The following is a 54,757-nucleotide window of genomic DNA, read 5'->3' as shown; positions in this document are numbered from 1 at the left end:
GGCGCCGATGGCCAGGTCCTGCGCAGCGCGCTGATCGACGTGCCCGGGCAGGCCATGGTGCACGACTTCGCCGTCAGCGCCCGCCACCTCGTCTTCCTGGTCCCGCCCTACGACCTCAAGCCCGGCAAGGACATGAGTTTCGCCGAACGTCACGCCTGGGCCGGGAGCGGACCGTCCGCGCGTCCGCTGCGCGCCGTAGTGGTGGCCAAGGACAGCCTCACGGTACGCCAGGTGTTCGAACTGCCGCCGCGCATGGTGTTCCACTTCGGGAATGCCTGGGAGGACGGCGCCTGCACCCGCTTCGACGCGGTGCTGCACGAAGGCGACGTGCTGGGCGAACTCGGCGACCTGATGGCCGGCGCACGCCAGACCCGCTCGCGGAGCGAAGCGGTGCAGATCTGCCTCGATCATGCGTCGGGCCAGGCCCGCATCAGCCGCCTGTTCGGCGCCAGCGAATTTCCGCGCGTGGCGCCGCAGTCGGTCGGAAGCCGCCATCGCAAGCTGGTGCTGCTGGGTGGCGACGCGCTGCTGGATTCGGTGAACCTGGTCGATACCGACAGCGGCAAGGTGGACGCCTACCGCTTCGGCGCCGGCTGGCAGGTCGAGGAACACGTGCTGGTGCCGCGCCGCAATGCGCGCTCCGAGACCGACGGCTACCTGGTCGGCGTGGCCCAGGACCTCCGCCGGGGCGCGGGGGTGTTGTGCGTGTTCGATGCGGCTCGGGTGAGCGCCGGGCCGCTGGCCCTGGCCCGGCTTCCCTATCGCACACCACACTGCTTTCATGGTAATTTCTTATCAGCATGATAATCGCCGACAAAACCACACCGCGCATTCGCAGCCATCCGCTGGAACTCATTCCCCTGTTTCGGCGCTGGCCCTCGTCTCCAGCCCGCAATATCGCCTATACGGCGATCTGGAGCAGCCTGATCGGCCTGGGCCTGACCGTGACGCAGGAAATGTTCGGCCGCTCGGACATGTCGTTCGGACGCATGCTGTTCTACACGACCGTGATCAGCAACCTGATCGGCTTCCTGGTCCACGGCGCCCTGCATTTCATCGAGCGCCATGTGCCGCGCGAGAAGGCCGTTCTGTTCCGCAGCGTGCAATTGCTGGCGGTCGGCATGGCCTGCGTGGCCGGCATTCCTGTGGGTAACGCCCTGCTGCAAGGCAGGAACCCGTTGTTCTTTTTCCAGGGCGGGAAGGTCATGACCGTCCTGCTCGCCTTCGGCATGCTGACCGCGGTGTTGATCGTACTGGTACTGGCAGCGGGCGAACGCCGCATGCGGCGCGAAGCGGACGCGGCGCGCCAGCAGGAGCAGATCGCGGCCGCCGGTAGGCTGGTGGCCGAGGCGCGCCTGCGCGCGCTGCAGGCCCAGATCGAGCCGCACTTCCTGTACAACACGCTGGCCAATGTCGTCGGCCTGATCGACAGCCAGCCGGCCAAGGCGCGCCGCATGCTGGAGCGCTTCATCGACTACCTGCGCGCCAGCCTGTCGGCCAGCCGCGCCGAGCATGCGACCCTGCAGGGTGAACTCGAGCTGGCGCGCGCCTATCTCGACGTGCTCGGCGTGCGCCTGGAAGGCCGGCTGCGCTGGCGCTTCGAGATCGCCCCCGGCATCGATCGGCTGCTGATCGCCCCAATGCTGCTGCAGCCGCTGGTCGAGAACGCGGTCATGCACGGCATCGAGCCCAAGCTGGAAGGCGGCGACATCGTGCTGCGCGCCCACCCGGACGGCGGCCTGCTGTGCATCGACGTGTGCGACACCGGCCTCGGGCTGCGCATGCTGCCTCCCCGCCCCGGCGGTGGCGTCGGCCTGTCCAACCTGCGCGAGCGCCTGCACCAGCTGTACGGCCCCGCGGCCAGCCTGCGGCTCATCGAAAACCCCGCCGGCGGCGTCAGCGCGCGCCTGCAGCTTCCCCTCCTGGAACCATGCACGACCATCCCCACGCCCTGATCGCGGACGACGAGCCGCACCTGCTCGACTACCTGGAATCGCAGCTGGCCGCCGCCTGGCCCGAACTGCGCGTCACGCGCGCGGCCAATGGGGTGCAGGCCCTGGCGCTGATCGACGAGCTGGCGCCGCACGTGGTCTTCCTCGACATCCAGATGCCCGGCCTGAACGGCATCGAGCTGGCGGCGCGCCTGTGCACCGGCAGCAAGCCGCCGCATGTGGTGTTCACCACGGCCTACGATCACTACACCCTGCAAGCCTTCGAGCATGCGGCGTTTGACTACCTGCTCAAGCCGATCGGGCTGGAACGCCTGTCGCGCACGGTGGCGCGGCTGAAGGCTGCGCTGGCCACGCCCGCCCCGGCACCTGCGGCCGACGCCCTGCAGGCCCTGCTGCGCCAGCTGGGCGTGGCGGCGCCGGCCCCGCTGCAATGGATCCGCGCGGCCAAGGGCCAGGAGACGCGCTTGATCGCCATCGACGAAGTGATCTACTTCCAGAGCAACGACAAGTACACCAGCGTGTATCTGGCGGATGGCGAAAGCCTGATCCGCACGCCGCTGAGCAAGCTGAAGGAACAGCTCGACCCGCAGCAGTTCTGGCAGATCCACCGCGGCGTGATCGTCGCGGCGCGCCACGTGGCCGGCACCCGGACCGACTTCCGCGGGCGCTTGCACGTGCGGCTCAAGGGGCGCGACGAGCAGCTGGTGGTGAGCCGAAATTACGTGGACCTGTTCAGGCAGATGTAACCCCGAGGGTCAGGTCTGACATTTGGACACGGGCTCAGCCTTGACATGCGGGTTTGCCGCATTCGTGCTGTTGAGGCCGTGTCCGTTTGTCAGACCTGACCCCGCTGGGAGGGCAAAAAAAAAGCGGAACCGCGAGGTTCCGCTTTTCATGCATGCCGGGGCAGATTACTTCTTGCGTGCCGGCGGCAGGTCGGTGCAGACGCCCTTGTAGGCTTCCGCCGCCATGCCGATCGATTCGCCCAGGGTCGGGTGCGGGTGGATGGTCTTGCCGATATCCACGCCGTCCGCGCCCATCTCGATGGCCAGCGCCACTTCGCCGATCATGTCGCCGGCATTGGTGCCGACGATGGTGCCGCCGATGATGCGCTTGGTTTCCTTGTCGAACAGCAGCTTGGTGAAGCCCTCGTCGCGGCCGTTGGCGACCGCGCGGCCGCTGGCGTTCCACGGGAAGTGGCCCTTTTCGACGGCGATGCCTTTCTGCTTGGCTTCGTCCTCGGTCAGGCCGACCCATGCGACTTCCGGATCGGTGTAGGCCACCGACGGGATCACCTTGGCATCGAAATAGGCCTTCTCGCCGTGCGCCGCTTCGGCCGCCACGTGCGCTTCGTGCACCGCCTTGTGCGCCAGCATCGGCTGGCCCACCAGGTCGCCGATGGCGAAGATGTGCGGCACGTTGGTGCGCATCTGGCCGTCCACGCCGATGAAGCCGCGGTCGGTCACCGCCACGCCGGCCTTCTCGGCGGCGATCTTCTTGCCGTTCGGGCTGCGGCCGACGGCCACCAGCACCAGGTCGTACAGCTGCGGCTCAGGCGCGGTGGCGCCGGCTTCCGCCGCTTCGAACGAGACCTTGATCCCGTCCGGCAGCGCTTCCACGCCGACGGTCTTGGTCTTCAACATGATGTTGTCGAAGCGGTGCGCGTTGTACTTCTGCCAGACCTTGACGGCCTCGCGGTCGGCGCCCTGCATCAGGCCATCCATCATCTCGACCACGTCGATGCGCGCACCCAGGGTCGAGTACACGGTCGCCATTTCCAGGCCGATGATGCCGCCGCCGATGACCAGCATGCGCTTCGGCACCTGGCGCAGTTCCAGCGCGCCGGTCGAGTCGACGATGCGCGGATCTTCCGGCACGAAGGGCAGCTTCACCACCGAGGAACCGGCGGCGATGATCGCCTTGGCGAACTTGACGACGCGCTTAGAGCCGTCGGCTGCCGTGACCTCGATGTGGTTGGGGCTGAGGAACTGGCCCACGCCCTGCACCACGTTGACCTTGCGCGCCTTGGCCATGAAGTTCAGGCCGCCGGTCATCTTCTTGATCACGCCATCCTTGTAGGCGCGCAGCTTGTCGATGTCGACGTCGGGCTTGGCGAAGCTCACGCCCAGGTCGGCCATGTGCGCGGTCTCGTCCATGATGTGCGCCACGTGCAGCAGCGCCTTGGACGGGATGCAGCCCACGTTCAGGCAGACGCCGCCCAGGGTCGCGTACTTCTCGACCAGCACGGTGTTCATGCCCAGGTCGGCCGCGCGGAAGGCGGCCGAGTAGCCGCCAGGGCCGGCGCCCAGCACCATCATCTCGCATTCGATGTCGACCGGGCCGCTGTAGCTGGCCGCGCCCGGCGCTGGGGCGGCGCTTGGCGTGGCCGCCGGTGCCGGATGGGCCGGTGCGTACGAATCGGTCGGGGCCGTGGCCGCGGTCGGGGCGGCAGCCTGCGCGCCGATCTGGGCGGCAGGCTTGTCGCTGGCTGCGGGTGCTGCAGGTGCAGCTGCGCCCGCGCCGGATTCCTCGACCATCAGCAGCAGCGAACCTTCGTTCACCTTGTCGCCGACCTTCACCTTGACTTCCTTGACCACGCCGGCGTTCGTCGACGGGATCTCCATGCTGGCCTTGTCCGACTCGACGGTCACCAGGGACTGGTCGACCTTGATGGTGTCGCCCGGCTTGACCAGCAGTTCGATGATCTCGACGTCCTTGAAGTCGCCGATGTTCGGTACTTTTACCTCAACAGTGCTCATTCGGCGCTCCTTACAGAAGGGTCTTGCGCAGGTCGGCCAGCACGTCCGCCAGGTAGGCGGCGAAGCGCGCGGCGCCGGCGCCGTCGATCACGCGGTGGTCGTAGGACAGCGACAGCGGCAGCATCAGGCGCGGCTGGAAGGTGGAACCGTCCCACACCGGCTTCATCGCCGACTTCGACAGGCCCAGGATCGCCACTTCCGGCGCATTGATGATCGGCGTGAAGGCCGTGCCACCGATGCCGCCCAGCGACGAGATGGTAAAGGTCGCGCCCTGCATCGCGCTCGGGCTCAGCTTGCCGTCGCGTGCCTGCGCCGACAGCTCGCCCATTTCGACGGCGATCTGCGAGATGGTCTTCTTGTCGGCATCCTTCACGACCGGGACCACCAGGCCGTTCGGGGTGTCGGCCGCGAAGCCGATGTTGTAGTACTGCTTGACGATCAGGCTGGCGCCGTCTTCCGACAGCGACGAATTAAATTGCGGGAACTTCTTCAGTGCCGCAACCGAGGCCTTGATCACGAAGGCCAGCATGGTCAGCTTGACGGTCGACTTCTGCTTGGCCAGCGCGGCGTTCGAATCGACGCGGAACTGCTCCAGGTCGGTGACGTCGGCGTCCTCGAAGTGGGTCACGTGCGGGATCATGACCCAGTTGCGGTGCAGGTTCGGGCCGGAGATCTTCTTGATGCGCGGCAGGGCCACGGTTTCGGTCGGACCGAACTTCGAGAAGTCCAGCGACGGCCAGGCCAGCACTTCCATGCCGCCGCCCGAACCACCCTTCGACGGTGCTGCGGCGGTCGGGCCGGCAGCCATCACGCCCTTGACGAAGTTCTGCACGTCCTGCTGGGTGATGCGGCCTTTCGGGCCGGTGCCCGGCACGCGCGCCAGGTCCACGCCCAGTTCGCGGGCGAACTTGCGGATCGACGGCGAGGCGTGGGCCTTGGAGCCGGTCACGCCCTGTGCCGGGGCGGCTGCGGCAGGCGCCGGAGCAGCGGCTGCAGGAGCAGGCGCAGCGGCGGCGGCCGGCGCTGCGGCTGGCGCCGGGGCAGCGGCTGCAGGTGCGGCAGCCGGCGCGCCGCCGGTGGCTTCGACCAGCAGCACCAGCGAACCCTTGGCGACCTTGTCGCCGACCTTGACCTTGAGTTCCTTCACTAGGCCGGCGTGGCTGGACGGGATCTCCATGCTCGCCTTGTCCGATTCGACCGTGATCAGGGACTGGTCGACCTTGATCTGGTCGCCCGGCTTGACCATCAGCTCGATGACTTCGACTTCCTTGAAGTCGCCGATGTCCGGCACGGTGACTTCGACGATACCGCCCGCTGCGGCAGGGGCGGCGGCCGGCGCCGGTGCGGCTTCGGCGGCCGGTGCGGCGGCGGCAGGCGCCGGCGCGGCAGCTTCAGCCGCAGGCGCGGCGCCGGCGCCGGCGCCGGCTTCTTCCAGCAGCAGCACCAGCGAACCTTCGGCAACCTTGTCGCCGACCTTGACTTTGATTTCCTTCACGACGCCGGCGTGGCTCGACGGGATTTCCATGCTGGCCTTGTCCGACTCGACGGTGACCAGCGACTGGTCGACCTTGATGGTGTCGCCCGGCTTGACCATCAGCTCGATGACTTCCACTTCCTTGAAGTCGCCGATATCGGGGACTTTGACTTCCACAATGCTCATAGTGTTAGCTCCAAATTATTCTTTGAGTTAGCGCCTGAACCGCCGCCCCGCATGCGCAAGGACGGCGGCTTCGAGCATTTACTGGGTCACAGGATTCGGCTTGTTCTGATCGATGCCGTACTTCTGGATCGCCTGGCTCACGACCGCGCGGTCGATCTTGCCTTCGTCGGCCAGTGCGCGCAGCGATGCCACGGTGATGTAGTAACGGTTCACCTCGAAGAACTCGCGCAGCTTGACGCGCGAATCCGAGCGGCCGAAGCCGTCGGTGCCCAGCACCTTGTAGGTGCGGTCCTTCGGCATGAAGCCGCGGATCTGCTCGGCGAACAGGCGCATGTAGTCGGTGGTCGCGACGATCGGGCCGGCGGTGTTCTGCATCAGCGAGGTCACGTAGGGCACGCGCTGCTCGGCGTCCGGGTTCACCATGTTCCAGCGCTCGCAATCCTGGCCGTCGCGGGCCAGCAGCGTCAGCGACGGGGCCGACCAGACGTCCGCATCGACGCCCCAGTCGTTCTTCAGCAGCTCGCTTGCTGCGATCGACTCGCGCAGGATGGTGCCGCAACCGATCAGCTGGACGCGCTTCGCGCTGTCCTTGCTGCCTTCGATCGCAGCGCCTTCCTGCAGCAGGTACATGCCCTTCAGGATGCCTTCTTCCTGGCCCGGCTTCAGGCCCGGGTGGGCATAGTTCTCGTTCATGATGGTGATGTAATAGAACACATCTTCCTGCTCCTGCACCATGCGGCGCAGGCCGTCCTGGATGATCACCGCCACTTCATGGCCGAAGGTCGGGTCGTAAGGGATGCAGTTCGGGACCGTGGCCGCGATGATGTGGCTGTGGCCGTCCTCGTGCTGCAGGCCTTCGCCGTTCAGCGTGGTGCGGCCGGCGGTGCCGCCCATCAGGAAGCCGCGCGCACGGATGTCGCCGGCCAGCCAGACCAGGTCGCCCACGCGCTGCATGCCGAACATCGAGTAGAAGGTGTAGAACGGGATCATGGTGCGGTTGTTCGACGAGTACGAGGTCGCCGCGGCGATCCACGAGCTCATGCCGCCCGCTTCGTTGATACCTTCCTGCAGGATCTGGCCAGCCTTGTCTTCACGGTAGTACATCACCTGGTCGCGGTCGACCGGCTCGTACAGCTGGCCCTGCTGGTTGAAGATGCCGATCTGGCGGAACAGGCCTTCCATGCCGAAGGTACGCGATTCGTCGACCAGGATCGGCACGATGCGCTGGCCGATGCTCGGGTCCTTCAGCAGGCTGGTGATGACGCGCACATAGGACTGGGTGGTCGAGATCTCGCGGCCTTCCGCGGTCGGCTCGAGCACGGACTTGAAGGTCTCGAGTGCCGGCACCACCAGGTTTTCATCCGCCTTGGCGCGGCGCTGCGGCAGGTAGCCGCCCAGGGCCTTGCGGCGCTCGTGCAGGTACTGCATTTCCGGCGCGTCGTCGGACGGCTTGAAGAACGGGATCTCGGCCAGCTTGTCGTCCGGGATCGGGATGGCGAAGCGGTCGCGCATCTCGCGGATGGCGGCGTCGTCCAGCTTCTTGGTCTGGTGCGCGGTGTTGCGCGCCTCGCCCGACTTGCCCATGCCGAAGCCCTTGACGGTCTTCACCAGCAGCACGGTCGGCGAACCCTTGTTCTCCTGGGCGTTCTTGAACGCCGCGTAGATCTTGTGCGGGTCGTGGCCGCCGCGGGTCAGGCGCCAGATGTCGTCGTCGCTCATGTTGGCGACCATCTTCAGCAGCTCCGGGTGCTTGCCGAAGAAGTGCTTGCGCACGTAGGCGCCGTCCTTGGCCTTGTAGTTCTGGTATTCGCCGTCGACGGTTTCCATCATCACGCGCTGCAGGATGCCGTCCTTGTCCTTCGACAGCAGGGCGTCCCACTGCGAGCCCCAGATAACCTTGACCACGTTCCAGCCGGCGCCGCGGAAATCGGCTTCCAGTTCCTGGATGATCTTGCCGTTGCCGCGCACTGGACCGTCCAGGCGCTGCAGGTTGCAGTTGACGACCATGACCAGGTTGTCGAGGCGCTCGCGCGCCGCCATGCCGATCGCGCCCATCGATTCCGGCTCGTCCATCTCGCCGTCGCCGCAGAATACCCAGACCTTGCGGTTCTCGGTGTCGGCGATGCCGCGTGCGTGCAGGTACTTCAGGAAGCGCGCCTGATAGATCGCCATCAGGGGGCCCAGGCCCATCGACACGGTCGGGAACTGCCAGAAGTCCGGCATCAGTTTCGGGTGCGGGTAGGACGACAGGCCCTTGCCGTCGACTTCGCGACGGAAGTTCAGCAGCTGCTCTTCCGAGATGCGGCCTTCCAGGAAGGCGCGCGCATAGATGCCCGGCGAGGAGTGGCCCTGGATGTACAGCAGGTCGCCGCCGTGCTCTTCGGTCGGGGCGTGCCAGAAGTGGTTGAAGCCGATGCCCAGCATGTTCGCCAGCGAGGCGAACGAGGAGATGTGGCCGCCCAGGTCGCCGTCGGCACGGTTGGCCTTGACCACCATCGCCATCGCGTTCCAGCGCATCCACGAGCGCAGGCGCTCTTCGTATTCCAGGTTGCCCGGGCAGTTCACGTTCAGGTGGGCCGGGATGGTGTTGACGTAGGCGGTGTTGCTGGAGAACGGAATGTGGGCGCCGCGGCGGCGCGCCAGGTCCACCATGCGCTCCATCAGGTAGTGGGCGCGCTCGGTGCCTTCATGTTCGATCACCGCCTCCAGCGCATCCAGCCATTCCTGGGTTTCGATGGTGTCGGGGTCGTTGGCAGCTTGTGCCGTCAACTGGTCGAGTTGAGCTGACATTAATGCGTCTCCTAAGATTTGGCGCCCCGACCTATCCTGTGAAATGGCTGGTGGCGATTTGGTGAAATTTCAAATATCTGAAAATAAACTCTTAGATTCTACCAGTGGGTTCTGTCTTTTTCAAATTGCGATATGTGATTTCATATAGTGAAATTCCATGCTGCAAGTGCACAATTTGCCCTCTGTAGCTGCTTGTCAAGCCTATAACGAAGCACGGCGCCGATGCGCTGGATCGGCACCCCTTCTTTGGCAGATCAGCGCGAATACTCAACGATTTGAGCGCCTAAATATGACAATGCCTGGACCGGTGCGGCGCGCGATACGGATGGCGGCCTTATAATTTCATTTTTGCCTAGCCGTGAGCCTACCCATGCCTGCCCAGAACATCGACGGAGTCCTCCTTTCCCAACAACTGCGCGGCGAGATCGCCCAGCGCGCCGCCAAACTCGCCGCCGCCGGACGGCAGCCCGGCCTGGCGGTCATCCTAGTCGGCGAGGACCCGGCGAGCCACGTCTACGTGCGCAACAAGGTCAAGGCCTGCGGCGACGTCGGCTTCCACTCGGTGCTGGAAAAGTACGACGCCGACCTGAGCGAGCAGGCCCTGCTGGACCGCATCGCCGCCCTCAACGCCGACCCGAGCATCCACGGTATCCTGGTCCAGATGCCGCTGCCGAAGCACATCGACCCGAGCAAGGTCATCGAGGCGATCGCCACCAGCAAGGACGTCGACGGCTACTCGGTGCTGTCGGCCGGCGAACTGGTCGCCAACCTGCCGGGCTTCCGCCCCTGCACCCCGTACGGCTGCATGAAGCTGATCGAAACCACCGGCATCGACCTGCGCGGCAAGCATGCCGTCGTGATCGGCCGTTCGAACACCGTCGGCAAACCGATGGCCCTGCTGCTCTTGCAAGCCAACGCCACCGTCACCATCTGCCATAGCGCGACACCGGACCTGGGCATGTACACCCGCCAGGCCGACGTGGTGGTGGCCGCCGTCGGCCGCCGCAACACCTTGACCGCAGACATGGTCAAGCCGGGCGCCGTCGTGATCGACGTCGGCATGAACCGCGACGACGCCGGCAAGCTGTGCGGCGACGTGGACTATGCCGGCGTACGCGAAGTCGCTTCGCACATCACCCCGGTGCCGGGCGGCGTCGGTCCGATGACGATCACCATGCTGTTGATGAACACCGTGGAGTCCGCGGAACGCGTGCACTCCAGTAGCCAACACTGCCCCAGCCAGGCAACGGGAATGGAACCGAAGCCCGGCGTGGCCTGAACCTTTAAAAGGAAGACCATGACCATCGCTACCCGCAATCCCCTCCTCGACTTCTCGGGCCTGACCCGGTTCGACCTGGTCAAGCCGGAGCACGTGACGCCGGCCATCGAGCAACTCATCAAGGATGCGGCCGAGGTCGTGGCCAGACTGGAAGCGCCCGGCGGCAGCGTGAGCTGGGACAGCTTCGTGGTGCCGCTCGAGGAAGCCACCGAGCGCCTGGGCCGCGCCTGGGGCGTGGTCAACCACCTGAACCACGTGGCGGACACGCCCGAGCTGCGCGCCACCTACAACGAGAACCAGCCGAAGGTCATCGAGTTCTGGACCTCGGTCGGCCAGAACGAGGCGCTGTTCGCCAAGTACAAGCAGCTGCGCGCCAGCAGCGAGTACGACAGCCTGAGCCCGGCGCGCAAGCGCATCGTCGAGAACGCGCTGCGCGACTTCCGCCTGGGCGGCGCCGAACTGCCCGAGGATAAGAAGGAACGCTTCGCCGAGATCCAGGAACAGCAGTCCGCGACCTCCACCCGCTTCTCGCAGAACGTGCTGGACGCCACCAACGACTACAAGCTGCTGGTCGAGAGCGAAGAAGAACTGTCGGGCATCCCGGACGACGTCAAGGCCGCCGCACGCGCTGCGGCCGAAAAGGACGGCAAGACCGGCTGGCAGTTCAGCCTGCACTTCCCGTCCTATTACCCGGTGCTGCAGTTCTGCGACAACCGCGCCTTGCGCGAAACCATCTACCGCGCGAGCAGCACCAAGGCTTCGGATGCCGGCACCATGTTCAGCAAGGCCGCCGAGTGGGATAACACCGCCAACATCGTCAAGCTGCTGCAGCTGCGCCATGAAGAAGCCCAGCTGCTGGAGTACGCCAACTTCGCCGAGGTCTCGCTGGTGCCGAAGATGGCCGAGAGCCCGCAGCACGTGGTCGAGTTCCTCGAAGACCTGGCCAAGCGCGCCCGCCCCTTCGCCGAGAAGGACCTGGAAGAGCTGCGCGCCTTCGCGCGCGACGAGCTGGGCATCATTGATCTGCAGTCCTGGGACGTGGCCTACGCTTCGGAAAAGCTGCGCGAGCAGCGCTATGCCTTCTCCGAGAAGGAAGTGAAGGAATACTTCCCGGAGCCGAAGGTCGTGCAAGGCCTGTTCACGGTCATCCAGGAGCTGTTCAACGTGCAGATCAAGGCGGACCAGGCGCCGGTGTGGCATCCCGACGTGCGCTTCTTCCGCATCGAGCGTGACGGCCAACTGGTCGGCCAGTTCTACCTCGACCTGTATGCCCGCGAAGGCAAGAACCAGGGCGCCTGGATGGACGACGCGCGCGGCCGCCGCCTCACCACCGGCGGCATCGTGCAGACCCCGATCGCCTACCTGACCTGCAACTTCACCCCGCCGGCCGTCGTGGATGGCAAGCAGCAGCCTTCGCTGTTCACGCACGACGAAGTCATCACCCTGTTCCACGAATTCGGCCACGGCCTGCACCACATGCTGACCGAAGTCGAGGAGCTGTCGGTGTCGGGCATCTCGGGCGTGGAATGGGATGCGGTGGAGCTGCCGTCGCAGTTCATGGAAAACTTCTGCTGGGAGTGGGACAAGCTGCAGCAGATGACCGCGCACGTGAAGACCGGCGAGCCGCTGCCGCGCCAGCTGTACGACAAGATGCTGGCGGCGAAGAACTTCCAGTCCGGGATGATGACGCTGCGCCAGGTCGAGTTCTCGCTGATCGACATGCACCTGCACTACGACTTCGACCCGAAAGCCGAGCGCACCGTGCAGCACCTGATCGACGACATCCGCAAGCAGTTCGCGGTGATGATCCCGCCGTCCTTCAACCGCTTCCAGCACTCCTTCGGCCACATCTTCTCGGGCGGCTATGCGGCCGGCTACTACAGCTACAAGTGGGCCGAGGTGCTGTCCGCCGACGCTTATGCGGCCTTCGAAGAGGCGCTGGAGTCGGGCCAGCTGCAGGAAACCGGCAAGCGCTTCCAGCAAGAGATCCTGGCGGTGGGCGGTTCGCGTCCGGCGCTGGAATCCTTCCGCGCCTTCCGCGGCCGCGAGCCTTCGATCGACGCGCTGCTGCGCCATAGCGGCATGATCCAGGCCGGCACTGCGCAGGGCGGCGCGAGCGCCTGATGTTCCAAGGGGCGGCCTTGCAAGCCGCCCCATTCTTTTACAAGCACCATGACGCGCATCGACTTCCATACCAACATCCCCGACAAGCTGGCCTACGCCTGCCGTCTCGCACGCAAGGCCTATGCCGCGAAGGCCAAGCTCGTACTGCTGGCCGAGGACGCCGCGCAGGCCGAGGCCCTGAACGCGGCCCTGTGGACGGTATCGGATACCGACTTCATCCCGCACGTGCCGGCCGGCGACCCGCTGGCGAATGAAACGCCGGTCATCGTCACCTTCGATGAAAGCATTGCGCTGCCCCATCATGAGATGCTGGTCAACCTCACCCGCCGCACGCCCGCTACACTGGAACAGTTCGCGCGCGTGTTCGAGATCATCTCGATCGACGAAGACGATGCCGCGGCCGGGCGCCGGCGCTACGTCGCCTACAAGAAGCAGAACTATCCCCTGACCCACTTCGTCGCAGGACAGTCATGAGCCAGAACGCCCCATTCGACCCCAGCATCCCGGTCCTGACCGAAGTCGTCGCCGAGCCGGTGGCGCCGACGCCTGCGCCGGAGCCGGAGCCGGTCGCCGAACAGCTGGAACGCCGCGCCAACGAACGCTGGACCGGCGAGGAATGGAGCGTGCTGGAGCGCCGCGTCACCGAGCGCGTGCTGCAGCAATTGCAGGGCCGGGTCGACTTCGTGCTCGAGCAGCGCGTGCGCGACGCCATGGCCGACGCCATGCAACGCACCCTGGAAAGCTTCACCGCCGACCTGCGCGCAGGGCTGCATGAAGCCTTGGGCGAGATCGTCAGCCGCGCGGTGGCGCAGGAAATCGACCACCTGAAAACGCTGGGTAAATAACCGGCCGGGTCACCCCCACGCCCCCCGGTTTCCGACGTACGACAGAGTCCGTAGGTATCCGCTAAGATTGCAGGCTCTGCAATCATTCACTCTCCCTTGTGAACCGAAAGATCCTGATCGCGGCGCTTGCGGGCGCAGGCGTCGCCATTGCCGGCGCCGTCCTCTACTTCACCGACACCATCGAGCGCCAGCCGGGCGCGCTGGCTGTATTCACGCCCAAGGCGGCGAAGACGGTCCCGTTCTGGCCGGCGCGCGTCACCACGCTGGCCGGCGACGGGATCCCCGGCGCGCTCGACGGCCCGGCCGCGAGCAGCCGCTTCGACGATCCTTTTGGCGTCGCCCTCGACAGCCAGGGCAAGGTCTATGTGGCCGACGCCGGCAACAGCAACCGCATTCGCACGATCGCGCCGGACGGCAGCGTCGCCACCTTCGCAGGCAGCAAGGAAGGCTTCGTCGACGGCAAAGGGACCGCGGCCGCCTTCCACACCCCGTCCGCGCTGGCCTTCGACCACGAGGGCAACCTCTACGTGGCCGACACCGGCAACCATGCGATCCGGAGAATCGCGAAAGACGGCACGGTGACCACGCTGGCCGGCAACGGTACGCGGGGCGAGCTGGATGGCATCGGCCGCGCGGCCCAGTTCAATGGCCCGGTCGGCCTGGCGGTGGACGATGCCGGCATCGTCTACGTGGCCGATACCTACAACGACCGCATCCGCCGCATCGGCCGTGATGGCAACGTGACCACCATCGCCGGCAGCGGCAAGCCCGGTCTTGCTGACGGTCTGGCGGCAGCGGCAAGCTTCGATACGCCGAGCGCCCTCGCGGTGACGACCAACGGCACGCTCTACGTGGCCGACACCGGCAACAACGCGATCCGCCGCATCGCCACCGACGGGTCCGTGACGACCATCGCCGCCCCCGCCGAGGGGGAGCGCCGTGCACCGCTGCGCCGCCCGGTCGGGCTGGCGCTCACCCGCGACGGCTACCTGTACATCGCCGCCAGCTCGGGCGGGCGCATCCTGCAGCTCACCCCGGAAGGCGAATTCCGTCCGCTGCCGGATGCCGACGTGCCGGCCTCGAACGACGGCTTCGGCCCCGACGGCACGGTGCAGCTCTACGGCCCGCGCGGCATCGCGGTCGAGCGCGACGGCAGCCTGGTGGTGGCCGATGCCCAGGCCCACCGCCTGCACCGCCTCGCCAGCCCGCGTCCCGACGAAGCCGCGCCCGTCCGCCCGCAGCCGGTGGCGGTCGCGCGCAAGGAACCGATGCCCTGGCCGGTCGGCCCGCAGGACATGGTGCACGAGGTGGTCGGCGTGATGGGCGAGGTGCGCGGCAGCTACAACGGCGACAGCCGCGACCACTTCCACGCCGGCCTCGACGTGCGCGCCGACGTCGGTGCGAAGGTGCTGGCGGTGTTCCCGTCCAAGGTCTCCGACCCGTACGCCAACTGGGGTTTCGATTCGCTCAGCGAAGGCATCAGCGTGGGGCCGCTCTCCTACATCCACATGCGCGTGGGCCGCGACACCCGCGGCCGGCCGCTCGACCCGCGTTTCCAGGTCATGCTGGGTGCGCGCGGCAAGGCCGAGCGCGTTCGGGTGCCGCGCGGCACCCGTTTCGCCGTGGGCGACCCGCTCGGCACCATCAATGCGATGGCCCACGTGCACCTCGACTACTACCAGGGCGGCGCGGTGGTCAATCCGCTCAGCCTTCCTTTCGTCGGCTTTACCGATACCGTCGCGCCGCGCATCAACAGCATCGCCCTGTTCGACAGTAGCGGCAAGCGCCTGCGTCCGCCCGTGGGAACCCGCAAGAACCCGGTGCTGGACAAGCGCCTGCGCGTGCCGCGTTCGCTGGGCGAGGTGAACATCGTGGTCGATGCCTACGACCAGGTGGACGGCAACCTGGCACGGCGCCGCCTGGGCCTGTACAAGCTCGGCTACCAGCTGCTGCGCGCCGACGGCACGCCCGTGCCCGGCCATGAGCGTCCCCTGATCACGCAGGTCTACGACCGCCTGCCGCGCAACCCGGACGCGGTCAAGGCCGTCTATGCGCCCAACAGCGGCATCACCGTGTACGGCAGCAAGGCCACCCAGTTCGCCTATGCGCTGCACAGCCGCCTGCGCGATGGCGAAGTCGAGACCGGCAGCTGGCAGCTCGGCGACATCGCTCCGGGCGAGTACATCCTGCGCATCTACGCGGCCGACTACGCCGGGCAGGTGGCGCTGGAAGGACGCGACCTGGCCCTCGTCATCGAGTAAACCTATACTGAAAATCGGGCCGCGGAACATTCACGCCGCGGCGACATCCGAGCAAGATGAGGCTTGCGACAGGAGGTCATCATGGACCGATATGAGGTACTCATCGCCGGCGCAGGCCCGACCGGCATGGTGCTGGCGCTCGCGCTGGCAAAACAGGGCATCCGGGTCTGCATCGTTGACCAGGCCGACGGGCCCGGCACGACTTCGCGCGCGATGGCGGTGCAGGCGCGCACGCTGGAGCTGTACCGGCCGCTCGGGCTGGCCGACGAGGTGGCCTCGGCCGGCCGCCCGAATCCCTGCATCAACCTGTGGGTGCGCGGCAAGCGCCGCGCCCAGCTGTCGCTGCGCGACGCCGGCGCGCGCCTGACGCCCTACCCCTACGTGCTGATCTACCCGCAGGACGCGCACGAGCAGCTGCTGGTGCGCCACCTCGAGGCTGCCGGGGTCCCGGTGCTGCGCCGTACCGAGCTGGCCGGTTTCGAAGAGCAGCAAGACCACGTCGTGGCCAGCCTGCGCCAGGCCGGCGGCGCAGACCTGCAGGTCGAGGCGCGCTACCTGGCCGGCTGCGACGGCGCCCGCTCCTTCGTGCGGCGCCAGCTCGGCACCGGCTTCGGCGGCGGCACCTACGACCACATCTTCTACGTCGCCGACGTGCAATCGCGCGGCAAGGCCGCCAACGGCGAGATCCATCTGTCGCTCGAGACCTCGGACTTCGTCATCTTCCTCGGCTACGACGACCGGGGCCGCGGACGCCTGGTGGGCACAATACGTGATACAAGCGGCGACGAGCGCGGGGATGCGGCCGGCGCCCTGAGCTTCAAGGACGTCAGCCACCGCGCCATGGCCAGCCTCGGGCTGGAGGTCGACGAGGTGTACTGGTTCTCGACCTACCGCGTGCATCACCGGGTGAGCGACCACTACAGGAGTGCCCGGGGCCGGGCCTTCCTGCTGGGCGACGCCGCGCACGTGCACAGCCCGGCCGGCGGCCAGGGCATGAACACCGGGATCGGCGACGCCATCAACCTGGCCTGGAAGCTGGCCGCGGTGGTGCGCGGCGACGCGCCCGACAGCCTGCTCGACACCTACGAAAAGGAGCGCATCGCCTTTGCGCGCAAGCTGGTCGACACCACCGACCGCCTGTTCAGCTTCGTCACGGCGGAGAGCGGTTTCGCCGACTTCGTGCGCACCCGCATCGCCCCGACCTTCGCCAGCGCCGCCTACGGCATCGGACCGGTGCGCGAGATGATCTTCCGGATCCTGTCGCAGACCACGATCAGCTACCACGACAGCCCGCTGTCGAGCGGCGTGGCCGGCCGCGTGCATGGCGGCGACCGCCTGCCCTGGGTGGTGCGCGGGGAGGTCGACAATTACGCGCCGCCGGCGCGGATCGACTGGCAGGTGCACGTCTACGGCCAGGTCTACCCCGACCTGCGCGCCTGGTGCGACCGCCACGGCATGATCCTGCGCGAATTCGAATGGGGGCCGGAACACGAACAGGCCGGCTTCTGCCGCAATGCCGGCTACCTGCTGCGGCCGGACGGCTACGTGGCGCTGTGCGACCCGGGCGCGTCGGCGCAGGCGCTGGAAGACTATTTCTGCGACCTCGACTACGGGCGCTTCCGCGTGTGCATGCCTAGACCGGCCGTTCTATGAATTCCGCATAAGTGCTCATGCCAGGATGGAAATATGTAGACATACATGTCTAGTTAATCTATTGTCGAGGCATTCCCCATCGATCACGGAGTGCTTCGCATGCTGAAACGATTCGCCGCCGCCCTGCTGCTGGCCGCCGCCGCCCTGCCCGGCATGGCGGCCGACCTGCCCAACCATCCCTTCATCCACGTCAGTGCGACCGCCGACCAGTACATCATGCCCGACGTCGGCGAGATCGACTTCGACATCGTGTCGCTCGAACCCGATGCCGACGCCGCCTGGAAGCTCGTCAACGAGCGGCTCGAGGCCAGCCGCGCCCTGTTCGCCGAGAACGGCATCGCCCCGGAGGACGTGCTCGTGCAGGATATCGCGCGCCGCCCGCGCAAGGTCGAGGTCCTGCCCGAGGGCCAGCCGCTGCCGATGGAGACCCGGGTCACCCTGCACGTCACCGTGCGCAAGCTGGACGGGTGGACGCCCATCATGCGCGCCCTGCTCGTCATGAAGGACCTCGAATCGCTGGCGGTTTCCTTCAACCGCAGCGACCGCGAGAAGGTCGAAGCGGATCTCCTCCAGCAGGCGATCGGCATGGCCAGGCTCAAGGCGAAGGACATCGCGGGCGGCATCGGCGCCAGGCTGGGAGCGGCGACCGGCGTGTCGATCGGGTCGCTGAAGAACCTGTCGAACGCGATGGGCATGGCCAGCGATTCGAACGCACGCGGCGGCGGCGGCGGCCGGCGCGGCGCGCGCACGGAAATGGCGCTGGTGCAGGCGATACGGCTGGCGCAGTCGGTCGACGTGATCTACCGGATCGGCGGTAAATAAACCGCAATAAATTCTTTTCGGCCGTCAGAATATGATGTAGCGTGTGCTGCGGAGCGTGTCTTTACAGGAGGCGGCACATGCAGCACAGGATCAGGCTCATCGTACTCACTGCCACACTGCTGGCTACCGGCCCTGCCAGTGCCCAGCAGGTCGTGAAAATCGGCCACGTCGGCCCGGTTTCCGGTCCCAACGCCCACCTCGGCAAGGACAACGAGAACGCCGCGCGCATGGCGATCGACGAACTCAACGCCAAGGGGGTGGGCATCGGCGGCCACATGGTCACGTGGCGGCTGCTGGCCGAGGACGACGGCAGCGACCCCAAGCAGGGCACGGCGGTGGCCCAGAAGCTGGTCGATGCGAAGGTCAACGGCATCGTCGGCCACCTCAATTCAGGCACCACGGTGCCGGCCTCGAAGATCTACCATGACGCCGGCCTGGTGCAGATTTCCCCGGCCACCACCGCCACCCAGTACACGAAGCAGAAATTCCCGGGCGCCTTCCGCGTGGTCGCCAACGACGCCAAACTGGGCGGCACGCTGGGCCGCTACGCGGTCGAGACCCTAAAAGCGAAGAACATCGCCATCATCGACGACCGCACCACCTACGGCCAGGGCGTGGCCACCGAGTTCGCGCGCGGCGCCAAGGGGCCGGGGGTGCGCGTGGTGGCCCGGGAATTCACCAGCGCCACCGCCACTGACTACACGGCCATCCTGACCAAGATCCGCGGCGCCAGGCCCGACCTGATCTTCTTCGGCGGCATGGATTCGGTCGCCGGGCCGATGCTCAAGCAGATGAAGACCCTCGGCATCACCGCCCGCTTCATGGGCGGCGACGGCATCTGCACCGAGGCGCTGGGGCGCCTGGCGGGCGACGCGATCGGCGAAGGCAAGGTGGTGTGCGCCGAGGCCGGCGGCGTGAAAGGCGCGCAGGAGGCAGCCATGGCCGACTTCCGCACGCGCTTTCGCCAGAAGACCGGCGCCGACGTGCAGCTCTACGCGCCCTACGTCTACGATTCGGTGATGGTGATGGCGGCGGCCATGCAGGCCGCGAAGTCCGCCGAGCCGGCCAGATACCTGCCCGAACTGAAGAAGATCCGCTACGAAGGCGTCACGGGAACGATCCAGTTCGACGACTTCGGGGATATCCGGAACGGGGCGCTGACGCTGTTCACCTACAAGGGCGGCAAGCGCAGCCGCATCGATGTGATCCGCTGAAAACAAAAAAGCGCGCCGTGATCGCACAGGCGCGCTTCTTTCATCGTCGGGACAGGCTTATTTGGTCGCCAGCACCCATTTCACCAGGCTGCGGGCTTCGGCCTCGCTCACCTGCGGGTTGGCCGGCATCGGCACCGGACCCCAGACGCCCGCGCCGCCCTTCATCACTTTCTGCACCAGCTTGTCCTCGGCGCCCTTCTGGCCCTCGTACTTGGCAGCGACGTCCTTGTAGGAAGGACCAACCAGCTTGTTGGCTGCCGCGTGGCAAGCCATGCAATTCTTGGCCTTCGCCAGGTCGGCTTGTGCAAACGCGCCGCTGGACGCGAAGGCCGACATCACCACACACAACAACAACGAGCGTTTCATTTATTTCTCCTGGTTTATAACGACTGCATTCTACCGTGGATTGGTCAAAGCTTCATGGGTCGATACACTCTGTAACGACCGTAACACCGGATGTTGATGAATTCCGACAACAGGAAATGTTTTTCCACACGGAAATAATTTTTCTTTGTAATATGCATGCCGAAGGAGTCATCCATGCCGCTCATCCTCTCCATCGTTGTCCTATGCGGGCTGCGCTTTTTCGGCGTCTGGCGTTTCGCCGACCTGTCATGGTGGTATATCGTCGCCCTGATGGTGTTCGCCTTCGTCTGGTTCGAGTTCATCGAAAAGGCCCTCGGGCTCGACAAGAAAAAGGAACACAACGTCTTGCACCATCACCGTGCGACCCGCGTGAAGCAGGCCTTCTCCAAACGCAGGAAGTCCTGATACCGCAAGAGTGGGACCGGGTAGTGTGATATGTTTTGCATATCACCAAGTCCAATCCATACACTGCGCGTATCAATGAACCTGGAACTTCGCCAGCTCCGCCATTTCGTCACGGTCGCCGAAGAACTGCACTTCGGCCGTGCCGCCGAGCGCCTGCACATGACGCAGCCGCCGCTCTCGCAAAGCATCGCCGGGCTGGAAGAGCTGCTCGGCGCCCCGCTGTTCCTGCGCAACCGCCGCCAAGTGGTGCTCACCGCCGCCGGCACCGCCCTGCTGCCCGAGGCGCGCCGCCTGCTCGGCGACGCCGGCGCCCTGCCCGACCTGGTGCGCCGGGTCGCCGAAGGCAGGGCCGGCCGCCTGACCCTCTCCTTCGTCTCGACCGCCGACTACAGCGTGCTGCCCGCCATCCTGCAGCGCTACCGCGCCGCCTTCCCGGACGTCCAGCTGGTGCTGCGCGAAGCGACGTCCGACGTGCAGGCCGATGAATTGCTGGACGGGCGGATCGACGCCGGTTTCGTGATTCCGCCGCTGCCGGGACAGGCGGGCACCACCCTCGACTACAGGAAAGTGCTGGAAGAGCCGCTGATCCTGTGCGCGCCCGCCGGGCTGGACGCGCTCAAGGGTAGCGGTCCGGTACGCCTGCGCGACCTGCCGCCGCTGCCGCTCGTGATCTTCCCGCGCGCCGCCGCGCCCGCCCTGTACGACGCCATCCTGTCGTGCTTCCGCGCGGCCGGCATCACCCCCGTCATCGGGCAGGAAGCGCTGCAGATGCAGACCATCGTCAGCCTGGTCTCCGGCGGCATGGGATTGGCACTTGTGCCACAATCCGTGTCGAACCTGATGCGCGCGGGCGTAGAATACCGTGCCCTGGCCGACCCGACGCCGCTGGCCGAGACGGGCCTGGCCTGGCGCCGCGACAGCGCCTCGCCCGTGCTCAGGGGCTTCCTGGATTTAATCGAGAAAGAGTAAAACGATGCTAGTACACCCGCAGCCGGATCCCATCGCCTTCGCCATCGGACCGGTGCAGATCCATTGGTATGGCCTGATGTACGTGGTGGCCTTCGCCCTGTTCCTGATCCTGGGCCGGGTGCGCATCCGCCAGCCGCACATCGCCGCGCAGGGCTGGAAGGCCGAGGACCTGGACGACATGCTGTTCTACGGCATGCTCGGCGTGGTGCTGGGCGGACGCCTGGGCGAAGTGCTGTTCTACCAGCCGCTCTACTTCCTCCAGCATCCGCTCGAGATCTTCATGGTCTGGCGCGGCGGCATGTCCTTCCACGGCGGCTTCCTGGGCGTGCTGATCGCCATGGCGCTGTGGGCCCGCAAATCCAAGCGCAACCTGCTCGACGTGTACGACTTCATCGCGCCGATGGTGCCGCTCGGGTATGCCGCCGGCCGCCTGGGCAACTTCATCAATGCCGAGCTGCCGGGCCGCCTGGCCGACCCCAGCCTGCCCTGGGCCATGCTGTGGCCGGGCGTCGAAGGTCCGCGCCATCCGTCGCCGCTGTACCAGATGCTGCTCGACGGGATCGTCGTGTTCCTGATCCTGTGGCCGTATGCGCGCAAGCAGCGCCCGCGCCTGGCGGTGGGCGCCATGTTCACCCTGCTGTATGGCTGCGCGCGCTTCATCACCGAGTACTTCCGCGTGCCGGACTGGGAAACCACCGTGATCGGCATGCCGATCACCTCGGGCCAGGTGCTGTCGCTGCCGATGATCGTCGGCGCCCTCGTCATGCTGGCCTGGGCTTATCGCCAGCCCAACGGGCGCGCGGCGCACGCCTGAGCGCTCTAGTTCAGGCGGGCGTGAGCGCCCGTTGCAAATCTTCCAGCGTGGCCGGCTTGGTCAGGTGCAGGTCGAAGCCGGCGCCGAGTGCCTGGGCCACGTCGGCGCGCTGGCCGTAGCCGGTCAGCGCCACCAGCCGCAGCGCCGGCGCCGCGGCGCGCAGCAGCGCCGCCAGCGCGTAGCCATCCATGTCGGGCAGGCCGATATCGAGGATCGCGACGTCCGGCGCCTGCCTTTGCACCTCCTCCGCCGCAGCCGCCGCCGTGCCCGCGATGCGCACCGTGTGCCCAAGGTAGTCGAGCACCGCGGCGGTCGCCCGGAGCGCGTCCAGGTTGTCGTCGACCACCAGCACGTCGAGCAGGCGCGTCTGCGCCGTGGCCGGCGCTTCCGCTTCCTTCGATGGCGCCGCCCCGAGCGGCAGCAGCACCTCGAAGCGGCTGCCCTTGCCCGGGCCCTCGCTGTGGGCCGACACCACTCCCCCGTGCAGCTCGACGATGCGGCGCACGATCGCCAGGCCCAGCCCGAGTCCGCCGGCATGGCGCGCCAGCGGCTGCCTGGCCTGGAAGAAGGGATCGAACACGCGCTCCAGCATCTCGCGGTCCATGCCGACGCCGTCGTCGCTCACCGCCAGGCATGCCTGGCCTGCCTCGACCAGCAGCCGGACGCCGGTTGCGCCCTTGCCGAAGCGCGCCGCGTTGGTCAAGAGGTTGTTCAGCACCTGCGTCAGGCGGCTCTCGTCGCCCAGCACCCAGGCCTCGGCCGGCGCTTGCGTCTCGATGGCGCGTCCCGGCGCGGCCGGGAAGGAAGCCGTCACGTGGCGCACCAGCTCGGCCAGGTTGACCGGGCGCAGGTCAATGCGCAGCTTGCCGCTGGTGATGCGCGAGACGTCGAGCAGGTCGTCGACCAGGCGCTGCAGGTGCCTGGCCTGGCGCCGCAGGATGGCGCGCTCGCGCTGGCTGGATGCCTCGTTGCGCAGGTCCATCAGGTCGAGCGAGGCGACGATCGGGCTGAGCGGATTGCGCAGCTCGTGGCCGAGCATGGCCAGGAATTCGTCCTTCACGCGCGCAGCGCTGCGGCTGTCGTCCAGCGCGCGCTCGAGCGATGCCAGCAGCTGCGAGCGCTCGGCCTCGTGGGCGTCGCGCAAGGCCGCGGCGGCCATCAGGGCGCGTCCGGTCTCGTCGATCTCGCTGATGCGCGAGGGCGGGACCGACACCGGCAGGCCGGCGCCCAGCGCGGCGCCGCCGCGCTGCAGGCTGTGGAAGGCGCGCACGATGCGGTGCGACAGCAGGCTGGCGAGCAGCATGCAGGCCAGCAGCGATGCCGCCAGGCCGGCCGCGTACAGGGCGATGCCCTGCATCGACGCCGGCGCCAGCGCCGAGGGCGGCACGCCGATCGCCACCGCCCAGCCGTAGCGCGAGCGGGTGAAGGCCGACATCACCTGCGCCCCCTCCAGCGTGGTGGTTTCGCCCACCGCTTCCTGCCTGGGGTCTTGCATCAGCTTGACCAGCGAGGCGCTGGGCGGGCCGCCGACCGTGTGCCGGTGCTCCTTCGAGCGGGCCACGATGGCGCCGCCGCCGTCCATGATCGAGATCACCGAATTGCCCGGCACCTTCTGGCGCTCCAGCACGCGCAGCATGCGGCCGGGCTGGATCACCGCGCTCAGGACGTAGCGACGCCCCGCGTCATCGAGAGCCGGAACGCGCACCGGGAAGGCGGCGCGGCCGCCCTTGCCGAGCGCGACCCGGCCAGCCAGCGGCTGGCCGCTGGCGGCCGCCTGGCGCAGGCTGGCAGGGTCGGCGATGATGCCGCCCGGCCCGCCGAAAGGCGCATTGCTGCGAAACAGGATGGCGCCGCTGGCGTCGGTCAGGATCACGGCCAGCCATTCCGGCTGGGCCGCCACGTGCTTGCGGGCGATCCCGTGGACGGTGCGCAGGTCGCCGGCCGCCATCGCCGGGGTGCGCGCCATGCCGGCCAGGGCCGCCACCGCGCCATCGAGCTCGGCGTCGACGGCGCTCGACAGCGCACGCGCCAGGTCGAGCAGGTGGCGCTGCTGCTCGCGCTGCTGGTATTCGCCCACCAGGTGCAGGCCCCACACGCCCAGCAGCGCCAGCGGCAGCAGGCCGAAGGCGGTGAGCAGCACCAGCAGGCGCCGGAGCGAAACGGTGGTGCCCTGGCGCAGCAGCATGGGATCGGCCTGTGAGGAAACAGGCATTATAGGCACAAGACCGGCGCGGCCGCCGGAAATGGCCGGGACCGGCTGTTACTCGAAGTCTTCGGCCAGGTTCTTCCAGCCGCGGCTCTTGGCGAAGGCGGTGAATTCCTCGGGCGCCTCGAGCACGATCAGGCGGCTCTCCTGCAGGCCGGGATCGCTGTGGCCGAAGTCGGGGCCCTTGTAGCCGAGCGCGCGCAGGCGCTCGATGATCTGGCGCACCAGCACCGTGTCCTTGTAAGCGCTGGGCTCGAGCCTGGCCTTGAAGTCCACGTACACGTCGATGATCCCGTAGCCCTCGTCGAAGATGCGGATCGCCTTGACGTCGAGGGTACGGCCGTTGCCGTCCTTGGCCTGGAAGGGGCCGGACAGCTCGATGTCGGAATCGGTAGTCATGGTTCCAGCATACCACCGCCCGGCCCCGGGCGCGTACAGATTGCCTTTTCGGTCATAATGCCGAGGGATGCCAATCGGGGAGAACAAGCAGGACATGGAACGGCCGGGACGCGCGCGGCGCAATCGATGGTGGCTGGCGCTGGCTGGGCTGGCGCTGCTGGCGCTCGCCGCGTTCTTCTTCATGTGGCGCCCGGCGCTACCGGCACAGGCGGCGCCCGCCCGCTTCGACAGCGCGCTGGTGGCGCGCGGCGCCAACTTGTCGAAGCTCGGCATGTGCGCGGCCTGCCACACGGTCGACCCGAGCAAACCCTTCGCCGGCGGCCTGGCGGTGAAGACGCCCTTCGGCACCGTCCACAGCACCAACATCACGCCGCACACGGGCACCGGCATCGGCGCCTGGAGCTTCGAGGCCTTCGAGCGCGCAATGCGCCAGGGCGTCGCGCGCGACGGCCGCCTGCTCTACCCCGCCTTCCCCTACAACCACTACACCAAACTGGCGCCGGACGACATGCGCGCCCTGTACGCCTACTTCATGACGCGCCCGGCCCTGGCGGCGCCGGCGCGCGAGAACCGGATGAGCTTCCCCTTCGGTTTTCGTCCCCTGGTGGCTTTCTGGAACCTGCTCTACCTCGACGAATCGCCCTGGCAGCCCGATGCGCGCCAGCCGGCCGACTGGAACCGCGGCGCCTACGTCGCCAGCGTACTGGCCCACTGCAGCGCATGCCACACGCCGCGCACCCTGTTCGGCGGGCCGGACCTGCAGCGCCGCTTCGACGGCGGCGATGCCGGCGGCTGGTACGCCCCGGCGCTCAACGGCAAGTCGCCCTCGCCCTTGCCGTGGACCCAGGAGCACCTGCAGGAATACCTGCGCACCGGCATCGCGCCCGAACACGCCGTGGCGGGCGGGCCGATGCAGGACGTGGTGCTCAACCTGGGCCAGGCCGATGCCGCGGACGTCGCCGCCCTCGCCACCTACATCCACAGTTACCTGAAACAGGCGCCGGCGCGCGCGACGCCCGCGCAACAGGCCGGCCCAATGCCACTACCGAGCGACACGGATCCCGACCTGGCGCGCATGCGCCTCGGCTACGAGACCTATGCGATGGCCTGCGCCAGCTGCCACGAGGCGGGGCGCAGCGCCAGCTCCGGCGCCGCCCTGCAGCTGCAAAAGGCGGTGGCCCTGTACGACCCGGACCCGCGCAGCCTGATCCGCATCATCCGCGAAGGCATCGTGCCGCCGGAAGGGGAACCGGGGCGCTGGATGCCCGGCTTCGCCACCCTGCTGCGCGACGAGCAGGTGACGGCGCTGGCCGCCTACCTGCGCCGTTATGGCGCGGGGGCCGAGCCGTGGCCTGACCTGGACGACACCGTGAAGAAGACGAGATAGCCATGACCACCTTCAAGCTGCAGGTTAACGGCAAGCCGCAGGAAGTCGACGTCGACGCCGACACGCCGCTGCTCTACGTGCTGCGCAACGACCTGAAACTCAACGGCGCCAAGTTCGGCTGCGGCCTGGGACAGTGCGGCTCCTGCACCGTGATGCTCGACAAGGAGCCGGTGATGTCCTGCCTGCTGCCGGTGTCGATGGTGGGCAGCCGCGCCGTGCGCACGGTGGAGTCGGGCGGCACGCGCTGGGTGCCGGCCGTGGTGCTGCAGCAGGCCTTCGTCGAGGAGCAGGCGGCGCAGTGCGGCTACTGCATCGCCGGCATGATCATGCGCGCCACCGCCCTGTTCGAGCAGGTGGCCTCGCCCACCGATGCCCAGATCAAGGCCTGGATGCAGCCGAACCTGTGCCGCTGCGGCACCCACCTGCGCATCCTGCGCGCGGTGCGCCGCGCCGCCGACGTGCTCAAGGCCCAGCCGATCCGGAACTACTGATGAACGATTCCCCCAAGCGCCCCGGCCGGCGCCGCTTCCTCGCAAGCGGCGGCGCCCTGACGCTTTCCTTCGCGCTGCCGCTGCGCGCCGCGCCCGGCGCGCTGCCCGGCAGCCTCGAACGCGAACCCTGGCTCGACGCCTGGATCCGCGTGGGCAGCGACAACCGCGTTTCCATCTTCACCGGCAAGGTGGAGCTGGGCCAGGGCATCAAGACCGCCCTGCTGCAGGTGGCCGCGCACGAGCTGCAGATCGATCCCGGACGCCTGGTGCTGGAAACCGCCGACACCGAGCGCTCGCCCGACGAAGGCTATACGGCGGGCAGCCACTCGATGCAGGACAGCGCCACCGCCATCCGCCACGCGGCGGCCCAGGTGCGCGCGCAGCTGGCAGAGAAGGCCGCGGCACACTTCAAGGTGCCGGCCGCCACGCTGATGCAGGACAACAGCGTGTTCCGCACGCCCGACGGACGGCGCGTGAGCTTCAGCGAACTGGTGGCCGGCAGCGAGCAGCACGTGCGCGCCACCAATGCCCTGCCGCCGCGCACGCCCAACGCGCGGCGCCTCATCGGGGTGACGCTGCCGCGGGTCGACATCCCCGGCAAGCTCAAGGGCCATGTCGCCTACGTGCAGGACCTGCGCCTGCCCGCCATGATGCATGGCCGCGTGGTGCGCCCGCCCTCACCGAGCGCGCGCCTGCTCTCCGTGGACAAGGCGGCGGTGGCGCGCTTGCCCGGCGTGCTCGAAGTCGTGCAGGACGGGCGCTTCCTGGCCGTGATCGCGGACGAGGAATACCGCGCGGTGAAGGCGGCCAAGGCGCTGGCGCGCGCCGCGCGCTGGGAGGTGCCTTCCGTTCTTCCGGCCGGCCGCGATGTGGCCGCGCTGGTGCGCAGCCTGCCGTCGACACCCGAGCAGGTGCTGGCGCAGGGCAAGCCCGGGACGCCCGGCAAGACCCTGCGCGCCACCTATACCCGTCCCTTCCAGCTGCATGCTTCGATCGGCCCCTCCTGCGCGATCGCGCTGCTGGACGAAGGCCGCTACACGGTGTGGACCCATTCGCAGGGCGTGTTCCCGCTGCGCCGCGCGCTGGCCGAGCTGCTCGGCGCGCCCGAGGAAGCGGTGCGCTGCATCCATGCCGAGGGCTCCGGCTGCTACGGCCACAACGGCGCCGACGACGTCGCCGCCGATGCGGCGCTGATGGCACGCGCCTTCCCCGGCATCCCGGTCCGGGTGCAATGGATGCGCGAGGACGAACACGCGTGGGAACCTTTTGGGCCGGCGATGGTGGCGGACGTCGCGGCCACGCTCGACGCGAGCGGCAGGATCGTCGACTGGCAGTACGAGGTCTGGAGCCAGTCGCACAACACCCGGCCCGGCAAGGCCGGCAACCTGCTGGCCGCCACCCTGCTTGCCAAGCCCTTCACGCCGCCCACGCCGAAGCCGATTCCGCAGCCCCAGGGCAGCGGCGACCGCAATGCCATTCCGTACTACGTGCTGCCGAACGCGCGCGTGACCCACCGCTTCCAGCCGGCCGGGCCCTTCCGCACCTCGGCGGTACGTTCCTTGGGCGCCTACTGCAACGTGTTCGCGATCGAGAGCTTCATGGACGAGCTGGCGCGGGCGGCCGGCCTGGACCCGGTGGCCTTCCGACTGCGCCACCTGGCGGACCCGCGCGCCATCGAGGTGGTCAAGCTGGCCGCAAGCAAGTTCGGCTGGGACGGCTACAAGAGAAGCCCCCGGCGCGGGCGCGGCTTCGCCTTCGCCCGCTACAAGAACCTGGCGGCCTACTGCGCCATTGCGCTGGAAGTCGAGGTGGCGCTGGACACCGGTTTTGTCCGCATCGTGCGCGCCGACGCCGCCGTCGATTGCGGCGAAGTGGTGAGTCCCGACGGGGTGCGCAACCAGATCGAGGGCGGCATCGTCCAATCGAGCAGCTGGACCCTGCTGGAGCAGGTGCGCTTCGACGCCAGCCAGGTGATCAGCCAGGACTGGGCCGGCTATCCGATCCTGCGCTTCAACGGGGTGCCGGACAAGGTCGAGGTGCACCTGCTGGACCGTCCGGGCCAGCCTTTCCTCGGCACCGGCGAAGCGGCCCAGGGGCCGGCCGCGGCGGCGCTGGCCAATGCGGTGGCCGACGCCTGCGGCAGGCGCGTGCGCGATTTGCCGCTCAATCGGGAACGGATGCGGGCGTTGGCCATATCGTAGGGTGGGCGGGTCTCCCGCCCACGCGGTCAACCAGCTACGAGATCATCGCGTACGGCTTTTCATCCGCTAACTATCACCGCGTGGGCGGCGAAGCCGCCCACCCTACGGGTTGACCGCCTTCCAGAACATATAGGCCGCCAGCGCATACAGGATCACCGCGAACACCTTCTGCAGCTGGCGCACCGGCATCTTGTGCGCGGTGCGCGCCCCGACCGGCGCCATGGTGACGCTGGCCAGCACGATGATGGCCAGCGCCGGCAGGTAGATGAAGCCGAGCGAATAATCCGGCAAGCCCGGCTCGCCCCAGCCGAACCAGATGTTCGAAAGGGTTCCGGAGAGCGCGATCGGAAAGCCCAGCGCCGCGCTGGTGGCCACCGCATTGTGGATGCGCACGCCGCACCAGGTCATGAAGGGCACCGACACGAAGCCGCCGCCGGCGCCGACGATGCCCGACAGGGTGCCGATCAGGCCACCGGTGGCGAACATGCCCGGCGCGCCCGGCAGCGCGCGCGACGCGGCGGGCTTTTTACCGATCAGCATCTGGGTCGCCGAGAAGGCCACGAACACGCCGAAGAAGGCTGCCAGCACCGTGGAATCCATCTGCTTGCCGATCCAGGGCCCGATCCAGGAGCCGATCAGGATGCCCGGCGCCAGCAGCTTCACCACCGGCCACAGGACCGCGCCGTGCTGGTGGTGGGCGCGCACCGAGGACAGGGAGGTGAACAGGATGGTCGCGAGCGAGGTGGCGATCGCCATGTGGATGGTCAGCTCGGGCGCGAAGCCGCGCGCGGTGAAGATCATCGTGATGAAGGGGACCAGCACCATGCCGCCGCCGATGCCGAGCAGCCCGGCCGCGAAGCCACCGAAGGTGCCCATCGCCAGCAGCGCCAGGATCAGGGTGAGGTCCATCAGCGCTTCCCTTCGCGCACCAGCGTAAGGATGGCGTTCCACTCGGCCGCCGTCACGGGCGACACCGACAGCCGGCTACCCTTCTGCAGCAGCACCATGTCTTCCAGCGCCGGAATGGTGCGCATCTCGCTCAGGGGCAGGTAGCGTCCCGACTCCACCGCACGTACGTCGACCGAGATCCAGCGCGGATTTTCCTGGGTGGCCTTGGGGTCATGGTAGGGAGAGGATGCATCGAACTGGGTCGCATCCGGATACGGACCGCTCGCCACCTCGGCGATGCCGGCCACGCCGGGCACTGCGCAGCTGGAGTGGTAGAACAGGACGCCGTCGCCGACCGACATGGCGTCGCGCAGAAAATTGCGCGCCTGGTAGTTACGTACGCCGTACCAGGACACGGTTTGCTCCGGCGCGGCCAGCACGTCGTCGAAACTGACGTCGTCCGGCTCCGATTTCATCAACCAATAACGCATGCAATCCCCATCAAAAAAAAAGCGGCTGCGTACCGAAGTGCGCAACCGCTCGTGTGTGTAGCCCCGCCTGTGTCGTTATTGCCGGCATCCCGAACCAAAAGGCTCAAGGTGGTCGCAGTCAGCTCAATTTCGGGTTCGTCAGACTAGTGACGCTCGCGCCCACCAAGCATGTCCCACAACCTATGCGAAAGAATGGTTCAAGGAATATATGACAAATCTCGAACACCGCAGGGTAGAGCGCAGTTTACTCCGTTGGCCGAGCATGTCAATCGAATCTGAACCTCAGGACAGATTTTCCTGCGGCGCCAGGGCCTGGTCCAGCACCGTGTGCATCGCCTCGAGCTTCTGCTTGACTTCGAGGATGGACATGTCGGACAGCGGGCCCTGGGGCGACTTGACCGACAGGAATTCGGCCGCCACGCTGAGCGCCGCCATGACGGCGATGCGGTCGGTGCCTCTGACCTTGCCCGAGTCGCGCAGCGCGCACATCTTGCCGTCCAGGTAGCTGACCGCTTCGCGCAGGGTGCGCTCTTCGCCTTCGCGGCAGGCCAGGCGGTAGGACTGGCCCATGATGGTGCAATCGAGATGGATCATTGGCTTGCCTCGTTCGGCTCGCCGGCCTCAGGACCGGCATCGGCTGCATCGTCCGCTTCGCCTTCCGGCGCGGGCAACTGCTCGAGCAGCGCCTCGACGCGCCGTTGCGCCTCGATCAGCCGCTCCTTGAACGCGATGTTCTCGGCGCTCAGCAGGTGGTTGGCCTGGCGCAGCAGGTAGTTCTCGGCGCGCAGCGACTGGGTCAGCTGGGCGAGCCGGTCGATCTTGTCGGAGAGGTCTTGAAATTCGGAAATCATTCGACACTATAGGACTGAGATGGTTTTTCCGTCAACCGAATCGCGCCCCCATTCAGGAGGGAAGCGCTCGGGGCCATAGCATACAGCATCCGTGCGGCGTCCCGGCGCTATCCGGTGTACCCTGCCCGGCCATTGCTCGAATGCCACCGCCGACAGTGTACAACCCATCTATTGGATTGTGTTTTCGCAAAAAAGTCGGTTCGATCCCACACATTCCCGCTTGAAATGGGGTGTTATCGTCCCTATAATCACCTTCGTGTTAGCACTCGGCAGCCTAGAGTGCTAACAAACCGAAGCACCCATTTTCCCAGCCGCCACCACCGTATGGCGGCTTTGAACAGCTAGTCAAACCACTGAAAAATAAGGAGTTTTGCATGAACCTTCGTCCTCTGCACGATCGCGTAATCGTGAAGCGTCTCGACCAGGAGACCAAGACTGCATCCGGCCTGATCATCCCTGATGCGGCCGCCGAGAAGCCGGACCAGGGCGAAATCCTGGCCGTCGGCAACGGCAAGGTGCAGGAAAATGGCCAGGTTCGTCCGCTGGAAGTGAAGGTCGGTGACCGCGTCCTGTTCGGCAAGTACTCGGGCCAGGCCGTCAAGGTCGATGGCCAGGAACTGCTGGTCATGCGCGAAGAAGACATCATGGCCGTCGTGGCCCAGTAATTGGTCAAACCCGCATTCCTCCTGTAATACACATTCACGAATTCATTCGGAGAACAAGAAATGGCAGCTAAAGAAGTAATTTTCGGCGACGCAGCGCGCGCCAAGATGGTTGAAGGCGTCAACATCCTCGCCAACGCAGTCAAGGTCACCCTGGGCCCGAAAGGCCGCAACGTGGTGCTGGAGCGCTCGTTCGGCGCCCCGACCGTCACCAAGGACGGCGTCTCGGTCGCGAAAGAGATCGAACTGAAGGACAAGCTGCAGAACATGGGCGCGCAGATGGTGAAGGAAGTCGCGTCGAAGACCAGCGACAACGCCGGTGACGGCACCACCACCGCGACCGTGCTGGCACAGGCGATCGTCCGCGAAGGCATGAAGTTCGTTGCCGCCGGCATGAACCCGATGGACCTGAAGCGCGGCATCGACAAGGCCGTCGCCGCCACCGTCGAAGAACTGAAGAAGATCGCCAAGCCGACCACCACCTCGAAAGAGATCGCCCAAGTCGGCGCCATCTCGGCCAACTCGGAAACCTCGATCGGCGAGCGCATCGCCGAGGCGATGGAAAAAGTCGGCAAGGAAGGCGTCATCACCGTCGAAGACGGCAAGTCGCTGAACGACGAGCTGGACATCGTGGAAGGCATGCAGTTCGACCGCGGCTACCTGTCGCCGTACTTCATCAACAACCCGGACAAGCAGGTTGCCGTTCACGAGAACCCGTTCGTCCTGCTGTGCGACAAGAAGATCTCGAACATCCGTGACCTGCTGCCGGTGCTGGAGCAAGTCGCCAAGGCCGGCCGGCCGCTGGTGATCGTCGCCGAAGACATCGAAGGCGAAGCGCTGGCGACCCTGGTGGTCAACAACATCCGTGGCATCCTGAAGACCGTCGCCGTCAAGGCCCCGGGCTTCGGCGACCGCCGCAAGGCCATGCTGGAAGACATCGCCATCCTGACCGGCGGCCAGGTCATCGCCGAAGAAGTCGGCCTGACCCTGGAAAAGGTCACCCTGAACGAGCTGGGCCAGGCCAAGCGCGTCGAAGTGGGCAAGGAAAACACCATCATCATCGACGGCGCAGGTTCGGCTGAAGCGATCGAAGCACGCGTCAAGATGGTCCGCGTCCAGATCGAAGAAGCGACCTCGGACTACGACCGCGAGAAGCTGCAAGAGCGCGTGGCCAAGCTGGCCGGCGGCGTTGCCGTGATCCGCGTCGGTGCAGCCACCGAAGTCGAGATGAAAGAGAAGAAGGCACGCGTGGAAGACGCGCTGCACGCAACCCGCGCTGCCGTGGAAGAAGGCATCGTCCCGGGCGGCGGCGTGGCCCTGCTGCGCGCACGCGCTTCGCTGGACGTCAAGGGCGACAACCCGGACCAGGACGCAGGCATCAAGATCGTCCTGCGCGCCATGGAAGAGCCGCTGCGCATGATCGTCCAGAACGCCGGCGACGAGCCGTCGGTCGTGGTCGCCGCTGTCCTGGCTGGCCAGGGCAACTACGGCTACAACGCCGCCAACGGCACCTACGGCGACATGGTCGAAATGGGCGTGCTGGATCCGGCCAAGGTCACCCGCTCGGCACTGCAGAACGCAGCGTCGATCGCCGGCCTGATGCTGACCACCGACTGCATGGTCTCGGAAGTCGTTGAAGACAAGCCGGCCGGCGGCATGGGCGGCATGGGCGGTATGGGTGGCATGGGCGGCATGGACGGCATGATGTAATCATCCGGCCTACCAGCCAGAAAGCCTGCAGGGTTCGCGCCTTGCAGGCTTTTTTACTTTGACGGGGTCAGGTCTGACATTCGGACACGAGCTCTGCTGTTATCTTTTTTATCGGAGGCAGGTATGGCGACCGTGAACGCTTTTGATCTCGACAACGCGATCATCCTGGCGGATGAGCCGGGCAGCGAGGCATGGGTGAGCCTGGAAACGGGCCATGTCCATATTCGCTCGGACCTGGTCGGCGAGCTGGAACCGCTTCCTGATGACATCGGCGAAGAAGGCCATTACATCCCGGTGCCGGGCCAGCGCACGCTGGAGCTGGGCCGGGCCCTGGTCATCGATTTTGTCCAGCGCCACATGCCCTCGGACGAAGACGAGGTCCGGCAACTATTCAGGCGCGCGGGCGCCTATGCCCGCTTCTCCGCACTGGTGGACAAGCGCGGCCTGCGCGACAAGTGGCATGCATTCCACGAGCAGCGCACGCTGGACGCGATGCGTGCATGGTGCGAACAGCATGGGCTGAATCTGGCGGAATAAGGTAAGGCCAAGCGCTCGCCCAGGCACCTTCGTTATCGCCTTGCAGGCGCCGAGGCCAGGCGTTCCGCCAGCACCGTAGTCACGATCGCCTGCAAGAGGTGAACGCTCCAGCGCTCCCCGGCCTTGCGTGGCCCCGCCTTGGCCTCCCCTTCGGTAATGCCGAGCATCGGCGCAATACAGCCGATATTCACCGCATACAGCGCCGTGCCGTACAGCGCGCCGACGGCAAGCGGCGACAAGGATGGCGCGGCATCGCGCAGCTTGGGAACGGCCAGCGCGAAGGTGGCCGATGCGCCGAGATGATTGACGAACTCGACGACGCTGGTGCCGGTGTCGCCGATCACCTTGCGCGAGCCGGTGACATCGTCGATCCAGTCGACCGCATCCCGGTCGAGCGTTTTCCCCAGCAGGCCAGCCTTGCGCCCGACGACCATGAAGGCGGTCGTCAGCACGCCTGCTATCAGACCGCCTGTCATCGCTGCTGTATATCGTTGCATGGGAATTTCTCCACGTATGAGTTGATCATGCAGGCAGGATGACAGGTCGGCGCACCGGCTCGGTACGGTACTGCACGCATCGCTCACGAACGGCGCTGCAAGCGGGTCATCAGCGGAACGGACGAGCAGACAAGCGATATCAAACGGTATTGCGCGCTGATGTATTGTCGAGGCCGTGTCCGAATGTCAGACCTGACCCCAGGGGAGGACGGTGCAGGAAGAATGCGGCCAGCGCAAGCACGCACTCAAGCAGCACGGCTGGCCAGCTCAAGGGTATTGGCATGCCTTGCGCGACGAGGTCCGCTGCGAAGGCGGGCACGCCGAGCGCGGCCGCGGTCAGCATGGCGAGCGTGAGCGCGAGCGCGCCGATCGACAGGCGCAGCAGCAGGACGAGGGAGCGGAGAGTGTGGTCCATGATGGCTTCCTTGCTAGGTGGGTTGAGGAGTTCCCACTCTATCGCTGCAGGAATGCCTATAAAATAGGCGCTCATGAAACCATCGTATGCAAAATTGCAATCGAAGCTCGGCCTCCAGGACCTGGAAACCATCCTGGCCCTGCACCGCGGCCGCACCCTGGCCGGCGCCGCCGAGCGGCTGAAGGTGGATGCGTCCACCGTGTTCCGCGCCATCAAGCGCATCGAGGCCGATGTCGGCGAGCTGCTGTTCGACCGCGGCCGCCAAGGTTATACGGCGACGGAACTCGGGCGCGTGCTGGCCAGCCATGCGGAGCGGATCGAGACCCAGCTCGAGGAGGCGCGCGAAGCGGCCTTCCACCAGGCCACCGTGCCCTCCGGCGTGCTGCGCATCACCCTGACCGACACGCTGCTGCATACCGTGCTGCTGCCGGTGCTGGCGCGCTTTGCCGAGCGCTACCCGGACATCCGGCTCGAACTGGCCAGCACCAACGTGCTCGTCAACCTGAGCCAGCGCGAGGCCGACATCGCCATCCGCGCCACCAATGCGCCGCCCGAGCATCTGGTCGGCATCCGGCTGGGCACGATGCGTTCGGCCGTGTATGGCGGCGTCGGCTACCTGGCCGGGCAGCCGCAAGGCAGGCACTACAGCGAGATGGACTGGATCGCGCTGGACGACAGCCTGCCCGACCACCCGTCCCAGCACTGGCGCCGCGCGCGCCATCCCCAGGCCCTGCCGCGCCACAAGGTCGGCAACCTGCTGGCGGTTGCCGGCGCCGTCGTGAACGGATTGGGCGTCGGCGTCGTGCCGCTGGCGGTGATGCGCGATCATCCGCAGGTCACCATGCTGGACGGGCCGCTGCCGGAACTGGACATCGGCCTGTGGCTGCTGGCCCATCCCGATACCCGCTACCTGGGACGGATGAAAGCTATGTTCGACTTCCTGCGCACAGCCGTCGCATTGCCCGCATCCTGAAGCCGGGCACGCGCAGTGACTTGCCGTCGGCGCGGCCGACGTCCCTACCGCAGGATATCGGTCGCCAGATGCCCCTCCGGCAGAGCGTCGACCAGGAACACCACGCTCGCCGCGTTCCTCGTCCGCAGCGGCAGGATCTCCTGGTAGGCAGGCGAGACATACCACCGGCGGGCATGTTCGATGTCGGGAAACTCGATCAGCACCACGTCCGCCGGCAGGCTGCCTTCCAGCACCTCGGGCGCTTGGCCGTGCAGCAGGAAGCGGCCCCGATACGGCTTCATCGTCGCGTCGATCCGTTCGAGGTAACTGACGATGTCCGGTCCAAACACCACGTCCTTCAACAGACCGACGGCATACGCATGCATGTTCTTCTCCTATCCGGGTTGCGTGGATTGAACTATCCGCTCCGCCGCGGCGCCTGGCGATTACCTGCCAGGTAATCGCGGATCCCTTTATCGCTGGCGCATAGACTGCGCCGTCCTGCGCATGCATATATTGACAAGACGGCGCCCCGGATCTACTGTACTGCGTGTAATAGTACAGCTAGGAGCCACCATGAGCCGCCGAACACCCTTGATGCTGAACATCGCCACCGGCGACACCCGGCCGATCAACCGCCAGATCGTCGACGGCGTGCGCCGCCTGATCGCCAGCGGCGAGCTGGAGGTCGGCGCTCTCCTTCCCAGCGTGCGCGGCCTGGCCCAGCAGTTGTCGATCAACCCCAACACCGTGGCCAAGGCCTACGGCGAACTGACCCTGGAAGGCTGGGTGGAATCGCGCGCGGGCCTCGGCCTGTTCGTGCTGCAGCCGCGCCAGCTGCTGTCGGACGCCGAGCGCGAACGCCGCCTGGGCGAGGCGGTGGACCGCTTCACCGGCGACGTCATCGGCCTCGGCTACAGCGATTCCGACATCCTCGACCGCGTCGCCGGTGAACTGGCAGCCTGCCTGCCGCGCAAAGTCGCCTGAAAGAGAACATAAAATGAACGACCTCGTCATCCGTACCGACAAGCTGTGCCTGTCCTACAAGGGCAAGCAGGCCCTCGACAAGCTGAGCCTGGACCTGCCGCGCGGCGGCGTGCACGCCATCGTCGGCGCCAACGGCGCCGGCAAGTCGACCCTGTTCCGCGTACTGCTCGGCTTTGCCTGCGCCGACAGCGGCTCGGCCGCCGTGCTGGGCTGCGACAGCCGCGCCCTCACCCCGGCCCTGCGCGCGCGCATCGGCTTCGTCAACGAAGAGCACACCCTGCCCGCCTGGATGCGGGTGCAGGAACTGGCGCACATGCAGCGGCGCCTGTACCCACTGTGGAACCAGGAGCGCTATCGCCAGGTCCTGGCCAACTTCAACGTGGCCGACCGCCAGCGGATCAGCGAGCTGTCGCGCGGCGAGCGCGCCGGCGTGAGCCTGGCCCTCGCCCTGGCGCAGGGGCCGGAGTTGCTGATCCTCGACGAGCCCACGCTCGGCCTGGACGTGGTGGCCAAGCGCGCCTTTCTCGACGCCCTGTTGCAGACCAGCCTGGACGACGGCGCCACGGTGGTCTACTGCTCGCACCAGATGGAAGAGATCGAGCGCGTCGCCGACAACCTCGTCATCCTCGAGCGCGGCGTGCTGCGCCACATGTCGGCGCCCGGCGACTTTTGCGAGCGGGTCAGCCTGTGGATCGCCGACTTCCCGTTCCGCCAGCCCGAAGCGGCGCACCTGCCCGGCGTGCTCGAGATGCGCGTCATCGACGGCCTGACCCACCTGGTGGTGTTCGACGGCGGCATCGATTTCGGCCACCGCCTGCGCCTGATGGGCGCGCGCACCGCGCAGCAGATGCCGGTGAGCCTGGACCGCGCCGTCAACGGCTTCCTCACGCGCGGCCATGCCGGCGCCAACCTCCTGTCCGCAGCAGCCTGAAAGTCCCCATATGAAAGAACTCTTCCTGAGCGAGTGCCGGCGCTTCCGCAACCTGGCGCTGATCGCGGCCGCCGTGCTGCTGGTGTTGCTGCAGCTGGCCATCCGCATGGCCGACCCGCTGCAGCAGCGCTGGCAGGTACAGATGATCATGTTCCTGGCCATCGCCGCCATGGGGCTTGCCTTTGCCGTGGTCCAGTTCAGCGGCTACCGCCAGCCCAGCCGCTGGCTGTGGCTGATGCACCGCCCATTGGCCCGTGGCCGCATCTTCGGCGCGCTGGCCCTGGCGTCGCTGGTCCTCCTGGGCGTCGCCGTCGGGCTCCCGGCCCTGCTGGCGGTGGCCGGCACCGACTACTTCACCGGCGACACCATCGACACGCGCCACTACCTGATCCCGCTGCACCTGCTGCTGGCAAGCTACACCGCCTGGCTGGCCGGCTGCTACCTGGTGCTGTGCGGACGCCGCAGCGCCTTCGTGGTGCTGTTCGTACCCAACGTGCTGGTCCTGCACCTGGCCTCCGGCGCCGCACTGCTGGTGCCGGCCATGATCGGCCTGGCATCGATGGCGGCGCTGGCCTACACCGCCTTCCGGCCGGACCACACCGGGCCGCCGGCCGGCGCTGGCGCACACCTGGCAAGCGCCATCCCGCTGGTGCTCGGCTTCTAGCTGCTCATGCTGTGGGGCGGCTCGACCGTGTTCCAGGTCGGCCAGATGCTGCTGGGCGTGAATCCGCTCAACAGCAAGGTGGCGCCCGCCGGCGGCTACAGGAAACTGGTGCGCTCCCCCGGCGGCGACAACCTGCAGCGCGCCTTGGCGCTTTCCAGCGACCCGCGCGCCGCGCATTGGCGCCGCCAGCTGGCGCTGCTCGAAGTGGGCAAGGTCGAACCCCAGGGGCGCGCGCACCCGGTGCGCGGCGCGATCGCCAACCTCGACGCGACGCAATGGCGCGACGCGAAGCGCAACATCGCGTGGACCTTCAACCACGACCGCATGCTGTACGAAGGACGCGATATGCATACCGATGCGCCGCGCGGCTGGTTCGGCATGGGCGGGATGGGCGACCTGCGCCCCTTCGATTCGCCGCCGCTCATCGTGATCAAATCCTTCATGACGCAGCAGCGGCTGTTCGGGATCGACGCCGAATCCGGCCGCGCCCCCACGCTGTTCACCGTGAGCGGCGCCGAGACGATGACCGGCGGCGTGCAGGAAGCCGGCCGCCAGCCCTTCGTGCTGACCAACCAGCGCCTGATCGCCTTCCGCCGCCAGGCTAGTGCGCAGGCGCCGCTGGAAGAAGCGTACAGCGTGCCCCTGCCCGGCCCCTTCGGGGACCTCAACCGGGTCGACGTCGCGCGCCTGCTCGACGGCACCCTGCTCTCCTTTAACTTCGGCCGCCGCATGGTGAACGGCGAGACCGGCTCGCGCCAGCAGGTGCTGTTCGTCGATGCCGCCGGCCACGCGACGCCGGTTGCATCGCGCCTCGTCGGGCACGACTACCCGCTGCTGTTCGAGCACAAGGACTGGTGGCTGTCGCCGGTGGCCAACGCGGTGATGACGCTGCCCGAACGCCTGCTCGACAGGGGCCTGATCGAGGATGCGCCCGGAACGCCGGTCCAGGCGCGCCCGCCGGCCGTGGTCGCGGCGGCACTGGCCGCGGCCCTGCTGTCCGCCGCACTGGCGGCATGGCGCCTGCGCCGCAGTGGCGGACCACAACAGCCCATGCGCTACCGGCTGGCCTGGACCGTGGCCGCCCTGGTGCTGGGGCCACCTTGCGCAGCCGCCCTGTGGGTGCTGGCGCCGCGCGCCATCCCTGCAAGCACCGCTGCCGTCGAAGCAGAAGGCGCGCCCATTCCCGCCGCCGCCTGAAAGGACCCGATCATGCGACATCCTGTCTGCGCCACGCCGGCGCAGGCCGGCGCGCGCCGCTGCTGCTGGTGGCCGGCGCGAAGGACGACAAGGTCGAGGTGGAAGCGGTTGCCGACTACGCGGCGCGCCTGCAGGAACTGGGCAAGCCGGTCAGCCCGCTGGTCGACCCAAGCGAGGGACACAACGCGCGCAACCCGGTGGCGCGCGAGGCGCAGATGCACCTGCTGCTGCGGATGCTGCACCGCCACCTCGGCGGCCCGACGGCCCCTGGGCCGTCTCCCGCGGTCGCCAGCTACCTCGCCCGCACGCTGCGCGCCAACGGCGCCCTGGAGGAGTGATTTGTTGCTGACAAAATACACAGGGTGTAAACTTCCCGCTCCACCCTGTGAGGCACCCCATGTCGAGACGCGCTGCAATCCATCCTTCCTTGCCCCTGCTGGCCGCCCTTGCCGTCGCGCTGGCCGCCGCCGGCTGCAAGCGTGCCGAGCGCGAGGAGCCGAAGCCCGCGCCGGCGGCTGTGGTCAAGGAAGCGCCGGCGCGCAGCCGGGAACAGGCCATGGAAGCCCTGCTCGCGGTGCCGGAACTGAAGACCTGGTCGGCGCAGATCGAAAAGCGCTCGAAGGGCAAGGCGCATGGGGCGGTGATCGAGGACGACCCGGCGCCGCGCGAGATCAACGGCAAAAGGTACTACCAGCTCAGCTTCGTGGAGAACCGCGCCAACGACGTACGGCGCCGCGAGAGCTTCCTGGTGTCACAGCAGGGCGACGAGATCCTGGTGGACGATCCCGAGACCGATAGCGTCCTGAGCCTGCAGGAATGGCGCCGCAACATCGAGCGCGTCCAGCTCAAGAGCGCTGATTAGGCCGCGCCGCAACAGCACCGTCCTGGCCCGGCGACGCGCAGCCGCGCCTCCCTTCCTGCGAATTGCTAAAACGCAACAACTGTTCCCGGTTCGTTGACTTTTTGTGCCAAAGCAATTCCAATGGCTGGTTTCAAACACGCTTACATAACCATGGCAGACTATCGCGGCACCGACGCTAACGACTCCATCGATCAGGACAAGCTCGGGATTCCAGCCGGCTCCAATATTTTCGGCGGCAAGGGCGACGACACCATCGTCATTTCCAGCGGCACCGCGGTTGGCGAGCAGGGCAACGACACCATCACCGCCCTGCAGCCCTGGGCCGGGGTCGCCTACTGGGGGGCGCCGGCCGGCATCAAGGTCAACCTGGCCACCGGCATCGCCCAGGACGGCTACGGCACGGTCGATACCCTGATCAATATCCGCACGATCCAGGATTCCAGCCACAGCGACGAGATCACCGGCAGCGGCGCCAGCGAGGAATTCTGGCTCAGCGGCGGTTCCGACCGCGTGAGCGGCGGCGGCGGGCAGGACACCGTCAAATACTGGGAATTCAAGCCGTCCGAGATCAAGATCAGCTACGCGCGCGCCACCGATACCTTCACGGCCGTCAAGCAAGCGCCCTACAAGACCGGCACCGACACGCTGCAGGGCGTCAACAGCATCCAGCTGCTGGGCCCGGACGGCAACTATGCGCAGTACACGCGCGACATGTTCGACGACAGCACCGGCTTCCTGCGCCAGCAGGCCACGGTGGCGTCCTTCGAGATGCATCACGTGAACCAGCTGCGCGCCGGCGACTTCAATGGCGACGGCATCGGCGACCTGCTGGTCACCCGTACCCGGGGCGACCTGGGCGAAACGGCCGTTCCGCTGCAGATCCTGGTCGGCGACGGCAAGGGCGGGTTCACCGACAAGACCGCGGGCCTGTTCAAGGGCGGCATTCCCCACGTGAACTACGTGCCGCGCATCTTCGCGGGCGACTTCAACAAGGACGGCATCACCGACATCTTCACGCCCGATTTCGGCCTCGACAAGCCACCCTTCCCGGGCGGACAGAATTCGCTGTTCCTGTCGAACAAGGCGACCGGCCTGCTGGAAAACGCCAGCGCCACCCTGCCCCAGGGACTGAAGCAGAACCATGGCACCGCACTCGGCGACATCAACCGCGACGGCCATCTCGACATCCTGGTCAACGCGCTGCACGACACTACCGGCAACGGGAACCAGATCCTGATCAACGACGGCGCCGGACGCTTCACCCCCACCCAATCGCTGCTGCCGGCCAGCCTGCGCCCCGCCGGTTATGACCCGGGCAATACCTGGTCCATGCTGCGCGACCTGAACGGCGATGGCTGGGACGACATCGTGCTGGGCACCTGGAAACCCAACCCCAGTCCTAGCCTCGTCCTGCTCAACGACGGCAAGGGCAGCTTCGCCAACAGCACGCCGCTGGCCCTGCCGCGGCCGGGAGGCTTCAGCGAAACCGTGATCGGCATCGAGACCATCGACCTGAACGGCGACGCCCTGCCGGACCTGATGCTCAGCCTGACCAACGACGGCAGCCACGACGAGTTCTACAAGCTGCCCTACCTGCAGCTGCTCGTCAACGAAGGCAACGGCCGCTTCCGCGACGAGACCGGCCTGCGCCTGCCGCAGTCGCAGACCCCCGGCAAGGACACATCCTGGTACCTGTCCGCCACCGCCATCGACTTCAACGGCGACGGCTTCCAGGACATCCTGGTGGACGGCATGAATGCCTCCTCCTCGCACGTCCTCGTCAATGACGGCACCGGCAAGTTCACGCTCGGCTGGAACGGCACGCCGAACCAGCACGTGGTATCGATGGACATCAATGGGGACGGCAAGCCGGACCTGGTGGAAGCCACCGCCGCCGGCTTCTCGGTGCTCCTGAACACCGCGCCGGACCGCATCGGTGCCAGCCACGTCTACCGCTTCGGCGACAACGGCGGCAAGGTGGTGGGCGGCGCCGCCAGCGAAACCATCCACAACGGCCGGGGCGCCGACAGCGCCGACGGTGGCGCCGGACTGGACAAGATGGTGTATGGCGGCAAGCGCGCCGACTACAGCGTCAAGAAGACGTCCGATGGCTTCAGCGTCAGCAGCGGCGGCGTCACCGACACGCTCGTCAACATCGAACGCCTGGTGTTCGGCGACGCCGCCGTCGCCCTCGACATCGAAGGCACCGGCGGGCAGGCTTACCGCGTCTACCAGGCGGCGTTCGCGCGCACGCCGGACCTGGGCGGCCTGGGATACTGGATGAACGCCATGGACCTCGGCACCACGCTCGAGAGCGTCGCCGAAGGCTTCGTCGCCTCGAAGGAGTTCAAGGACCTGTACGGCGCCGCGCCGACCAACCTCGAGATCGTCACGCGCTTCTACCAGAACGTGCTGCAGCGCCCGGGCGAAAAGGCCGGCATCGACTGGTGGACCGGATTGCTGGACGCGAAGACGCTGACGGTGGCCGACGTGCTGGTGGGCTTCAGCGAAAGCGCCGAGAACAAGGCGGCGCTGGTGGGCGTGATGACGGACGGCTTTGCCTATACGCCCTACCCTTGAGGCGCCGGGCGCGCGCAGCCCGTAAACCCGGACGGATCAGCTGTCCAGGTGCGAGATCAGGAGCCTGCGCGCCTCGCCGTCGTGGGCTTCGCCATGCTGGCCGTCCACCGAAATGCCCACCGCGAGGATGTCGATCAGGAGCAGCTGCAGGATGCGCGAGATCATCGACAGGAAGCTGGTGCTGTCCTCGGCATGGTCCACCGCCAGGCACACCGTCGCCTTGCGTGCCAGCGGCGACTGGCTGTTGCTGATGGCGATCACGTCGGCGCCGGCGGCGCGGGCGGTGTCCACCGCGCCCAGCAGCTCGGTGATGCTGCCCGAATTCGATACCGCGATGACGACGTCGCCCGGCTGCAGCAGCTCGGCCGCGAGCTGGAACAGGTGCGAGTCGCCGTACAGCGAAGTCGGGATGCGAAAGCGGAAGAACTTGTGCTGCCCGTCCAGCGCCACCGCGCGCGAATTCCCCATCGCGAAGAACTCGACGCGGCGCGCCCGGCTCACCAGTTCGATGGCGCGGTCGAGTGCGCGCACGTCCAGCTGGTCGCGGAAGCGCAGGATCGCCGACACCGTGTTGTCGATCACCTTGGCCGACAGGTCGTGGGTGCTGTCGCTGATGCGCACCTGGCTGTGGCGCACCGGGATCGAGCCGGTCAGGCTGCTCGCGAACTTGAGCTTGAAGTCGGCCAGGCCCTGGAAGCCGAGCGAGCGGCAGAAACGGATCACGGTCGGCTGGCTCACGTCGGCCAGGCGTGCGATCTCGGCGATCGGCTCGTTCAGCACCAGGCGCGGCTGCTCCAGCACCAGGCTGGCGACCCGCTGCTCGGCCGGGCTCAGGCTGTGGCGCAGCTGCTGGACGCGCTCCATCAGCGTATTGGCGCCGCTGCGCCCGCGCAGGTGCTCGGCCAGGATGGTCGCCACGCCATGCAGGGCCGGATGCGGCGTGGTGATGACGTAGGTCGGGATGTCGGCCAGGTAGCTGGAAAAGCGTCCCTTGGCTTCGAAGCGGGCGCGGAAGGGCGAGCCGGCGAACCATTCGCCCATGCGCGGCACGATGCCGCCGCCGATGAAGATGCCCCCGAAGGCGCCCAGCGTCACCGCCAGGTTGGCCGCAGCCGCGCCCAGCATGCCGCAGAAGCACTCCAGCACCTCCAGGCACAGCGGGTCCTGCTCGTCCAGCGCGCTGTTGACGATCTCGGCCGCCTTGCGCGCCGGGGCCGCGACGCCGTTGCGCGCCGCCAGCGCGCGGTGGATGATTTCCATGCCCGGTCCAGAGATCAGGCGCTCGTTCGAGACGTGCGGCCATTCCTTCCAGGCGGTCTGCAGGATGGCGAACTCGCGTTCGTCACCGGGCGCGAAGTTGACGTGGCCGCCCTCGCTGCCGAGGGTGACGAAACCGTCGGCGGTCGGGATCACGCCCGACACGCCCAGGCCGGTGCCCGGACCCAGCACGCCGATCACGGCGTTCGGCGCCGGCGCGCCCTGTCCCACCTGCATCAGGTCGCCGCGGGTCAGGCCGGGAATCGCCATCGCCAGCGCGGTGAAGTCGTTGACGATCAGGAGCGTCGTCAGGCCCAGCTCGCGCCGCACCGCGTCGGTCGAGAACTGCCAGTCGCGGTTGGTCATGCGGACGAAATCGCCGCTGATCGGGTTGGCCACCGCCAGCGCCGCATGATGCAAACGCATGTCGGCGTGGTCCTTCAGGTAGTAGCGCAGCAGCGAAACGATGCCGTCGAAGTCCTCGCACAGCAGCACCCGCACGGCGGTGAACACGCCGGGCGCGGTCTGCAGCGCGAAGCGGGCGTGGGTCGCGCCGATGTCGGCCAGCAGGCGCGGTCCGTCGGCGAAGGCCGTGCGCGCCGATTTTTCCGAGAAGGTTCCAGCTTCCTGCTGGCTGCCCATTATTTGCCCGCGCCCGCTGCGATGCTGCCGAACCAGGCGCCGTAGGGCGGCAGGCTGACCTTGCCGCCGGCTGCCTGGCCCGGCAGGCCGTGCGTATCGAGCGGCTGCGCGGCGCTGCTGGCCGGCCAGTCGAAGCTCACTTCACGATCGGACAGGTTGAAGGCGGCCAGTACGCTGTCCATCCCTTCCACGTCGCGGCGCAGGGCCAGCACCGGCTCCGGCGCGTCGAAGAAGACGATGTCGCCGCGGGTCAGCTGCGGCATCGTCTTGCGCCAGGCGATGAAGCGGCGCTGGAAGTTCAGCATCGAGTCCGGGTCCTGGTCCTGCCGTTCGACGCTGTTGGCCAGGTGCGGCTCGGCCACCGGCAACCAGGGCTTGCCGGCCGTGAAGCCGGCGTTCGGCGCCTCGCTCGTCCAGGGCATCGGGGTGCGGCAACCGTCGCGGCCCTTGAACTCGGGCCAGAAGGTGATGCCGTACGGGTCCTGCAGCAGTTCGAAGGGCACATCGGCCTCGCTCAGGGCCAGCTCGTCGCCCTGGTACAGGCAAGGGGTGCCCTTGAGCGAGAGCTGCATCGCCAGCACCAGCTTGGCCAGCGCCGGACCGGCATTCTGGCCTGGCGCGCCGCCCCAGCGGGTGACGACGCGGATGGCGTCGTGGTTGCCGACGGACCAGGAGGCCCAGCCGTCCTTGACGCGTTCCTTGAAGTCCTCGACCTGCTTGCGGATGTGGGCCGCCGTGAATTCCGGCGTGAGCAGGTTGAAGCTGTAGGCCATGTGCAGCTTGTCGCCGCCTTCGGTGTACTCGGCCATCTGGGCCAGCGCGTCGTCCGAGCTGACTTCGCCGATCGACACTGCGCCGAACTCGTTCAGCTGGGCGCGCACGCGCTGCAGGAAGGCGATGTTCTCCGGCTGGGTCTTGTCGTAGACGTGGGCCTGCATGCCGTAGGGGTTCACGTCGGTCACGGTGGACGTGTCGCGCACCAGGGCCGGCGGGTTGCTGCGCAGCTCGCGGTCATGGAAGTGGAACACGCAGGCGTCCATGCGCACGCCGTCCACGCCGCGCTCGAGCCAGAAGCGCTGTGCGTCCAGGTGGGCCTGCTGCACTTCCGGGTTGTGGAAGTTCAGCTGCGGCTGGCTGACCAGGAAGTTGTGCATGTAGTACTGCTTGCGGCGGGTATCCCATTGCCAGGCCGAGCCGCCGAACACCGACAGCCAGTTGTTCGGCGGGCAGCCGTCCGGGAGCGGGTCGGCCCACACGTACCAGTCCGACTTCGGGTTGTCGCGGCTCTTGCGGCTCTCGACGAACCAGGGGTGGGTGTCGGCGGTGTGCGACATCACCTGGTCGATCATGATCTTCAGGCCCAGGCTGTGCGCCCTGGCGATCAGCTTGTCGAAGTCGGCCAGGGTGCCGAACAGCGGATCGACGTCGCAGTAGTCGGCGATGTCGTAGCCGAAGTCCTTCATCGGGGATGTGAAGAAGGGCGACAGCCAGACGATGTCCACGCCCAGGCTCGCGATGTAGTCGAGCTTGTCGGTGATGCCGGCCAGGTCGCCCACGCCGTCGCCATTGGTGTCGAGGTAGCTGCGCGGATAGACCTGGTAGATGATGGCTTCTTTCCACCAGTTCGGGTTGGCGGTCGTCGAGATCTGGGTCATGGCTGGCTCGTCAGGGATGATCGGAATTCTAGGGAATATACAGGATCGGCTACAACTTTACAATTGGATAATGGGCGCAAGCCAAGCACCATAATCCTTTATATTCAACGACTTATGATAAAACGTCATTTCCGTGCATCGATATCGAAGTAGCTAAACTACGCGTCATTTGTATCTGCAATGTTTCACAACCATATTTTTATTGCAAAGTAACTCAGCCTCGGCATAGGATCGCGTCTGTTGCGATTTTCCGAGGTAGCCATGACTTCTCCAGTCACCGAAGCAAAAAGCGAAGTAAAGAGCACCGGGCGCATGCCGCGGCAGATTCCCTACATCATTGCCAACGAAGGCTGCGAGCGCTTCAGCTTCTACGGGATGCGCAACATCCTGACGCCCTTCCTGATCTCGACGCTGCTGCTGTTCGTGGCCGAGGAGAATCGCGCCGGCGAAGCCAAGCACGTGTTCCACACCTTCATGATGGGTGTGTACTTCTTCCCGCTGCTGGGCGGCTGGCTGGCCGACCGCTACTTCGGCAAGTACAACACCATCTTCTGGTTCAGCCTGATCTATTGCGCCGGCCACGCCTGCCTGGCCATCTTCGAGCACAGCGTCAGCGGCTTCTATTTCGGCCTGTTCCTGATCGCCTTCGGCTCGGGCGGCATCAAGCCGCTGGTCGCGTCCTTCGTGGGCGACCAGTTCGACAAGACCAACAAGGACAAGGCGAAGGTGGTGTTCGACGCCTTCTACTGGATCATCAACTTCGGTTCCTTCTTCGCCTCGCTGCTGATGCCGATCCTCCTGAAGGACTACGGCCCGTCGGTGGCCTTCGGCGTGCCGGGCATCCTGATGTTCATCGCGACCATGGTGCTGTGGAGCGGCAAGAAGAAGTACGTGCACGTGCCGCCGGCGCCCGCCGATCCGCATTCCTTCCTGCGAGTGGTGCGCACTGCCCTGCTGGCAAAGCAGCCCGGCGCCGGCCGTCCCGGCCTGTTCGTCGCCGGTCTCGGCATCGTCGGCGCCGTGGCCGCGTTGGGGCTGTGGTCAAGCATGGGTCCCGTGATCGCGCTCTGCCTGGCGCTGGTGGTCGTGATCGCCTTCGTCGGCACCGGGGCCTCGATGCAGCTCGACCGCGCGCGCGGCGTGCACCCGGATGCCGCCGTGGACGGCGTACGCGCCGTGCTGCGCATCTTGATCGTATTCGCCCTGGTGACCCCGTTCTGGTCGCTGTTCGACCAGAAAGCCTCCACCTGGATCGTGCAGGCCAATACGATGTCCACCGAAGTCAGCCTGCTGGGCTGGACCTTCGAAGTCATTCCGGCCCAGATGCAGGCCCTGAACCCGCTGCTGGTCATGCTGCTCATCCCGTTCAACAATCTGGTGCTGTTCCCGCTGCTGAACAAGATGGGCCTGCTGCCGACTGCCCTGCGCCGCATGACCGCCGGCATCGTCTTCTCGGCGCTGGCCTGGATCGTGGTCGGCAACCTGCAAGTGCAGCTCGATGCGGGCGATACGGTGTCGATCGCGTGGCAGATCCTGCCCTATGCCCTGCTGACCCTGGGCGAGGTGCTGGTGTCGGCCACCGGCCTCGAGTTCGCCTACAGCCAGGCCCCGGCGTCGATGAAAGGCGTGATCATGGCCCTGTGGTACCTCGCGGTCACCGTCGGCAACCTGTGGGTCCTGATCGTGAACGCAGGCGTGAAGAACGAGGCGGTCATCGCGCACATCGAGAACTCGGGCGTGGGCGTGATCGCCTTCCAGATGTATTTCTTCGCCGGCTTCGCCATGCTGGCGGCGCTGGCCTTCGGCCTGTACGCCAAGCGCTACAAGATGGTCGACCACTATCGCGCCTGACGCGATGCCCCGCGGGCGGGCGCGGTTTACCTGCGCCCGCCCTGTTCCACCTACTTCTTCGCCACGATGACCCGACTCCATTACGCCGCGCTCGCCGCGGCAGCCCTCGCCTCGTCCGCCCACGCCGCGGTTCCCCTCGCCACCTGCGACGATCCGTCGTTCCAGCAGGTCCTGCACGCGTCGAGCGCCACGCTCGACGCCCGCGCCGTCTGGCTCGACCGGCGCCTCCTGACCTGGCCCGGCGCCGAAGCCGGATCGACCTTCCGCCTCTACCATTCGGGCACGGCCGCGATCGTCGCCACACCCGGCGCCAAGGTGACAGGCGCAGACGGCGCGCTGGCGCTCGAGGCCTCCACGGCCAGGCTGCCGGTCCGCTTCAAGTGGGTCGGGGCCGGCCCGGTGCTGTCGGTGCGCGCGCAAGACCTGGCGCGCCTGAAGGACCTGCACCGCGGCCAGCTGGTGCTGGTGCAGGAAGCCGCGGACGGCACGGTACGCGCGGCCACGCGCATCCAGGCCGCCGGCGCGCTCGACGACCTGTACGCGGCGGCGGGCGAGCTGCCCGAGCTCGGCGCCACGCCGAGGAAGGGACGCACGGCTTTCCGCCTGTGGGCGCCGACCGCGCAGGGCGCCGCCGTCTGCACCTATGACAGCGGCAGCGGCAAGGCGACCGCCGTGCACGAGATGGCCTTCGATGCGCGCACCGGCGCCTGGAATGCGTACGTCGCGCGCGACCTCTCGGGCAGCTATTACCGCTATGCGGTGGACGTGGCCGTCGACGGCATGGGCCTGGTGCGCAACCTCGTCACCGATCCCTATTCCGTCAGCCTCACCACCGACTCCAAGCGCAGCTACATCGCCGACCTGGGCGCGGCAAACCTCAAGCCGAAAGGCTGGGACGCCACCCGCGCGCCGAACACGGTCAAGGCCCAGACCGACATGGTCATCTACGAGCTGCACGTGCGCGATTTCTCGATCAACGACCCGAGCGTCCCGGCGGAGAAACGCGGCAAGTACACCGCTTTCGGCGAAGCGAATTCGAACGGCATGCGCCACCTGAAGGCGCTGGCCAGGGCCGGCCTGACCGACATCCACCTGCTGCCGGTGTATGACCTCGGCACGGTGCCGGAAAAGGACTGCGCCGTGCCCGCCCCAAACGGCGCCCCGGACAGCGAGAGCCAGCAGGCCCTGACCCGCAAGACCGCCGATACCGACTGCTTCAACTGGGGCTACGACCCCTACCACTACAACGCCCTGGAAGGCAGCTACGCCAGCGACCCGTCGGACGGCGCGCGCCGCATCCTCGAGTTCCGCCAGATGGTGATGGACCTGCACCGGGCCGGCCTGCGCGTCGGTACCGACGTGGTCTACAACCACACCTTCATCGCCGGCCAGAACGACAAATCGGTGCTGGACCGCGTGGTGCCGGGCTACTACCACCGCCTGAATGCCGTCGGCGCCATCGAGCGTTCGACCTGCTGCGACAACACGGCCACCGAAAACATGATGATGGCCAGGCTGATGATCGACTCGGCCGAGCTGTGGACCCGCCACTACAAGATCGATTCCTTCCGCTTCGACCTGATGGGCCACCAGCCGCGCGCAGCGATGGAGCGCCTGCAGAAGCGCGTGAACAAGGCCGCGGGGCGGCACGTGGAACTGATCGGCGAAGGCTGGAACTTCGGCGAGGTCGCCGACGGCGCCCGCTTCGTGCAGGCCTCGCAGCTGTCGCTGAACGGCTCCGGCATCGGCACCTTCAGCGACCGCGCGCGCGACGCCGTGCGCGGCGGCTCGGCCGGCGACTCGGGCGAGGCGATGGTGCGCCGCCAGGGCTACATCAATGGCCTGGTCTATGACCAGAATGCACTCGGCGGCGAGCATAAACAGGTCGACCTGCTGCGCGCGGCCGACATGATCCGCGTCGGCCTGGCCGGTTCGGTGCGCCCGTTTGCCTTCCAGACCTTCGAAGGCAAGCTGCGCAAGCTGGAAGACATCGCCTACGGCAACCAGCCGGCCGGCTATGCGAGCCAGCCGGGCGAAGTGGTCAACTACGTCGAGAATCACGACAACCAGACGCTGTTCGACATCAACGTGCTGAAACTGCCGGTGGAGACCAGCCCCGCCGAGCGCGCCCGCGTGCAGGTGCTGGGCATGGCGATCAATGCCTTCAGCCAGGGCGTGGCCTACTACCATGCCGGCATCGACACGCTGCGCTCGAAGTCGCTGGACAAGAACAGCTTCAATTCCGGCGACTGGTTCAACCGCATCGACTGGAGCTACCAGGACAACTACTTCGGCACCGGCCTGCCGCAAAGCGACGACAACGGCAAGGACTGGCCGCTGCTCAAGCCCTTCCTGGCCAAGGCCGCGGCGATCAAGCCGGCGCCCGCCGACATCGCCTTTGCCCGCGACGCCTTCCGCGACCTGCTGGCGATCCGCGCCAGCTCGACCTTGTTCCGCCTGCGCTCGACCGAGGATATCGTGCAGCGCCTGCGCTTCTTCAATACCGGACCGCAGCAGGAGGCGACCGTGCTGGCGGCCTGGATCGACGGCAAGGGCTATCCGGGCGCGAAGTTCGCCGGCCTGAGCTACCTGGTGAACGTGGACAAGGTGGCGCACACGGTGAGCGGCGAAGCCTTGCGCGGCAAGCGCCTCAAGCTGCACCCGGTGCATACGGCTGCCGGCGCCGCCGACAAGCGTGCCGCCCAGGCAAGCTTCGACAGCGCGAGCGGCAGCTTCACGGTGCCGCCGCGTACGGCAGTGGTGTTCGTCGCCGAGTAAATCCTGGATCAGGTGGGGAACACATGAGCCATGAACACAGCGTCACGACTGCGCCTGTACCGGAACGGGACGAGCCGGATCCGCCCGAGATCTTCAGCATCGGCGGCCTGGCGGTCGCCGGATTCTTCGGCGGCCCGCTGGCGCTGTTATACCTTGCCAATCGGGATTTAAGCACCTTGCACGAACCCGCGTTGCAAAGGCGCCTCGCGCACTGGTTTATTCCGTTGAGCGCTGTCTGGCTATATTTCCTGTTCAACTCCCCGCCGGATCTTGTTTCGCAATGGCTGCCCTATCTGCCACAGACGATCCTGTGGTGGATGGTCGTGCGCCATCTGTTCCGGCAAGCGCATGCCGGTTTCGTACAACGCGGCATCGCGATGCGCCCCAAGTACGATGCGTTCGAGTTCGGATTCTGCGTGTTTCTCGGCCTAAAGGCCGTTCTCTGGATCGGGGACGTGCTGTACGAACGCTTGGTTCTCTGAAGCAAGCGCAGAGCGTGATGCGATCCAATGTACAGATCGCCCCTACGCCTGCGTGCATTTGCCCGTCAGCCGCCCATATCCCGCAGGCGGGCGATCTCCACCGAGCCCTTCTCGTCGAAGATCGGGCATTGTTCGGCCAACTCGACCGCCGCGTTGAAGTCGGCGGCCGCGATGACCGAATAGCCCGACAGCGAGGCGCTATTGAGTTTCGGGCCGCGCAGGCGGCTCGGCACCTCGACGCTGCTGTGCGACAGTGCGCCGCGGTCCACCAGCGCGGCGCCGAGCGCGTCGAACCAGCTGGCCCAGCGCTGCGGGTCGTGCTGCGGGCCTTCCGACTCGTCGACGGTCGATCCGCGGTAAACGATCAGGTATCGTTCCATTGCCGGCTCCTCTGCAGTATTGTCCAGTCAAACCTTAGCAGAAGCATTGTGCGGGCGACGCACATCTCGGCGCTGGCAGAAAAAATTGGTGACTTTCCGTCAGGCCAGCTTCGCTATACTGCCCAGCTATGGCCAGCTTCCCGCTTTCCCCTGCATTCCCGCCCCGCATGCCGATGACGAGCGATCGCCGCCTGGGCGGCATCCTGGCCACCGTACTGGTCCACGCGGCCCTGGTCCTGGGCTGGCAGGTGGCGCGCACGCTGCCGCCGCCGGAGGCCGAAGCGGAAAGCCCGTCGATGCAGTGGATCGAATTGCCGCCCCTGGCGCCGGAGCCGGCACCAGAGGCGCCGCCTGACGCGGCGCCCCAGCCGCAGCCTCAAGCGGCCGGCCGCCCTGCCCGCTCCGCGCCCCCCGCGGCCCTGCCGGCGCCTTCCGCACCGGCAGAAGCACCCGCCGCCATTGTCGAGGATGCGCCAGAAACGCCCGCCAGGCCGAACGCCGCCAGCATCCTGGAGAACGCACGGCGCAGCGTCGGCAGCATCGACCGCGCACTGCGCAAGGAGAACAAGCCGCTCATCATCGCCCCGCCGGACAGCCCGGAGCTGCGCATGCGCAGGGACATGGAGCAGGCCCATGCACTGGCGCCGCCGCGCCTGTGGGAAGCGCCGAAGGTGGAGGAACTGGTGAACAACACCGGCGATGGCGCGCGCCGCACGCGCGTGATTACCGGCCGCCGCACCTATTGCATCACCGAGCGCTCACCAGCGACCAACGTCGAGATGATCGAGATGCACGGCAAGATCAGGCTGACCAATTGCCCGGCGCCCGAGGAGCCTGCCAAGCGGCAGGAGTGGCGTACGGCAAGAGACTGAGACAAATAACTTCTCCCCCCGGGGTCAGGTCTGACATTCAGACACGGCCTCGACCATAAATATGTATTGCCGGCCACTGGCCCAAGTTGGCCCATTAAAGTAACAGCAGTAATAGCAGTAACAGCAGGGTTCGTGTCCGAATGTCAGACCTGACCCTGACGCGCTCTGACGCGTGCCCCTGACGCGCTGACGCCGACCCTTGATGCTGCCGGCGGGCTACAAGCCGAGCTGCGCCAGGATCGCGTCCTTGGTCTGCTGCAGTTCGGGTTGCGACACCTTGCGCGGATGCGGCTGCGCGATCGGGAACACCGACTGGATCGTCGTCGGGCGCGGCGACAGCACCACCACCCGGTCGGCCAGGTAGATCGCCTCTTCGACGTCGTGCGTGATCAGGATGACCGTGTGGCGTTCTTCGCGCAGCACGCGCAGCAGTTCGTTACGCATCTTCAGCGCCGTCAGCGCGTCGAGCGCCGAGAAAGGCTCGTCCATCAGCAGGATGTCGGGTTTCACCGCCAGCGCCCGCGCGATTTCCACGCGCTTCAACATGCCGCCCGACAGCTCGTGCGGGTAGGACTTCTCGAAGCCCTTCAAGCCCACCATCTCGGCGTAGTGGTCGGCGGTGGCCACCTTGGCCGGATTGTCCTTGCCGGACAGGCCGAACATCAGGTTCTCGCGCACCGTCAGCCAGGGGAACACCGAACCGTGCTGCGAGATGACGATGGCGTTCGGCGAGGGCCGGGTCACCGGCACGCCGTCGATGCTGACGGCGCCGCTGTCCGGATGCTCGAAGCCGGCCAGCAGCTTCATGAGGGTGGACTTGCCGCAGCCGGACGGGCCGACGATGGCCACGAATTCTCCCGGCGCCACCGCCAGGTCGATGCCGCCCACCACTTGCAGGGCCTTGAAGCTGCGCTTCAGGCCGCGAATCTCGATCTTTGTCGTCCTAGCGTCCATAACGCCACCTCACTCCCCTGAGTCCTTCGAGCCGGCGCATCAGGACGTCCAGGCCCAGGCCGATCAGGCCGATGATGATCATCGCCGCCACCACCAGGTCGTAGCGGTTGCCGGCATTGCGCGAATCCATGATCAGGTAGCCCAGTCCCGAGCTGCGCACGATCATCTCGGCGGCCACCACCACCAGCCAGGCGACTCCGAGGCCGATGCGCATGCCGGTGAGGATCTCAGGCAGCACGGCCGGCACGATCACCTGGCGGTACAGCTTGGCGCGCGGCACGCCGAAGTTCTCGGCCGCGCGCAGGTAGCGCCCGTCGATGGCGTGCACGCCGGCGGCGGTCTGCAGGATCATCGGGAACACCGAGGCCAGGAAGATCAGGAAGACCGGCGCCATGTCGCCCACGCCGAACCACAGGATCGCGATCGGGATCCAGGCGATTGGCGAGATCGGGCGCAGGATCTGGAATACCGGGTTGAGTGTGCGGTAGGCCGCATCGACGCGGCCCACCCACAGGCCGAGCGGCAGCGCGACCAGCACCGCGATCAGGAAGCCGGTGGCCACCCGCAGCAGCGAGGCGCCGATGTGCTCCCACAGCGTGCCGTTGCGCGCCAGCTCCATGGTGCCGGCCGCCACCTGTCCCGGGGTTGGGAAGATCAGGCTGCCGCTTTGCTCGACCACGATCCACCAGATCGCCACGATGGCGGCGATCACGAGAAGCGGAGGCCATATCCTGTTCAGTCTATCCATTGCTTACCCATTGCGGTTCAGGAGGGAGTCTAGGCGCCACTTCAGGCGCGCCAGGCCGGCGGCGGGCGCCGGGTCGACCACGACCGTCATCGTGCCGCTGGCGTGCGCGGTACAGTCGAAGGGGTGCTCCCCAAGCTGTGCGAACGGCAGGCGGAAGTCCTGGCCCGGCATGATCAGGACCGGGCCGAAGACCTGCGGCACCGTGTCGTTGTTGCGCAGCAGGAGCACGTCGCGCACGCCCAGGGTGAGCGTGATGCGCTCCGGCAGGACGCTGGTCTTGTCGCCCTTCATGCGGCGCTCCCAGGTGCCCTTCGGGA

General features: G+C 67.0%; 51 protein-coding genes and 1 other RNA gene (2 of these 52 cut by a window edge). 32 read left to right on the top strand and 20 right to left on the bottom strand.

Annotation, left to right across the window (positions count from 1 at the left end; translation table 11 throughout):
* The 3 genes in view from ACK6C6_RS03215 to ACK6C6_RS03205 are tightly spaced (each overlapping or abutting the next) and all read left to right on the top strand, a layout consistent with a single transcriptional unit that may run on beyond the window.
* Positions 1–804: the 3' portion of a carotenoid oxygenase family protein gene (locus ACK6C6_RS03215; RefSeq protein WP_409265874.1), read on the top strand. 669 nt of this gene lie to the left of the window's left edge; only the last 804 of its 1,473 coding nucleotides appear in the window; the start codon falls outside the window, past its left edge; its stop codon occupies positions 802–804.
* On the top strand, positions 801–1,955 hold the full coding sequence (locus ACK6C6_RS03210) for a sensor histidine kinase (protein ID WP_409265873.1): 1,155 nt from the start codon (positions 801–803) through the stop codon (positions 1,953–1,955). The genes ACK6C6_RS03215 and ACK6C6_RS03210 overlap by 4 nt, the downstream gene beginning before the upstream one ends.
* Positions 1,931–2,698 (top strand): LytTR family DNA-binding domain-containing protein, encoded by a 768-nt coding sequence (locus ACK6C6_RS03205; RefSeq protein ID WP_036214535.1) that lies wholly within the window; start codon positions 1,931–1,933, stop codon positions 2,696–2,698. Before ACK6C6_RS03210 ends, ACK6C6_RS03205 begins: the two co-directional genes overlap by 25 nt.
* A 165-nt stretch (positions 2,699–2,863) precedes the next feature.
* On the opposite strand, the gene lpdA is transcribed toward ACK6C6_RS03205, so the two are convergent.
* The 3 genes from lpdA to aceE form a co-directional block, all read right to left on the bottom strand.
* A complete protein-coding gene (gene lpdA / locus ACK6C6_RS03200; RefSeq protein ID WP_409265872.1) occupies positions 2,864–4,711 on the bottom strand; it encodes a dihydrolipoyl dehydrogenase in 1,848 nt (615 codons plus the stop codon).
* A 10-nt stretch (positions 4,712–4,721) separates the two neighbouring features.
* Positions 4,722–6,371: a dihydrolipoyllysine-residue acetyltransferase gene (gene aceF / locus ACK6C6_RS03195; RefSeq protein ID WP_409265871.1), complete on the bottom strand. Its 1,650-nt coding sequence runs from the start codon at positions 6,369–6,371 to the stop codon at positions 4,722–4,724.
* Positions 6,372–6,449: 78 nt separating this feature from the next.
* The gene (gene aceE / locus ACK6C6_RS03190) at positions 6,450–9,161 is read right to left on the bottom strand and encodes a pyruvate dehydrogenase (acetyl-transferring), homodimeric type (protein WP_409265870.1); all 2,712 of its coding nucleotides are present in this window, start codon (positions 9,159–9,161) and stop codon (positions 6,450–6,452) included.
* Positions 9,162–9,531: 370 nt separating this feature from the next.
* On the opposite strand from aceE, the gene folD reads away from it, so the two are divergent.
* The 8 genes from folD (at position 9,532) to ACK6C6_RS03150 (ending at position 19,359) form a co-directional block, all read left to right on the top strand.
* A complete protein-coding gene (gene folD / locus ACK6C6_RS03185) occupies positions 9,532–10,440 on the top strand; it encodes a bifunctional methylenetetrahydrofolate dehydrogenase/methenyltetrahydrofolate cyclohydrolase FolD (protein WP_409265869.1) in 909 nt (302 codons plus the stop codon).
* A gap of 18 nt (positions 10,441–10,458) precedes the next feature.
* Positions 10,459–12,564, top strand: coding sequence for a M3 family metallopeptidase (locus ACK6C6_RS03180; protein ID WP_409265868.1), 2,106 nt, complete (start codon positions 10,459–10,461; stop codon positions 12,562–12,564).
* A gap of 48 nt (positions 12,565–12,612) precedes the next feature.
* Positions 12,613–13,038, top strand: a complete 426-nt coding sequence (locus ACK6C6_RS03175; RefSeq protein WP_036214525.1) for a DNA polymerase III subunit chi — start codon at positions 12,613–12,615, stop codon at positions 13,036–13,038.
* Positions 13,035–13,409 carry a hypothetical protein gene (locus ACK6C6_RS03170; protein WP_209587670.1) on the top strand — a complete coding sequence of 125 codons (375 nt, stop codon included), beginning with the start codon at positions 13,035–13,037 and terminating at the stop codon, positions 13,407–13,409. Before ACK6C6_RS03175 ends, ACK6C6_RS03170 begins: the two co-directional genes overlap by 4 nt.
* A 98-nt stretch (positions 13,410–13,507) precedes the next feature.
* Complete coding sequence (locus ACK6C6_RS03165; protein ID WP_409265867.1) at positions 13,508–15,670, top strand: gluconolaconase; 2,163 nt, start codon at positions 13,508–13,510, stop codon at positions 15,668–15,670.
* A gap of 81 nt (positions 15,671–15,751) precedes the next feature.
* On the top strand, positions 15,752–17,323 hold the full coding sequence (locus ACK6C6_RS03160; RefSeq protein ID WP_409265865.1) for an FAD-dependent oxidoreductase: 1,572 nt from the start codon (positions 15,752–15,754) through the stop codon (positions 17,321–17,323).
* Positions 17,324–17,422: 99 nt separating this feature from the next.
* Complete coding sequence (locus ACK6C6_RS03155; protein ID WP_409265863.1) at positions 17,423–18,145, top strand: SIMPL domain-containing protein; 723 nt, start codon at positions 17,423–17,425, stop codon at positions 18,143–18,145.
* A 77-nt stretch (positions 18,146–18,222) separates the two neighbouring features.
* Positions 18,223–19,359, top strand: coding sequence for a branched-chain amino acid ABC transporter substrate-binding protein (locus ACK6C6_RS03150; protein WP_409265861.1), 1,137 nt, complete (start codon positions 18,223–18,225; stop codon positions 19,357–19,359).
* A gap of 57 nt (positions 19,360–19,416) precedes the next feature.
* On the opposite strand, the gene ACK6C6_RS03145 is transcribed toward ACK6C6_RS03150, so the two are convergent.
* Positions 19,417–19,725: a c-type cytochrome gene (locus ACK6C6_RS03145; RefSeq protein WP_027865168.1), complete on the bottom strand. Its 309-nt coding sequence runs from the start codon at positions 19,723–19,725 to the stop codon at positions 19,417–19,419.
* Between the two features lie 174 nt (positions 19,726–19,899).
* Between ACK6C6_RS03145 and ACK6C6_RS03140 the strand changes: the two genes are divergently transcribed.
* From ACK6C6_RS03140 to lgt, 3 genes are all read left to right on the top strand, one after another.
* Complete coding sequence (locus ACK6C6_RS03140) at positions 19,900–20,130, top strand: TIGR04438 family Trp-rich protein (RefSeq protein ID WP_409265860.1); 231 nt, start codon at positions 19,900–19,902, stop codon at positions 20,128–20,130.
* A gap of 75 nt (positions 20,131–20,205) precedes the next feature.
* Positions 20,206–21,099, top strand: a complete 894-nt coding sequence (locus ACK6C6_RS03135; RefSeq protein WP_209587664.1) for a LysR substrate-binding domain-containing protein — start codon at positions 20,206–20,208, stop codon at positions 21,097–21,099.
* A gap of 4 nt (positions 21,100–21,103) precedes the next feature.
* Positions 21,104–21,913 carry a prolipoprotein diacylglyceryl transferase gene (lgt, locus tag ACK6C6_RS03130; RefSeq protein WP_409265858.1) on the top strand — a complete coding sequence of 270 codons (810 nt, stop codon included), beginning with the start codon at positions 21,104–21,106 and terminating at the stop codon, positions 21,911–21,913.
* A 10-nt stretch (positions 21,914–21,923) separates the two neighbouring features.
* Here the strand turns inward: lgt and ACK6C6_RS03125 are convergent, their stop codons facing one another.
* Complete coding sequence (locus ACK6C6_RS03125; RefSeq protein WP_409265857.1) at positions 21,924–24,125, bottom strand: ATP-binding protein; 2,202 nt, start codon at positions 24,123–24,125, stop codon at positions 21,924–21,926.
* Between the two features lie 48 nt (positions 24,126–24,173).
* Complete coding sequence (locus ACK6C6_RS03120; protein WP_409265855.1) at positions 24,174–24,518, bottom strand: hypothetical protein; 345 nt, start codon at positions 24,516–24,518, stop codon at positions 24,174–24,176.
* A 94-nt stretch (positions 24,519–24,612) separates the two neighbouring features.
* On the opposite strand from ACK6C6_RS03120, the gene ACK6C6_RS03115 reads away from it, so the two are divergent.
* The 3 genes from ACK6C6_RS03115 to ACK6C6_RS03105 are packed head-to-tail and all read left to right on the top strand — an operon-like array spanning position 24,613 to position 28,597.
* On the top strand, positions 24,613–25,905 hold the full coding sequence (locus ACK6C6_RS03115) for a c-type cytochrome (RefSeq protein ID WP_409265853.1): 1,293 nt from the start codon (positions 24,613–24,615) through the stop codon (positions 25,903–25,905).
* A gap of 2 nt (positions 25,906–25,907) precedes the next feature.
* Complete coding sequence (locus tag ACK6C6_RS03110) at positions 25,908–26,396, top strand: (2Fe-2S)-binding protein (protein ID WP_209587660.1); 489 nt, start codon at positions 25,908–25,910, stop codon at positions 26,394–26,396.
* Positions 26,396–28,597 (top strand): molybdopterin cofactor-binding domain-containing protein, encoded by a 2,202-nt coding sequence (locus ACK6C6_RS03105; RefSeq protein ID WP_409265851.1) that lies wholly within the window; start codon positions 26,396–26,398, stop codon positions 28,595–28,597. Before ACK6C6_RS03110 ends, ACK6C6_RS03105 begins: the two co-directional genes overlap by 1 nt.
* A 102-nt stretch (positions 28,598–28,699) precedes the next feature.
* Here ACK6C6_RS03105 and ACK6C6_RS03100 read toward each other — a convergent pair whose 3' ends face one another.
* The 5 genes from ACK6C6_RS03100 to ACK6C6_RS03080 form a co-directional block, all read right to left on the bottom strand.
* A complete protein-coding gene (locus tag ACK6C6_RS03100; RefSeq protein WP_409265849.1) occupies positions 28,700–29,506 on the bottom strand; it encodes a sulfite exporter TauE/SafE family protein in 807 nt (268 codons plus the stop codon).
* Entirely contained in the window at positions 29,506–29,976 is a 471-nt protein-coding gene (locus ACK6C6_RS03095) for an EVE domain-containing protein (RefSeq protein ID WP_409265848.1), read from the bottom strand. The genes ACK6C6_RS03100 and ACK6C6_RS03095 overlap by 1 nt, the downstream gene beginning before the upstream one ends.
* Positions 29,977–30,032: 56 nt before the next feature.
* Positions 30,033–30,213: non-coding RNA, 6S RNA (gene ssrS / locus ACK6C6_RS03090), on the bottom strand.
* A 45-nt stretch (positions 30,214–30,258) separates the two neighbouring features.
* Positions 30,259–30,570 (bottom strand): cell division protein ZapA, encoded by a 312-nt coding sequence (locus tag ACK6C6_RS03085; RefSeq protein WP_027865157.1) that lies wholly within the window; start codon positions 30,568–30,570, stop codon positions 30,259–30,261.
* Positions 30,567–30,827, bottom strand: a complete 261-nt coding sequence (locus ACK6C6_RS03080) for a hypothetical protein (protein ID WP_027865156.1) — start codon at positions 30,825–30,827, stop codon at positions 30,567–30,569. The genes ACK6C6_RS03085 and ACK6C6_RS03080 overlap by 4 nt, the downstream gene beginning before the upstream one ends.
* 374 nt (positions 30,828–31,201) lie before the next feature.
* Between ACK6C6_RS03080 and groES the strand changes: the two genes are divergently transcribed.
* The 3 genes from groES (at position 31,202) to ACK6C6_RS03065 (ending at position 33,736) form a co-directional block, all read left to right on the top strand.
* On the top strand, positions 31,202–31,492 hold the full coding sequence (gene groES, locus ACK6C6_RS03075; protein ID WP_027865155.1) for a co-chaperone GroES: 291 nt from the start codon (positions 31,202–31,204) through the stop codon (positions 31,490–31,492).
* Between the two features lie 60 nt (positions 31,493–31,552).
* Positions 31,553–33,199: a chaperonin GroEL gene (gene groL / locus ACK6C6_RS03070; protein ID WP_209587656.1), complete on the top strand. Its 1,647-nt coding sequence runs from the start codon at positions 31,553–31,555 to the stop codon at positions 33,197–33,199.
* Between the two features lie 123 nt (positions 33,200–33,322).
* Complete coding sequence (locus ACK6C6_RS03065) at positions 33,323–33,736, top strand: hypothetical protein (protein ID WP_409265846.1); 414 nt, start codon at positions 33,323–33,325, stop codon at positions 33,734–33,736.
* 32 nt (positions 33,737–33,768) lie between these two features.
* Here ACK6C6_RS03065 and ACK6C6_RS03060 read toward each other — a convergent pair whose 3' ends face one another.
* Positions 33,769–34,233, bottom strand: coding sequence for a hypothetical protein (locus tag ACK6C6_RS03060; RefSeq protein ID WP_409265845.1), 465 nt, complete (start codon positions 34,231–34,233; stop codon positions 33,769–33,771).
* Between the two features lie 139 nt (positions 34,234–34,372).
* A complete protein-coding gene (locus ACK6C6_RS03055) occupies positions 34,373–34,723 on the bottom strand; it encodes a hypothetical protein (RefSeq protein ID WP_409265844.1) in 351 nt (116 codons plus the stop codon).
* Between ACK6C6_RS03055 and ACK6C6_RS03050 the strand changes: the two genes are divergently transcribed.
* Entirely contained in the window at positions 34,722–35,621 is a 900-nt protein-coding gene (locus ACK6C6_RS03050; protein ID WP_409265842.1) for a LysR family transcriptional regulator, read from the top strand. The two genes, ACK6C6_RS03055 and ACK6C6_RS03050, sit on opposite strands and share 2 nt — an antisense overlap.
* A 44-nt stretch (positions 35,622–35,665) precedes the next feature.
* Here the strand turns inward: ACK6C6_RS03050 and ACK6C6_RS03045 are convergent, their stop codons facing one another.
* Positions 35,666–35,986 carry a DUF1330 domain-containing protein gene (locus ACK6C6_RS03045; RefSeq protein ID WP_409265841.1) on the bottom strand — a complete coding sequence of 107 codons (321 nt, stop codon included), beginning with the start codon at positions 35,984–35,986 and terminating at the stop codon, positions 35,666–35,668.
* Positions 35,987–36,176: 190 nt separating this feature from the next.
* Between ACK6C6_RS03045 and ACK6C6_RS03040 the strand changes: the two genes are divergently transcribed.
* From ACK6C6_RS03040 to ACK6C6_RS03010, 7 genes are all read left to right on the top strand, one after another.
* On the top strand, positions 36,177–36,587 hold the full coding sequence (locus tag ACK6C6_RS03040; RefSeq protein ID WP_409265840.1) for a GntR family transcriptional regulator: 411 nt from the start codon (positions 36,177–36,179) through the stop codon (positions 36,585–36,587).
* A 13-nt stretch (positions 36,588–36,600) separates the two neighbouring features.
* Positions 36,601–37,518: an ABC transporter ATP-binding protein gene (locus ACK6C6_RS03035; RefSeq protein ID WP_409265839.1), complete on the top strand. Its 918-nt coding sequence runs from the start codon at positions 36,601–36,603 to the stop codon at positions 37,516–37,518.
* 10 nt (positions 37,519–37,528) lie between these two features.
* Complete coding sequence (locus tag ACK6C6_RS03030; RefSeq protein WP_409265837.1) at positions 37,529–38,182, top strand: hypothetical protein; 654 nt, start codon at positions 37,529–37,531, stop codon at positions 38,180–38,182.
* A 6-nt stretch (positions 38,183–38,188) separates the two neighbouring features.
* Positions 38,189–39,379, top strand: a complete 1,191-nt coding sequence (locus ACK6C6_RS03025; RefSeq protein ID WP_409265836.1) for a hypothetical protein — start codon at positions 38,189–38,191, stop codon at positions 39,377–39,379.
* Positions 39,298–39,717 (top strand): prolyl oligopeptidase family serine peptidase, encoded by a 420-nt coding sequence (locus tag ACK6C6_RS03020; RefSeq protein ID WP_409265834.1) that lies wholly within the window; start codon positions 39,298–39,300, stop codon positions 39,715–39,717. The genes ACK6C6_RS03025 and ACK6C6_RS03020 overlap by 82 nt, the downstream gene beginning before the upstream one ends.
* Positions 39,718–39,776: 59 nt before the next feature.
* Complete coding sequence (locus ACK6C6_RS03015; protein ID WP_409265833.1) at positions 39,777–40,241, top strand: hypothetical protein; 465 nt, start codon at positions 39,777–39,779, stop codon at positions 40,239–40,241.
* A gap of 150 nt (positions 40,242–40,391) precedes the next feature.
* Positions 40,392–42,821 (top strand): FG-GAP-like repeat-containing protein, encoded by a 2,430-nt coding sequence (locus ACK6C6_RS03010; protein WP_409265831.1) that lies wholly within the window; start codon positions 40,392–40,394, stop codon positions 42,819–42,821.
* 36 nt (positions 42,822–42,857) lie between these two features.
* On the opposite strand, the gene ACK6C6_RS03005 is transcribed toward ACK6C6_RS03010, so the two are convergent.
* Both ACK6C6_RS03005 and ACK6C6_RS03000 read right to left on the bottom strand, forming a co-directional pair.
* Positions 42,858–44,720, bottom strand: coding sequence for a glucokinase (locus tag ACK6C6_RS03005; protein WP_409265829.1), 1,863 nt, complete (start codon positions 44,718–44,720; stop codon positions 42,858–42,860).
* On the bottom strand, positions 44,720–46,375 hold the full coding sequence (locus ACK6C6_RS03000; RefSeq protein ID WP_409265827.1) for an alpha-amylase family glycosyl hydrolase: 1,656 nt from the start codon (positions 46,373–46,375) through the stop codon (positions 44,720–44,722). Before ACK6C6_RS03000 ends, ACK6C6_RS03005 begins: the two co-directional genes overlap by 1 nt.
* Before the next feature lie 312 nt (positions 46,376–46,687).
* Here ACK6C6_RS03000 and ACK6C6_RS02995 point away from each other — a divergent pair, with 312 nt between their 5' ends.
* The 3 genes from ACK6C6_RS02995 (at position 46,688) to ACK6C6_RS02985 (ending at position 51,486) form a co-directional block, all read left to right on the top strand.
* Positions 46,688–48,226: an oligopeptide:H+ symporter gene (locus ACK6C6_RS02995; RefSeq protein WP_409267297.1), complete on the top strand. Its 1,539-nt coding sequence runs from the start codon at positions 46,688–46,690 to the stop codon at positions 48,224–48,226.
* A 66-nt stretch (positions 48,227–48,292) separates the two neighbouring features.
* A complete protein-coding gene (locus ACK6C6_RS02990) occupies positions 48,293–51,004 on the top strand; it encodes an alpha-1,6-glucosidase domain-containing protein (protein WP_409265825.1) in 2,712 nt (903 codons plus the stop codon).
* A gap of 23 nt (positions 51,005–51,027) precedes the next feature.
* Positions 51,028–51,486: a hypothetical protein gene (locus ACK6C6_RS02985; protein WP_409265823.1), complete on the top strand. Its 459-nt coding sequence runs from the start codon at positions 51,028–51,030 to the stop codon at positions 51,484–51,486.
* Positions 51,487–51,551: 65 nt separating this feature from the next.
* On the opposite strand, the gene ACK6C6_RS02980 is transcribed toward ACK6C6_RS02985, so the two are convergent.
* A complete protein-coding gene (locus tag ACK6C6_RS02980) occupies positions 51,552–51,866 on the bottom strand; it encodes a hypothetical protein (RefSeq protein WP_409265822.1) in 315 nt (104 codons plus the stop codon).
* A gap of 173 nt (positions 51,867–52,039) precedes the next feature.
* Between ACK6C6_RS02980 and ACK6C6_RS02975 the strand changes: the two genes are divergently transcribed.
* Complete coding sequence (locus ACK6C6_RS02975) at positions 52,040–52,738, top strand: hypothetical protein (protein ID WP_409265821.1); 699 nt, start codon at positions 52,040–52,042, stop codon at positions 52,736–52,738.
* Between the two features lie 216 nt (positions 52,739–52,954).
* Here ACK6C6_RS02975 and ACK6C6_RS02970 read toward each other — a convergent pair whose 3' ends face one another.
* The 3 genes in view from ACK6C6_RS02970 to ACK6C6_RS02960 are tightly spaced (at most 3 nt apart) and all read right to left on the bottom strand, a layout consistent with a single transcriptional unit that may run on beyond the window.
* The gene (locus ACK6C6_RS02970) at positions 52,955–53,692 is read right to left on the bottom strand and encodes an ABC transporter ATP-binding protein (RefSeq protein ID WP_409265819.1); all 738 of its coding nucleotides are present in this window, start codon (positions 53,690–53,692) and stop codon (positions 52,955–52,957) included.
* Entirely contained in the window at positions 53,682–54,440 is a 759-nt protein-coding gene (locus ACK6C6_RS02965; RefSeq protein ID WP_036214468.1) for an ABC transporter permease, read from the bottom strand. Before ACK6C6_RS02965 ends, ACK6C6_RS02970 begins: the two co-directional genes overlap by 11 nt.
* A 3-nt stretch (positions 54,441–54,443) precedes the next feature.
* On the bottom strand, positions 54,444–54,757 hold the 3' portion of the coding sequence (locus tag ACK6C6_RS02960; protein ID WP_409265818.1) for a hypothetical protein. The gene runs 109 nt beyond the window's last position; only the last 314 of its 423 coding nucleotides appear in the window; its start codon lies off the right edge, out of view; the stop codon is at positions 54,444–54,446.

Source organism: Massilia sp. BHUDP2 (genome assembly GCF_046236355.1).
GTDB classification, from domain to species: domain Bacteria; phylum Pseudomonadota; class Gammaproteobacteria; order Burkholderiales; family Burkholderiaceae_D; genus Telluria; species Telluria varians.
Note: the sequence above shows the minus strand (reverse complement) of the source record. Positions and strands in the feature narration are given on the sequence as shown.

Excerpts from the sequence above, each read along its gene's own strand:
- ACK6C6_RS03210 (WP_409265873.1), top strand. The coding sequence starts at position 801 with ATGATAATCGCCGACAAAACCACACCGCGCATTCGCAGCCATCCGCTG.
- ACK6C6_RS03205 (WP_036214535.1), top strand. The coding sequence starts at position 1,931 with ATGCACGACCATCCCCACGCCCTGATCGCGGACGACGAGCCGCACCTG.
- lpdA (WP_409265872.1), bottom strand. The coding sequence starts at position 4,711 with ATGAGCACTGTTGAGGTAAAAGTACCGAACATCGGCGACTTCAAGGAC.
- aceF (WP_409265871.1), bottom strand. The coding sequence starts at position 6,371 with ATGAGCATTGTGGAAGTCAAAGTCCCCGATATCGGCGACTTCAAGGAA.
- aceE (WP_409265870.1), bottom strand. The coding sequence starts at position 9,161 with ATGTCAGCTCAACTCGACCAGTTGACGGCACAAGCTGCCAACGACCCC.
- folD (WP_409265869.1), top strand. The coding sequence starts at position 9,532 with ATGCCTGCCCAGAACATCGACGGAGTCCTCCTTTCCCAACAACTGCGC.
- ACK6C6_RS03180 (WP_409265868.1), top strand. The coding sequence starts at position 10,459 with ATGACCATCGCTACCCGCAATCCCCTCCTCGACTTCTCGGGCCTGACC.
- ACK6C6_RS03175 (WP_036214525.1), top strand. The coding sequence starts at position 12,613 with ATGACGCGCATCGACTTCCATACCAACATCCCCGACAAGCTGGCCTAC.
- ACK6C6_RS03170 (WP_209587670.1), top strand. The coding sequence starts at position 13,035 with ATGAGCCAGAACGCCCCATTCGACCCCAGCATCCCGGTCCTGACCGAA.
- ACK6C6_RS03160 (WP_409265865.1), top strand. The coding sequence starts at position 15,752 with ATGGACCGATATGAGGTACTCATCGCCGGCGCAGGCCCGACCGGCATG.
- ACK6C6_RS03155 (WP_409265863.1), top strand. The coding sequence starts at position 17,423 with ATGCTGAAACGATTCGCCGCCGCCCTGCTGCTGGCCGCCGCCGCCCTG.
- ACK6C6_RS03150 (WP_409265861.1), top strand. The coding sequence starts at position 18,223 with ATGCAGCACAGGATCAGGCTCATCGTACTCACTGCCACACTGCTGGCT.
- ACK6C6_RS03145 (WP_027865168.1), bottom strand. The coding sequence starts at position 19,725 with ATGAAACGCTCGTTGTTGTTGTGTGTGGTGATGTCGGCCTTCGCGTCC.
- ACK6C6_RS03140 (WP_409265860.1), top strand. The coding sequence starts at position 19,900 with ATGCCGCTCATCCTCTCCATCGTTGTCCTATGCGGGCTGCGCTTTTTC.
- ACK6C6_RS03135 (WP_209587664.1), top strand. The coding sequence starts at position 20,206 with ATGAACCTGGAACTTCGCCAGCTCCGCCATTTCGTCACGGTCGCCGAA.
- lgt (WP_409265858.1), top strand. The coding sequence starts at position 21,104 with ATGCTAGTACACCCGCAGCCGGATCCCATCGCCTTCGCCATCGGACCG.
- ACK6C6_RS03125 (WP_409265857.1), bottom strand. The coding sequence starts at position 24,125 with ATGCCTGTTTCCTCACAGGCCGATCCCATGCTGCTGCGCCAGGGCACC.
- ACK6C6_RS03120 (WP_409265855.1), bottom strand. The coding sequence starts at position 24,518 with ATGACTACCGATTCCGACATCGAGCTGTCCGGCCCCTTCCAGGCCAAG.
- ACK6C6_RS03115 (WP_409265853.1), top strand. The coding sequence starts at position 24,613 with ATGGAACGGCCGGGACGCGCGCGGCGCAATCGATGGTGGCTGGCGCTG.
- ACK6C6_RS03110 (WP_209587660.1), top strand. The coding sequence starts at position 25,908 with ATGACCACCTTCAAGCTGCAGGTTAACGGCAAGCCGCAGGAAGTCGAC.
- ACK6C6_RS03105 (WP_409265851.1), top strand. The coding sequence starts at position 26,396 with ATGAACGATTCCCCCAAGCGCCCCGGCCGGCGCCGCTTCCTCGCAAGC.
- ACK6C6_RS03100 (WP_409265849.1), bottom strand. The coding sequence starts at position 29,506 with ATGGACCTCACCCTGATCCTGGCGCTGCTGGCGATGGGCACCTTCGGT.
- ACK6C6_RS03095 (WP_409265848.1), bottom strand. The coding sequence starts at position 29,976 with ATGCGTTATTGGTTGATGAAATCGGAGCCGGACGACGTCAGTTTCGAC.
- ACK6C6_RS03085 (WP_027865157.1), bottom strand. The coding sequence starts at position 30,570 with ATGATCCATCTCGATTGCACCATCATGGGCCAGTCCTACCGCCTGGCC.
- ACK6C6_RS03080 (WP_027865156.1), bottom strand. The coding sequence starts at position 30,827 with ATGATTTCCGAATTTCAAGACCTCTCCGACAAGATCGACCGGCTCGCC.
- groES (WP_027865155.1), top strand. The coding sequence starts at position 31,202 with ATGAACCTTCGTCCTCTGCACGATCGCGTAATCGTGAAGCGTCTCGAC.
- groL (WP_209587656.1), top strand. The coding sequence starts at position 31,553 with ATGGCAGCTAAAGAAGTAATTTTCGGCGACGCAGCGCGCGCCAAGATG.
- ACK6C6_RS03065 (WP_409265846.1), top strand. The coding sequence starts at position 33,323 with ATGGCGACCGTGAACGCTTTTGATCTCGACAACGCGATCATCCTGGCG.
- ACK6C6_RS03060 (WP_409265845.1), bottom strand. The coding sequence starts at position 34,233 with ATGCAACGATATACAGCAGCGATGACAGGCGGTCTGATAGCAGGCGTG.
- ACK6C6_RS03050 (WP_409265842.1), top strand. The coding sequence starts at position 34,722 with ATGAAACCATCGTATGCAAAATTGCAATCGAAGCTCGGCCTCCAGGAC.
- ACK6C6_RS03055 (WP_409265844.1), bottom strand. The coding sequence starts at position 34,723 with ATGAGCGCCTATTTTATAGGCATTCCTGCAGCGATAGAGTGGGAACTC.
- ACK6C6_RS03045 (WP_409265841.1), bottom strand. The coding sequence starts at position 35,986 with ATGCATGCGTATGCCGTCGGTCTGTTGAAGGACGTGGTGTTTGGACCG.
- ACK6C6_RS03040 (WP_409265840.1), top strand. The coding sequence starts at position 36,177 with ATGAGCCGCCGAACACCCTTGATGCTGAACATCGCCACCGGCGACACC.
- ACK6C6_RS03035 (WP_409265839.1), top strand. The coding sequence starts at position 36,601 with ATGAACGACCTCGTCATCCGTACCGACAAGCTGTGCCTGTCCTACAAG.
- ACK6C6_RS03030 (WP_409265837.1), top strand. The coding sequence starts at position 37,529 with ATGAAAGAACTCTTCCTGAGCGAGTGCCGGCGCTTCCGCAACCTGGCG.
- ACK6C6_RS03025 (WP_409265836.1), top strand. The coding sequence starts at position 38,189 with ATGCTGTGGGGCGGCTCGACCGTGTTCCAGGTCGGCCAGATGCTGCTG.
- ACK6C6_RS03015 (WP_409265833.1), top strand. The coding sequence starts at position 39,777 with ATGTCGAGACGCGCTGCAATCCATCCTTCCTTGCCCCTGCTGGCCGCC.
- ACK6C6_RS03010 (WP_409265831.1), top strand. The coding sequence starts at position 40,392 with ATGGCAGACTATCGCGGCACCGACGCTAACGACTCCATCGATCAGGAC.
- ACK6C6_RS03005 (WP_409265829.1), bottom strand. The coding sequence starts at position 44,720 with ATGGGCAGCCAGCAGGAAGCTGGAACCTTCTCGGAAAAATCGGCGCGC.
- ACK6C6_RS03000 (WP_409265827.1), bottom strand. The coding sequence starts at position 46,375 with ATGACCCAGATCTCGACGACCGCCAACCCGAACTGGTGGAAAGAAGCC.
- ACK6C6_RS02995 (WP_409267297.1), top strand. The coding sequence starts at position 46,688 with ATGCCGCGGCAGATTCCCTACATCATTGCCAACGAAGGCTGCGAGCGC.
- ACK6C6_RS02990 (WP_409265825.1), top strand. The coding sequence starts at position 48,293 with ATGACCCGACTCCATTACGCCGCGCTCGCCGCGGCAGCCCTCGCCTCG.
- ACK6C6_RS02985 (WP_409265823.1), top strand. The coding sequence starts at position 51,028 with ATGAGCCATGAACACAGCGTCACGACTGCGCCTGTACCGGAACGGGAC.
- ACK6C6_RS02980 (WP_409265822.1), bottom strand. The coding sequence starts at position 51,866 with ATGGAACGATACCTGATCGTTTACCGCGGATCGACCGTCGACGAGTCG.
- ACK6C6_RS02975 (WP_409265821.1), top strand. The coding sequence starts at position 52,040 with ATGACGAGCGATCGCCGCCTGGGCGGCATCCTGGCCACCGTACTGGTC.
- ACK6C6_RS02970 (WP_409265819.1), bottom strand. The coding sequence starts at position 53,692 with ATGGACGCTAGGACGACAAAGATCGAGATTCGCGGCCTGAAGCGCAGC.
- ACK6C6_RS02965 (WP_036214468.1), bottom strand. The coding sequence starts at position 54,440 with ATGGATAGACTGAACAGGATATGGCCTCCGCTTCTCGTGATCGCCGCC.